General features: G+C 56.9%; 57 protein-coding genes and 1 riboswitch (1 of these 58 only partly in view). Of the genes, 24 read left to right on the top strand and 33 right to left on the bottom strand.

The window, feature by feature from the left end:
- The 21 genes from cobT to pduF form a co-directional block, all read right to left on the bottom strand.
- Positions 1-1,026: the 5' portion of a nicotinate-nucleotide--dimethylbenzimidazole phosphoribosyltransferase gene (gene cobT / locus QVF11_RS17995; RefSeq protein ID WP_287858531.1), read on the bottom strand. Its footprint begins 30 nt before the window's first position; the window shows 1,026 of its 1,056 coding nt (coding positions 1-1,026); it begins with the start codon at positions 1,024-1,026; its stop codon lies off the left edge, out of view.
- Between the two features lie 72 nt (positions 1,027-1,098).
- The gene (gene cobU / locus QVF11_RS17990; protein ID WP_110275907.1) at positions 1,099-1,644 is read right to left on the bottom strand and encodes a bifunctional adenosylcobinamide kinase/adenosylcobinamide-phosphate guanylyltransferase; all 546 of its coding nucleotides are present in this window, start codon (positions 1,642-1,644) and stop codon (positions 1,099-1,101) included.
- Positions 1,638-3,161 carry a cobyric acid synthase gene (locus QVF11_RS17985; RefSeq protein ID WP_287858529.1) on the bottom strand — a complete coding sequence of 508 codons (1,524 nt, stop codon included), beginning with the start codon at positions 3,159-3,161 and terminating at the stop codon, positions 1,638-1,640. The genes cobU and QVF11_RS17985 overlap by 7 nt, the downstream gene beginning before the upstream one ends.
- Positions 3,158-3,973, bottom strand: coding sequence for an energy-coupling factor ABC transporter ATP-binding protein (locus QVF11_RS17980; RefSeq protein WP_112213916.1), 816 nt, complete (start codon positions 3,971-3,973; stop codon positions 3,158-3,160). The genes QVF11_RS17985 and QVF11_RS17980 overlap by 4 nt, the downstream gene beginning before the upstream one ends.
- 8 nt (positions 3,974-3,981) lie before the next feature.
- Complete coding sequence (locus tag QVF11_RS17975; protein ID WP_112213917.1) at positions 3,982-4,659, bottom strand: energy-coupling factor ABC transporter transmembrane protein; 678 nt, start codon at positions 4,657-4,659, stop codon at positions 3,982-3,984.
- Positions 4,646-4,927, bottom strand: a complete 282-nt coding sequence (locus QVF11_RS17970; RefSeq protein ID WP_109212485.1) for an energy-coupling factor ABC transporter substrate-binding protein — start codon at positions 4,925-4,927, stop codon at positions 4,646-4,648. The genes QVF11_RS17975 and QVF11_RS17970 overlap by 14 nt, the downstream gene beginning before the upstream one ends.
- A 1-nt stretch (position 4,928) precedes the next feature.
- Positions 4,929-5,675: a cobalt ECF transporter S component CbiM gene (gene cbiM / locus QVF11_RS17965; protein ID WP_112213918.1), complete on the bottom strand. Its 747-nt coding sequence runs from the start codon at positions 5,673-5,675 to the stop codon at positions 4,929-4,931.
- Positions 5,672-6,385, bottom strand: a complete 714-nt coding sequence (locus tag QVF11_RS17960; RefSeq protein WP_112213919.1) for a cobalt-factor II C(20)-methyltransferase — start codon at positions 6,383-6,385, stop codon at positions 5,672-5,674. Before QVF11_RS17960 ends, cbiM begins: the two co-directional genes overlap by 4 nt.
- Positions 6,382-7,176, bottom strand: a complete 795-nt coding sequence (gene cbiK / locus QVF11_RS17955) for a sirohydrochlorin cobaltochelatase (RefSeq protein ID WP_142514821.1) — start codon at positions 7,174-7,176, stop codon at positions 6,382-6,384. The genes QVF11_RS17960 and cbiK overlap by 4 nt, the downstream gene beginning before the upstream one ends.
- A 10-nt stretch (positions 7,177-7,186) precedes the next feature.
- Positions 7,187-7,972, bottom strand: a complete 786-nt coding sequence (locus tag QVF11_RS17950) for a cobalt-precorrin-6A reductase (RefSeq protein ID WP_112213921.1) — start codon at positions 7,970-7,972, stop codon at positions 7,187-7,189.
- Positions 7,969-8,694, bottom strand: coding sequence for a precorrin-3B C(17)-methyltransferase (locus QVF11_RS17945; protein WP_004124467.1), 726 nt, complete (start codon positions 8,692-8,694; stop codon positions 7,969-7,971). Before QVF11_RS17945 ends, QVF11_RS17950 begins: the two co-directional genes overlap by 4 nt.
- Positions 8,694-9,749 carry a cobalt-precorrin 5A hydrolase gene (gene cbiG, locus QVF11_RS17940; RefSeq protein ID WP_287858528.1) on the bottom strand — a complete coding sequence of 352 codons (1,056 nt, stop codon included), beginning with the start codon at positions 9,747-9,749 and terminating at the stop codon, positions 8,694-8,696. The genes QVF11_RS17945 and cbiG overlap by 1 nt, the downstream gene beginning before the upstream one ends.
- On the bottom strand, positions 9,730-10,503 hold the full coding sequence (locus tag QVF11_RS17935; protein ID WP_182234626.1) for a cobalt-precorrin-4 methyltransferase: 774 nt from the start codon (positions 10,501-10,503) through the stop codon (positions 9,730-9,732). Before QVF11_RS17935 ends, cbiG begins: the two co-directional genes overlap by 20 nt.
- On the bottom strand, positions 10,496-11,065 hold the full coding sequence (locus QVF11_RS17930; protein WP_112213924.1) for a decarboxylating cobalt-precorrin-6B (C(15))-methyltransferase: 570 nt from the start codon (positions 11,063-11,065) through the stop codon (positions 10,496-10,498). The genes QVF11_RS17935 and QVF11_RS17930 overlap by 8 nt, the downstream gene beginning before the upstream one ends.
- Complete coding sequence (locus tag QVF11_RS17925) at positions 11,055-11,660, bottom strand: cobalt-precorrin-7 (C(5))-methyltransferase (RefSeq protein ID WP_287858526.1); 606 nt, start codon at positions 11,658-11,660, stop codon at positions 11,055-11,057. Before QVF11_RS17925 ends, QVF11_RS17930 begins: the two co-directional genes overlap by 11 nt.
- Positions 11,654-12,793: a cobalt-precorrin-5B (C(1))-methyltransferase CbiD gene (gene cbiD, locus QVF11_RS17920; protein ID WP_287858525.1), complete on the bottom strand. Its 1,140-nt coding sequence runs from the start codon at positions 12,791-12,793 to the stop codon at positions 11,654-11,656. Before cbiD ends, QVF11_RS17925 begins: the two co-directional genes overlap by 7 nt.
- Positions 12,790-13,422 (bottom strand): cobalt-precorrin-8 methylmutase, encoded by a 633-nt coding sequence (locus QVF11_RS17915; RefSeq protein ID WP_142514820.1) that lies wholly within the window; start codon positions 13,420-13,422, stop codon positions 12,790-12,792. The genes cbiD and QVF11_RS17915 overlap by 4 nt, the downstream gene beginning before the upstream one ends.
- A 10-nt stretch (positions 13,423-13,432) precedes the next feature.
- A complete protein-coding gene (gene cbiB / locus QVF11_RS17910; RefSeq protein ID WP_287858523.1) occupies positions 13,433-14,392 on the bottom strand; it encodes an adenosylcobinamide-phosphate synthase CbiB in 960 nt (319 codons plus the stop codon).
- Positions 14,389-15,768 carry a cobyrinate a,c-diamide synthase gene (locus QVF11_RS17905; protein ID WP_287858521.1) on the bottom strand — a complete coding sequence of 460 codons (1,380 nt, stop codon included), beginning with the start codon at positions 15,766-15,768 and terminating at the stop codon, positions 14,389-14,391. Before QVF11_RS17905 ends, cbiB begins: the two co-directional genes overlap by 4 nt.
- A gap of 88 nt (positions 15,769-15,856) precedes the next feature.
- A riboswitch (cobalamin riboswitch) is annotated at positions 15,857-16,019 on the bottom strand.
- Positions 16,020-16,309: 290 nt separating this feature from the next.
- Positions 16,310-17,221 (bottom strand): transcriptional regulator PocR, encoded by a 912-nt coding sequence (pocR, locus tag QVF11_RS17900; protein ID WP_110275925.1) that lies wholly within the window; start codon positions 17,219-17,221, stop codon positions 16,310-16,312.
- A gap of 188 nt (positions 17,222-17,409) precedes the next feature.
- Positions 17,410-18,210 (bottom strand): propanediol diffusion facilitator PduF, encoded by an 801-nt coding sequence (pduF, locus tag QVF11_RS17895; RefSeq protein ID WP_110275926.1) that lies wholly within the window; start codon positions 18,208-18,210, stop codon positions 17,410-17,412.
- Between the two features lie 524 nt (positions 18,211-18,734).
- On the opposite strand from pduF, the gene pduA reads away from it, so the two are divergent.
- The 21 genes from pduA to QVF11_RS17790 all read left to right on the top strand — a co-directional run bounded on the left by pduA (position 18,735) and on the right by QVF11_RS17790 (position 35,625).
- On the top strand, positions 18,735-19,019 hold the full coding sequence (gene pduA, locus QVF11_RS17890; RefSeq protein WP_110276481.1) for a propanediol utilization microcompartment protein PduA: 285 nt from the start codon (positions 18,735-18,737) through the stop codon (positions 19,017-19,019).
- Positions 19,016-19,828: a propanediol utilization microcompartment protein PduB gene (gene pduB / locus QVF11_RS17885; protein ID WP_110276480.1), complete on the top strand. Its 813-nt coding sequence runs from the start codon at positions 19,016-19,018 to the stop codon at positions 19,826-19,828. The genes pduA and pduB overlap by 4 nt, the downstream gene beginning before the upstream one ends.
- Positions 19,829-19,846: 18 nt before the next feature.
- On the top strand, positions 19,847-21,511 hold the full coding sequence (gene pduC / locus QVF11_RS17880) for a propanediol dehydratase large subunit PduC (RefSeq protein WP_112213931.1): 1,665 nt from the start codon (positions 19,847-19,849) through the stop codon (positions 21,509-21,511).
- A gap of 10 nt (positions 21,512-21,521) precedes the next feature.
- Positions 21,522-22,196 carry a propanediol dehydratase medium subunit PduD gene (gene pduD / locus QVF11_RS17875; RefSeq protein ID WP_142514817.1) on the top strand — a complete coding sequence of 225 codons (675 nt, stop codon included), beginning with the start codon at positions 21,522-21,524 and terminating at the stop codon, positions 22,194-22,196.
- A gap of 14 nt (positions 22,197-22,210) precedes the next feature.
- Positions 22,211-22,732 carry a propanediol dehydratase small subunit PduE gene (gene pduE / locus QVF11_RS17870; protein WP_112213933.1) on the top strand — a complete coding sequence of 174 codons (522 nt, stop codon included), beginning with the start codon at positions 22,211-22,213 and terminating at the stop codon, positions 22,730-22,732.
- 137 nt (positions 22,733-22,869) lie between these two features.
- The gene (gene pduG / locus QVF11_RS17865; RefSeq protein ID WP_287858518.1) at positions 22,870-24,702 is read left to right on the top strand and encodes a propanediol dehydratase reactivase alpha subunit PduG; all 1,833 of its coding nucleotides are present in this window, start codon (positions 22,870-22,872) and stop codon (positions 24,700-24,702) included.
- Positions 24,692-25,042: a propanediol dehydratase reactivase beta subunit PduH gene (pduH, locus tag QVF11_RS17860; protein ID WP_142465141.1), complete on the top strand. Its 351-nt coding sequence runs from the start codon at positions 24,692-24,694 to the stop codon at positions 25,040-25,042. Before pduG ends, pduH begins: the two co-directional genes overlap by 11 nt.
- Positions 25,043-25,060: 18 nt before the next feature.
- Positions 25,061-25,333, top strand: a complete 273-nt coding sequence (gene pduJ, locus QVF11_RS17855; RefSeq protein WP_110276474.1) for a propanediol utilization microcompartment protein PduJ — start codon at positions 25,061-25,063, stop codon at positions 25,331-25,333.
- Between the two features lie 3 nt (positions 25,334-25,336).
- Positions 25,337-25,819: a BMC domain-containing protein gene (locus QVF11_RS17850; RefSeq protein WP_287858517.1), complete on the top strand. Its 483-nt coding sequence runs from the start codon at positions 25,337-25,339 to the stop codon at positions 25,817-25,819.
- Positions 25,819-26,451, top strand: coding sequence for a phosphate propanoyltransferase (locus QVF11_RS17845; protein ID WP_112213937.1), 633 nt, complete (start codon positions 25,819-25,821; stop codon positions 26,449-26,451). Before QVF11_RS17850 ends, QVF11_RS17845 begins: the two co-directional genes overlap by 1 nt.
- On the top strand, positions 26,448-26,939 hold the full coding sequence (gene pduM, locus QVF11_RS17840) for a microcompartment protein PduM (RefSeq protein ID WP_112213938.1): 492 nt from the start codon (positions 26,448-26,450) through the stop codon (positions 26,937-26,939). The genes QVF11_RS17845 and pduM overlap by 4 nt, the downstream gene beginning before the upstream one ends.
- Before the next feature lie 3 nt (positions 26,940-26,942).
- The gene (gene pduN, locus QVF11_RS17835; RefSeq protein WP_004133641.1) at positions 26,943-27,218 is read left to right on the top strand and encodes a propanediol utilization microcompartment protein PduN; all 276 of its coding nucleotides are present in this window, start codon (positions 26,943-26,945) and stop codon (positions 27,216-27,218) included.
- Positions 27,219-27,227: 9 nt separating this feature from the next.
- Complete coding sequence (gene pduO, locus QVF11_RS17830) at positions 27,228-28,238, top strand: two-domain cob(I)yrinic acid a,c-diamide adenosyltransferase PduO (RefSeq protein ID WP_112213939.1); 1,011 nt, start codon at positions 27,228-27,230, stop codon at positions 28,236-28,238.
- Positions 28,235-29,626 carry a CoA-acylating propionaldehyde dehydrogenase PduP gene (pduP, locus tag QVF11_RS17825; RefSeq protein ID WP_112213940.1) on the top strand — a complete coding sequence of 464 codons (1,392 nt, stop codon included), beginning with the start codon at positions 28,235-28,237 and terminating at the stop codon, positions 29,624-29,626. The genes pduO and pduP overlap by 4 nt, the downstream gene beginning before the upstream one ends.
- 11 nt (positions 29,627-29,637) lie before the next feature.
- Positions 29,638-30,750 (top strand): 1-propanol dehydrogenase PduQ, encoded by a 1,113-nt coding sequence (gene pduQ, locus QVF11_RS17820; RefSeq protein WP_112213941.1) that lies wholly within the window; start codon positions 29,638-29,640, stop codon positions 30,748-30,750.
- Positions 30,747-32,102 (top strand): cobalamin reductase PduS, encoded by a 1,356-nt coding sequence (pduS, locus tag QVF11_RS17815; RefSeq protein WP_287858514.1) that lies wholly within the window; start codon positions 30,747-30,749, stop codon positions 32,100-32,102. The genes pduQ and pduS overlap by 4 nt, the downstream gene beginning before the upstream one ends.
- 2 nt (positions 32,103-32,104) lie before the next feature.
- Positions 32,105-32,659 (top strand): propanediol utilization microcompartment protein PduT, encoded by a 555-nt coding sequence (pduT, locus tag QVF11_RS17810; protein ID WP_110276466.1) that lies wholly within the window; start codon positions 32,105-32,107, stop codon positions 32,657-32,659.
- Positions 32,659-33,009, top strand: coding sequence for a propanediol utilization microcompartment protein PduU (gene pduU / locus QVF11_RS17805; RefSeq protein WP_000441100.1), 351 nt, complete (start codon positions 32,659-32,661; stop codon positions 33,007-33,009). The genes pduT and pduU overlap by 1 nt, the downstream gene beginning before the upstream one ends.
- A gap of 4 nt (positions 33,010-33,013) precedes the next feature.
- On the top strand, positions 33,014-33,466 hold the full coding sequence (gene pduV, locus QVF11_RS17800) for a propanediol utilization protein PduV (RefSeq protein ID WP_287858509.1): 453 nt from the start codon (positions 33,014-33,016) through the stop codon (positions 33,464-33,466).
- The gene (locus tag QVF11_RS17795; protein ID WP_142514813.1) at positions 33,451-34,665 is read left to right on the top strand and encodes an acetate/propionate family kinase; all 1,215 of its coding nucleotides are present in this window, start codon (positions 33,451-33,453) and stop codon (positions 34,663-34,665) included. Before pduV ends, QVF11_RS17795 begins: the two co-directional genes overlap by 16 nt.
- A 93-nt stretch (positions 34,666-34,758) precedes the next feature.
- Positions 34,759-35,625, top strand: a complete 867-nt coding sequence (locus tag QVF11_RS17790; RefSeq protein ID WP_287858506.1) for an L-threonine kinase — start codon at positions 34,759-34,761, stop codon at positions 35,623-35,625.
- 204 nt (positions 35,626-35,829) lie between these two features.
- On the opposite strand, the gene cobD is transcribed toward QVF11_RS17790, so the two are convergent.
- Both cobD and amiC read right to left on the bottom strand, forming a co-directional pair.
- Positions 35,830-36,909: a threonine-phosphate decarboxylase CobD gene (gene cobD, locus QVF11_RS17785; protein WP_287858504.1), complete on the bottom strand. Its 1,080-nt coding sequence runs from the start codon at positions 36,907-36,909 to the stop codon at positions 35,830-35,832.
- Positions 36,910-36,925: 16 nt separating this feature from the next.
- Positions 36,926-38,179, bottom strand: a complete 1,254-nt coding sequence (amiC, locus tag QVF11_RS17780) for an N-acetylmuramoyl-L-alanine amidase AmiC (protein ID WP_112213947.1) — start codon at positions 38,177-38,179, stop codon at positions 36,926-36,928.
- Positions 38,180-38,406: 227 nt separating this feature from the next.
- Here amiC and argA point away from each other — a divergent pair, with 227 nt between their 5' ends.
- The 3 genes from argA (at position 38,407) to QVF11_RS17765 (ending at position 40,824) form a co-directional block, all read left to right on the top strand.
- Complete coding sequence (gene argA / locus QVF11_RS17775) at positions 38,407-39,738, top strand: amino-acid N-acetyltransferase (protein ID WP_110276460.1); 1,332 nt, start codon at positions 38,407-38,409, stop codon at positions 39,736-39,738.
- A 147-nt stretch (positions 39,739-39,885) separates the two neighbouring features.
- Positions 39,886-40,200 carry a hypothetical protein gene (locus tag QVF11_RS17770; protein ID WP_287858501.1) on the top strand — a complete coding sequence of 105 codons (315 nt, stop codon included), beginning with the start codon at positions 39,886-39,888 and terminating at the stop codon, positions 40,198-40,200.
- 312 nt (positions 40,201-40,512) lie between these two features.
- Positions 40,513-40,824 (top strand): hypothetical protein, encoded by a 312-nt coding sequence (locus QVF11_RS17765; RefSeq protein WP_287858500.1) that lies wholly within the window; start codon positions 40,513-40,515, stop codon positions 40,822-40,824.
- A gap of 12 nt (positions 40,825-40,836) precedes the next feature.
- Here the strand turns inward: QVF11_RS17765 and recD are convergent, their stop codons facing one another.
- The 10 genes from recD to QVF11_RS17715 all read right to left on the bottom strand — a co-directional run.
- Positions 40,837-42,681, bottom strand: coding sequence for an exodeoxyribonuclease V subunit alpha (gene recD, locus QVF11_RS17760; RefSeq protein ID WP_287858498.1), 1,845 nt, complete (start codon positions 42,679-42,681; stop codon positions 40,837-40,839).
- On the bottom strand, positions 42,678-46,223 hold the full coding sequence (gene recB, locus QVF11_RS17755; RefSeq protein ID WP_287858497.1) for an exodeoxyribonuclease V subunit beta: 3,546 nt from the start codon (positions 46,221-46,223) through the stop codon (positions 42,678-42,680). The genes recD and recB overlap by 4 nt, the downstream gene beginning before the upstream one ends.
- A complete protein-coding gene (gene ptrA / locus QVF11_RS17750; RefSeq protein ID WP_287858496.1) occupies positions 46,220-49,105 on the bottom strand; it encodes a pitrilysin in 2,886 nt (961 codons plus the stop codon). Before ptrA ends, recB begins: the two co-directional genes overlap by 4 nt.
- 128 nt (positions 49,106-49,233) lie before the next feature.
- The gene (gene recC / locus QVF11_RS17745) at positions 49,234-52,608 is read right to left on the bottom strand and encodes an exodeoxyribonuclease V subunit gamma (protein ID WP_287858494.1); all 3,375 of its coding nucleotides are present in this window, start codon (positions 52,606-52,608) and stop codon (positions 49,234-49,236) included.
- A 12-nt stretch (positions 52,609-52,620) separates the two neighbouring features.
- Positions 52,621-52,944 (bottom strand): prepilin-type N-terminal cleavage/methylation domain-containing protein, encoded by a 324-nt coding sequence (locus QVF11_RS17740; protein WP_110276454.1) that lies wholly within the window; start codon positions 52,942-52,944, stop codon positions 52,621-52,623.
- The gene (locus QVF11_RS17735) at positions 52,929-53,336 is read right to left on the bottom strand and encodes a DUF2509 family protein (RefSeq protein ID WP_287858493.1); all 408 of its coding nucleotides are present in this window, start codon (positions 53,334-53,336) and stop codon (positions 52,929-52,931) included. Before QVF11_RS17735 ends, QVF11_RS17740 begins: the two co-directional genes overlap by 16 nt.
- Complete coding sequence (locus QVF11_RS17730; RefSeq protein WP_287858492.1) at positions 53,333-53,896, bottom strand: prepilin peptidase-dependent protein; 564 nt, start codon at positions 53,894-53,896, stop codon at positions 53,333-53,335. Before QVF11_RS17730 ends, QVF11_RS17735 begins: the two co-directional genes overlap by 4 nt.
- The gene (locus QVF11_RS17725) at positions 53,887-54,354 is read right to left on the bottom strand and encodes a prepilin peptidase-dependent protein (RefSeq protein WP_112213955.1); all 468 of its coding nucleotides are present in this window, start codon (positions 54,352-54,354) and stop codon (positions 53,887-53,889) included. Before QVF11_RS17725 ends, QVF11_RS17730 begins: the two co-directional genes overlap by 10 nt.
- Positions 54,355-54,583: 229 nt before the next feature.
- The gene (locus tag QVF11_RS17720; RefSeq protein ID WP_112213956.1) at positions 54,584-55,951 is read right to left on the bottom strand and encodes an L-serine ammonia-lyase; all 1,368 of its coding nucleotides are present in this window, start codon (positions 55,949-55,951) and stop codon (positions 54,584-54,586) included.
- Between the two features lie 63 nt (positions 55,952-56,014).
- On the bottom strand, positions 56,015-56,481 hold a 467-nt coding region (locus QVF11_RS17715), incomplete at its 5' end, for an SLC5/6 family protein (protein ID WP_462660965.1).

Below are 56,481 nucleotides of genomic sequence, written 5' to 3'. Positions count from 1 at the left end.
CGCCAGCATGCCCATATCGTGGTACATCGCACAGGCCGCTTCGACGATTGGCATAGCCAGCGCCGCGCCGCTGCCTTCGCCCAAACGCATGCCCATATTGAGATACGGATCCAGTTCCAGATGCATCAGCGCCGTGCGTGCGCCCTTCTCTGCCGAATAGTGCGACGGTATCAGGTAGGGTTTCACTTCCGGCGCAATCCGGCACGCCGCCAGCGCCGCCGCGTAAGAAAGGAAGCCATCGAGCAGCACCGGCAACCCGCAGGAAGCCGCACCCAGCATCACGCCCGCCATGCCCAATAAATCAAAACCGCCCACCTTCGCCAGCACGTCCAGACCATCATGCGGATCGGGCTGGTTGACGGCGATAGCCCTGCGCACCACATCCACTTTATTGCCCATTTTAGCCAACGGCAGATTGGCGCCAATCCCCACCACCTCCTGCGCGTCGCTACCGGTCAGAACGCTGACAATCGCCGCCGCCGGGGTGGTATTCGCCATCCCCAGCTCGCCAACGCCAAACAGCGTGACGCCATCTTCCGCCAGCCCACGGGTATAGCGAATCACCTCCAGCAACAGCTCTTCTGCCTGACTGCGGCTCATAGCCGGGCCGACGGCGATATTGCCGCAGCCGCGCGCCACGCGCATATTGATAACGCCAGGAATAAGTTCGGCATCGATCCCGACGTCAATCACGTGCATCTTCGCGCCCGCCTGCGCCGCCAGCACGCAAACGCCGGTTTTCCCCAGGGTCATATTCGCCGCCTGAATCGCGGTCACCGCTTTAGGCGAGATAGCAACTCCTTCGTCCCACACGCCGTGGTCGGCACACATCACCAGCAGCGCCTTCTTTTTCACCTGCGGGACGCCTTCAAGACCAGGCATTCCCGCCAGCTGTACGGCAAGGTCTTCAAGGCGTCCAAGGCTTCCCGGCGGCTTGAGCAGGCCATCAATATGAAGTTGCGCGCGCGCCATCGCATTTTCATCAAGCGCGGGGATCGCGCCCAGTAGAGAGGTTAAGCTTTGCATAGGATTCTCATCATGTTGGCTGGCTCACGGCAGAGCCAGCAGGAAGAATAACTCCCGGTACGGAGCGCCTGTTTATTTAATTTTCACGCCGATGCCCGACACCACCAGCCAGACCTCATCCGCCGCCGCCGCAAGGCGCTGATTCACCCGCCCGGCGATATCGCGGAAATGGCGGGCCAGACGGTTTTCCGGCACGATCCCCATCCCCACCTCGTTGGTCACCAGCACCACGTGAGCCGGGCAGCGCTGACAGGCGGCAATCAGCACGGCGATTTCGGCGTCAATGGCCCGCTCCATCGCCGCGTAATCCCAGCCGTCCGGCGAGCTGTCGCCCCCCAGCGCAAACAGTAGATTGGTGACCATGGTGGTGATGCATTCCAGCAAAATCGCTTCTTCTGGATGGTTATCCGGCGTTATCAGCTCATCAAGCTGCTGCCAGCGCTCAGCCGTGCGCCAGTGCGCCGGCCTGCCGTCGCGGTGGTGCTGGATCCGCGCCGCCATCTCATCATCAAAAATCTGTGAAGTGGCGATGTACAGCACCTGCGGCGAGTGGGCGATAAGCGCTTCAGCGTGACGACTTTTGCCGCTGCGCGCCCCGCCGGTGACTAAAGTCAGCATACGGGCTCCTGATGCTGGCGCATGATGGCGTAGATTTTTTCGATATCAATATTCTGGCGCATCGCGTCGGCCAGTAGATCGAACTGCTGGGATTTGTACTGCGCATACTCGAAATCGCTATCCAGCGCCGCCAGTCCTTTACGCTGACGCAGGCCGTTAACCAGCGCGCGGGTGAATTCATCGCTATCAAACAGTCCGTGCAGATAGGTGCCAAACGCCAGGCCATCGTCGCTCACCGCGCCGTCCGCCACGCTCAGCCCGTTTTTATGTAATTGCATCAGCGAGCGACAACCGTCATGCAGCTCGGTTTCGCCCATATGAATTTCATAGCCACGTACGGCAAGTCCTGCCGTTGCCGCCAGCCACGCCGGCAGCGACGGAGCCATCGTCGCCGTGACCTGAGTCGTGGTTTTATGCTGCGCGAAATAGGTTACGGTATTGAGCAAACCCAGTCCCGGCTGCGTGCCAAGCCCCGACTCCACCTCATCAATAATGGTTTCACCGAGCATCTGATAGCCACCGCAGATCCCCAGCACCGGCACGCCCTGACGCTGGGCCTGTAGCACCGCGTGCGCCATCCCGCTTTCGCGCAGCCAGAGCAGATCGCCGAGCGTATTTTTGCTGCCCGGCAGGATCACCATATCGACCCCCTCCAGCTCCTGCGGCTGGCGAACATAGCGCACGCGAACGTCCGGCTGCGCCGCCAGCGCGTTGAAGTCGGTAAAGTTGGAAATATGCGGCACCTGAACCACGGCAATCTCAATATCACGCTTGTCGGTGCGCAGGTATTTGCCTTTTTGCAGCGCTACGCCGTCTTCGTCTTCGAGATCAACATCCAGCCACGGCATCACGCCAAGCACCGGGACATTGGTCAGCGCTTCTATCTGCTCGATACCCGAGTAAAGCAGCGCCACGTCACCGCGAAATTTATTAATGATAACCCCTTTGACCCGTGCACGTTCGTGGTCGTGCAGCAGTGCGAGGGTGCCGTAAATGGAGGCGAAGACGCCGCCGCGATCGATATCCGCCACGAGGATCACCGGGCACTGCGCCATTTCGGCCATGCCCATATTGACGATGTCGCGGTCGCGCAGGTTGATCTCCGCCGGGCTGCCCGCCCCTTCCAGCACCAGCACATCATGTTCGGCGGCCAGACTGTTATAGACCGAAAGGATCTGCTCGCGCAGACGCGGCTTGTATTCGTGATAGCTCACCGCATCCATATCGGTTGCCACCTTGCCCATCAGCACCACCTGCGCTTTGCGGTCGCTGGTCGGTTTAAGCAGCACCGGGTTCATGCGCACATCCGGCGTAATTCCCGCCGCTTCGGACTGGAAAATCTGCGCGCGCCCCATCTCTTTGCCATCCGGCGTGATACCAGAATTGAGCGCCATATTCTGCGATTTAAACGGCGCGGTACGCTGCCCGTCCTGATAAAAAATACGGCACAGGCCCGCCACCAGCACGCTTTTACCGACGTCGGAAGCGGTGCCCTGTAACATAATTGCCAGCGTCATGACGCCTCCTTCATTGCATGATTTCGCATCCGCTCAAAAAACTCGCCTTCGGTTTTACACAGCGGCAGTCCCAGTTGCGCATGCAGCTTCACCAGCCACGGTTGGGTGAGCCCGGCTTGTGTCATCAGCTCGCTGCGGGCAAACACCTCACCGGGTTCGCCGTGTGCCAGCACTTCGCCGCGGCGCAAAACGTAAACCGCATCGCTGACTTCATATATCAGATCGATATCGTGGCTGGAGATCACCACGTGGTTGCCTTGATCAACAATGCGCTTGATGATGTCAATCATCTGCGCGCGCCCGGAGGGATCGAGGCCCGCCGTGGGCTCATCAAGCAGCAAATAGCGTGCCTGCAGCACCAGCGCTCCGGCAATCGCCACACGCTTTTTCTGCCCGTGGCTCAGGCACTGAATCGGCTGCTGGCGAAAAGGCTGCGCATCAACCAGGGTCAGCGCATCGTCCACCCGGCGGGCGATTTCATCTTCCGCGACGCCCAGGTTGCGCAGGCTGAAGGCGATATCGCTGTCGATATCGGTATAAAAGATCTGCTGATCCGGATCCTGAAATACGGTCGCCACCTGTTGACGCAGCGCCAGCAGGCCGCGCTTGCCATAATCCAGCGGCTTCCCTTGCCACAACACCGCCCCTTTTTGCGGGCGCAGCAGGCCGCTCAGGTTCATAAAAAGCGTGGATTTTCCGCAGCCGTTTGCCCCTACCAGCCCGGTCACGGAGTGGTGAGAAAAATCCAGCGTCAGCCCCTTCAGCACCGGCTCATCCTGATAGCGAAACCAGAGATCGGTCGTGGCAAGCATACTTATCCTTAGAGGTGAAAATCACCCTGGTACAGTTTGATATCCAGCGTGGTGCTCATTTGTTGGTAGCGGATCATCACGCGGGTAAACAGCAACCCCACCAGCATCGCCAGCGAGCGGTAGCCTTTCGGCACGCTACGGTAGCCAAATCGCAAAGTTTGCGCACGATGAATCGCCAGCGCTTCGTCCAACAGAATAAAAATAAAGCGCCAGGTCAGCAGGATTTGTTCGGTCAACAGTCGTGGTACCCGACCGCGCTTAAGCAGCAAAATCAGCTGCGGGAACGGCAGATTCAGCACCAGCCAAAAGGTGGATGCCAGCGCCGCCAGGCTGCGCCAGAAGGTCTCATTAGCGGTGTTCAGCCCCGCAGACGTGATGCCCAGCCAAAAGCTTCCCAACGGAACGCTCACCAGCAGAGCGTGCGGATCGCGGCTGAAGCTAAACAAAATGGTCAGCACACCAATCAGCAGGAAGCCGAACGGCAGCGCCATCCAGCGGCACCAGCGCCACGGCGAAACCCGCAGCAGCCAACAGGTCAAGGCGGCAATCAGCACCATTTCAATCCCCTGCCCCAGCGGGGGCAGGGTAAAAGCCAGCACCATCAGCAGCAGCCAGAACAGAAACTTGCGCTCTGGCGCGACGTGAAACCAGCGGCTTTGATAGCTGAGTCGGTCAAACCCGGTCATCACGGCGTTGTCTGCCTTTGCTGTAGCCCAGAATATAGAAAATCACCGCTGCGCCAAGGGAGCCCTGTAACGTGAACAGCAGACTTTCAATCTCCCCGCTCGCCGGCTCGTACAGCGGCTGGAACCATGGCTCATAGTGCGGTGCGACCACCTGAATCTGGCTCTCCGCTTCACCATCCGAACCGCCAAATTCACCACCGTGATCGATAAAGAATGGCAGGATCACCAGCGCCACCACCATGGCTAACAATATCAGCGTCTTTTTCATGTTAATGCCCCTGTGCGGTCTGCGCGGTGATCAGCTGGCGTTTGGTCAACTGGTCGTAGATCATGACGGTTAGTAACCCCTCAGCGATGGCGATCGGGATCTGCGTCAAGCAGAAGATCCCCATAAATTTGACGATCGAGCCGGTTGCGCCCGCCGTCGGATCCGGGAAGGCCACGCCAAGCTGCACGGAGGTGACAAAGTAGGTCACCAGATCCGCCAGCATCGCGCAGAGAAAGACCCCGACGTCGCGGCGAATCCCCGCGCGACAGGCCATTTTCCACACCATATAACCGACCACCGGCCCAATCACTGCCATCGACATGCCGTTCGCGCCAAGCGTTGTCAGCCCACCGTGCGCCAGCAGCAACGCCTGGAAAAGCAGCACGATAGCGCCAAGGATCGCCACCACGCCCGGTCCGAAGAGGATCACCGCCAGGCCGACGCCGGTCGGGTGCGAACAACTACCAGTGACTGAAGGAATTTTCAGTGCCGAAAGAACAAAAATAAACGCCCCGCACAGCGCCAGCAGTACCTTCTGATTGTTGTCTTCCTGCACGATACGGCGCAGGCGCACCAGCCCATACCACAGGCAAGGTAAAAACAGCACCCACCACGCCAGGGCCCACATCGGCGGTAAAAAGCCCTCCATGATGTGCATAGCGAAGGCCTGCTCGGGCACTATCATCAGTAATAGCGCCGCAGCTAAGCCACTGAAAGACAGCTGTTTTAGCTGTTGTTCAAGTTTCATTCTGCATACTCCCACTGTTTATTGACCAGAATGGTCGAGAAATAAGGTAGCGGCTGGTCGTCGCTGACTTCATCCAGGTGATGCCAGCACTGCTCGCCCGGCAGCGTGGCCTCAGACATCATCAAGGCGGCATCGAGCAGGCCGTTTTTGGCCAGCAGGGCTTTGATACGCGCAAAGCGGCCGTAGACCTTCATCAGCACCAGGCTTTCATGCTGGCGTAGCGCCTGTTCAATTTCTTCTTCCGGCGCGGTACAGGAGATCACCGCCAGCGACTGCTGCTCCATGGCCAGCGGCGTTTTTGAACGCGCGGCGATAGCGGCGAAAGAGGTGACGCCAGGAACAATCTCCAGCCACTCCGGGCAACCGATACGCTGGAGTAAGAACACCCAGGTGCTGAACAGCATGGCATCGCCGAGGGTAATAAACCCAACCTGCTTGCCTGCCTCCACTTCATGCACCAGCGCGGCGGCAACTTCATCCCACACCGCCTCTTTTTCCGCGCTATCGGCGCTCATCGGGAAATGGCAGCAGCGCACTTCGGTCTGTTCGCCGATATATTCGCGCACGATGGAGAGCGCCAGGCTGTCGCCGCCTTTACGTCCGGCGGGGGCGTAGAGAATATCCAGTTTGCCAAGAATGCGCGCCGCGCGAACGGTAATCAGATCGGACGCGCCCGGTCCGGTGCTCAAGGCATACAGTTTGCCGCTCATGCCGCTTCCTCCATTGCCAGATTCAGCGCCTGCTGCAGGTGGGCGACAAACATTGCGCGCACCGCCGGATTTTCTCCCAGCCCGCTAAGCCACGGCGTCGCCGGAATACCGGCGGCGTTGAACAACGTTTTCCAGGAGTCCTCTTCATCGGAGGCCATATCGTTGATAGCATGATCGCCCGCCACCAGCATCAACGGCATCAGGTGAACACCCGTCACCCCCTGCTGGCGCAGGCTGTCGATAAGAATGTCGACTTCCGGATAGCTCTCGACCGCGCCCACTCGCGCCGGAAAGCGCTGGGCGGTCATCATATGGTCCAGACAGGCGTAGGCGGCGAAAGCGTGATGACTGGCACCGTGCCCCATAAAGACCACCGTTTCTTTCTCAGCAAGCGGCGGCATTTGCTGGCGCAGCGCCTGCATCAGTTGAACATAATCGTCATGGCTGCTCAGCAGCGGCGCGCCCAGCGTCAAGCGGGCAAACAGCGGGCGCATGCTTTGCACTTCGCGAACGATCTTTTCGTATTCATCGCCGTTAATGATGTGCAGCGACTGAATCGCCACATCCTGATAGCCCTGTTCGGCGAGCTTCTGCAAAGCCTGCAATGGCGTATCAATCTCGATACCGTCACGCTGCTTGAGCTTGCGAATAATCATCCCGGAGGTAAAGGCGCGAAACGTATCGCGGCCAGGACAGCTGGCCGCCAGCTCACGCTCGCAGGCGACAATGTTCTTTTCACAGGTGTCGGGATAGCTGGTGCCAAAACTGATCACCAGAAGCGCTTTTTTCATTTCTGACTCCTTAAGCAGCGGCCAGCCAGCGCGCTAAGCGTTGGGCAAAGGCAGCCTGACTTTCCAGTAACTCTTCACCCGTCACCAGCGGTGCCGGGCGCGTAATCACGATGCAGGGGATACCGGCATCGAGACAGGGTTGTACTTTTTCCTGGTAACCGCCTTCCGCGCCGGAGGCCTTGGTGATCACCACATCGGCGCGGCACTGGCGGTAAAAAGCGGCGTTAAACTCGGCGCTGAACGGCCCGCATAGCGCGAAGATCTCGCCGACGCCAAAGCCAAGTTCGGCGCACTGGGCAATCACATCGGCTACCGGTAGCACGCGAGCCAGCAGCGTTTTTTCACCTAATCCTGCCCGCCAGCGCGCCAGATCTTTGCTTCCCGTGGTGAGCAGCACGCGCTGACCAAAGCCCCGCGCCACATCGCAGGCTTCTTCGATGCTCTGCACGGTATAAAGCTGTGGATGCGTCAGGTCGCTAAGCTGTTCCGGGCGCTGATAGCGGCTCAGCAATACGCCAGCGGTTTCACAGGCGCGGATGATGTTGCGGCTAACCACTTCGGCGTAGGGATGCGAAGCGTCAATGACCCAACGGGTACGGTTGGCCTTTAGCCAGGCGACCATCTCCTCCAGCTCAAGTCGTCCGCAGCGAACCTGACCCTGAATATCGCCCGCCAGCTGCTGGCCGGTCGGCGTTGCCACCGACAGGGTGTATTTGACCTGCGCCGCGTCCAGCTGTTGGCACAGCGCCCGCGCGTCGCTGGTTCCGCCCATGACCAGCACCTCGCCGTAGCTCACAGCACGTAGCCTCGCGGCGTGATCATCAAGCCATCCTGTATATAGGTCGCTTTGTTGCCAACGATCACCAGACTGGTCATATCGACCGGCTCAAAATCCATCTCTCCCAGGGTGGTCAGCCATTTTTCCTGCTTTTTGCGCCCGGCGGATTTCACTACGCCCACCGGCGTTTGTGCGCTTTTACTGGCCGACAGCAGTTCAAAGGCGCGCGCCAGATGCCCTTCGCGGCCACGGCTGCGCGGATTGTAAAAACAGATAACGAAGTCGGCTTCGCCTGCGGCAACGATGCGTTTTTCAATCACCGGCCACGGCGTCAGCAGATCGCTGAGGCTGATATGACAGAAGTCGTGCATTAGCGGTGCCCCCAGCAGTGATGCGGCGGCGATACTGGCGGTCATTCCTGGAATAAGGCGAACTTCCACATCCAGCTTCTGCTTGCTCACCAGCTCCAGCACCAGTCCCGCCATGCCGTAAATACCGGCGTCGCCGCTGCTAATCAGCGCCACGTTATGCCCGGCCTGCGCCAGTTCAATCGCCGCCTGGCAGCGTTCAATCTCTTTGCACATCCCGGTTTTGATCACCTGCTTATCGCCGGTAAAGGCTTTCACCAGGTGGGTGTAGGTTTTATAACCCACGACGATTTCCGCCGCCTGTAACGCCTCTATCGCTTCCATGGTCATCATTGATTGTGAGCCAGGGCCAATTCCGATTACGCTTAACATCAGTGTGAAACTCCCAAAGTAATTGTGACGCCCTGCTCGCGCAGGGTTTCGCCTAAAAGTTGCCCATGGCTCAGCAGCCAGGCCGCCGGACCCGATACGCTCCCCACGCCAACGGTTTTTCTGACAAACGATGAGGCAGGAAAGTGATGCTCATGCTCACGCAGCGCGTCAGCGGTAAAGGTTTCAAACGGCACGCGGCAGCAGGAGGCCAACTGGATCAGCCCCTGCTCGTGTTTTTTCAGCGTAACGCTGCCGATGGCTTTCAGCGCCAGAGGATCGAGCCGCTGCGCTTCAAGCTGGCGCGCCAGCAGCGCCGCTAACAGCGGAAACGGCGTATCGCGGCGGCAGCCGATGCCCGCAACGACGCGCTGCGGCACCAGCTTCCAGTGCGGTATGACGATCTCCGGCAATTCGTTGCGCAAGGTGATACAGATAAGCGCATCCAGTTCGGGAAGCTGACTCAGGTCAGAGACGGTAATAAACCCGCGCCGATCGCAATGGCTGACGTCTTCATTCAGCTCCTCATCCCACCACAGGCCGACGCGCTGATGGCTAACCAACATCTGGTTGATGATTTTCACCGCCGCGCGGAAGTCGGTCATTCGCGCATTAAGCTGGAATGCCAGCGTGTCCAGGGCCGCCATATCGTTAACGTCGGTGGCGGTGGTGATCACCGGGTCCGCACCCAGCATTCCTGCCAGATAGCGGCTCAGGGCATTAGCCCCGCCCGCGTGACCAGAGAGCAGGCTGATGACGTGCTGCCCGCGTTCATCGATCACCACCACCGCAGGGTCGCTGAACTTGTCATTAACCAGTGGGGCCAGCACGCGTACTGCAATGCCGGTCGCGCCGATGAAAATCAGCGCCGAGTAGCTGCTGAAGGCCTCGCGCGCGGCGTTGGCAAAGCCGTTTTCAAAGGGCAGAAACCCCTCTTCCAGCAGCTTCTCACTGGTAAAGCAGGTTAACGGCAGCATTGCTGCCAGCCGTTTAGCCAGCGTTACGCCACCGGGGGTCAGGCAGAAAAGAGCAATAGATTCAGGCTTTACGGTATTCATGGCTAAAGTCCGCCGCGTAGAGTTTTGAGTAGTGATACTCATCCCCAAGGAAATTCCCGACCAGAATGAGCGCCGTTTTACGGATCCCCGCATCGCGGACCTTGTCGCCGATATCGGCCAACGTGCCGCGCACGGTCTGGCTTTCCGGCCAGGTCGCTTTATAGATAACCGCCACCGGCGTGGTGGCCGGGTAGCCGCCTTCAATCAGGCGCTCCGCCACCCGATGAATGCGCTGCACCGAGAGATAGATCGCCATCGAGGTCTGGTGGCTGGCAAACGCTTCAAGCTGTTCGCGCTCGGGCACCGGCGTTCGTCCTTCAAGACGGGTAATAATCAGGCTCTGAGAGACTTCCGGCACGGTGTACTCAACGCCCAGCTCCGCCGCCGCGCCCAAAAACGCGCTGACGCCCGGCACCACCTGCCAGTCAATACCGCGTTTAGTCAGCTCTTCACCCTGCTCGCGTACCGAACCGTACAGCGAGACGTCTCCGGTCTGTAAACGCACCACCGTTTTCCCGGCTTTTACGCCCGCTTCCATCAGGTCGAGAATTTGCTCCAGATGGAGTTCGGCGCTGTCGTGGCACTCAGCTCCTGCTGGGCAATACTCCAGTAATTCGGTGTTTATCAGCGAACCGGCGTAGATCACCACCTGGGCCTGCTGCAACAAGCGGTAACCCTTGAGGGTAATCAGCTCACGGTCGCCCGGCCCTGCGCCAACGAACCACACACTACGGGGGTCAAATGTCTCAGCCATGGTTTTCTTCCTTCTGACAGGCGATAACAAAAACGGGATTATTCGGTTTGAAATAGTGGCCGCTGCCAAGCGTGGTCAGCGACGAAACGTTAAGCTGGAGGCAATCGACCTGTTTGATCCCTCGTTGTTGCAGGTAGTCGAGGGCGGAGTTCAGGTTCTCTTGCAGAATAAAGGTCATCACCAGACGACCGCCGGGATAGAGCTGCTGCCAGGACCAGTCAATCAGTTCCCCAAGATGGCCGCCGCTGCCGCCCATAAAAATGGCATCGGCCCGTTCGGTAATCACCATCGGCGCAACGCCTGGCAGGATCTCAATGTTGCCGCAGGCGAAGTGCTGGCGATTTTCATCAAGCAGTTGCAGGGCTGCGGGATTGCGTTCGACCGCCGTCACCTGTAGCGAGGGGTATTGCAACGCCGCCTCAATCGACACGCTGCCGGTACCGGCACCGATATCAATCAGGTGGCTTGCCCGGTGCAGTTCAAGTTTGGCCAGCGCCAGCGCGCGAACCGCTTCTTTGGTCATCGGCACTTTCTCGCCGCGCAGAAAAAGCTCATCTTTCATCGAGGATCACCACCGCGTTCATTTCATATTCAGCGTCGACCTCACTAACCGGCAGCCAGTGAATGCGCTCATTTTCCATCGCCAGATTTTCGCCAATCACCATCCAGCGATACCCTTTTCCTCGCGCTGCTAGCTGGGCGGCGATTTCACGCGGCCCGCAGCGTCCGTCGGTCACCATCGCCACTTTGCTATGGCGAGCCAGCTCATCGAAAGAGACCTCTCGCCCGTGGCTGCTGGTCAGCCAGATATCGTTCATGTCGATTCCGGCGCGGGCGCACAGGTATTGCACCGCACTAATACCGGGGATAATGCACACGCGTTCGATGCCAAAGTGGGCAATCAGCCGCGTGCCGATGCCGTAAAACAGCGGGTCGCCGGAGGCCAGCACCACCACTTGCTGCGCTTCACGCTCTTCGAGCCATTCCAGCAGCTCGGCAATATTGGCGCCCAGCGCAAACTGCTCGCCGTGAAATTCAGGGAACTGCAATAGATGCCGCTTGCCGCCGACCAAAGCGTCTGCCGTCGCCACCGCCTCACGCGCCGCGGGCGTCATCAGATGCAGGCCCGACGGCCCCATGCCGACCACCGTTAACATGACATCTCCCGTGCGATCTCTGCGACCGGGCGATTGCTGCCGAGAACCTTGTTATCAAAGGAGAACATGATGGCGTCGCAGGTGGGCGGCGTTTTGGTAAAGCGCAGCATCTGCATCACGCGCAGGCAGATGCGCTCGGCAAGATGGTCGTAGATATGCTGAAAACCGTACGCGTCGATATATTCCATCGCCGCTTCAGTGGTATCGCATTCGCTGACCAACCGCAGAAGCTCCAGCGGCGCGCCGAGCAGCGCCAGGTGCGCGACGAGCGTTTCCATCCGCGCATCGGCAATATGGCTGTGGGTGTGGAAGATACCGGCGGCAATTTTAATCAGCTTGCCGGGATGGCCGATCAGCACAATCTGACGGAACCCGAGGCGCACGGCTTCTTCAATCATGTAGCCGACGAAGTTGCTCATGGTGACCACCACCTGAGAATCAATTCCCATCTGCTCGCGAACGAAGCGTTCACCATGGTTGCCCGGCACCAGCACCACCCGCTCCAGCCCTGCCGCGCGCTTGATTTCAAGCTCAAGCGACAGCGAACGTTTCCAGCTCTCCTCCGACATCGGCGTGACGATCCCGGTGGTGCCGATAATCGAGATGCCGCCTAAAATTCCGAGCCGCGAGTTGTAGGTTTTCTGCGCCCGCTCCTCGCCTTCCGGTGCGAAAATTTCTACCTCAGCCCCGCGTGACGGGCCAATCGCTTCGCGCACCGCTGACTCAATGGTGTGGCGCGGAGTACGGTTAATCGCCGGGCTGCCGATGGGCAGGCCAATCCCTTTGCGCGTCACGGTGCCGACGCCTTCGCCGCCGCGCAGCGTAATCTCAGAAGAATCATTAAGCGCCACTCGAGCAAAAATCATCATCCCGTGGGTGGCATCAACATCGTCGCCGCCGTCTTTACGAATCGCGGCAATCGCCTGCTGTCCTTCGACGTGCGGCGACTCGACGTTAAGACACAGCGTCACGCCGGACGGGGTAATAATCGAGACCTGATGAATCAGATGCTGGCGCATCACCATCAGCGCCGCGACTTTTGCCGCCGCCGTCGCGCAGGAGCCGGTGGTATAGCCTTTACGTAATGCCTTGCCGTTGTGCCACACCGGATCATCAAAGGATTGCTCGCTCATCGCGCCCCCTGCTGGTGATACAGAATGGCGTTGACGATAGCCGCGGCGACGTTGCTACCGCCTTTGCGACCCAGGGCGGCAATAGCTGGCAGGTTGCTTTGCGTCAGAGCCTCTTTCGATTCCGCCGCGCCGACGAAACCAACCGGCACGCCAATCACGCCGTTCACCGCAACATCATGCTCGAGCAGACGAAACAGCGCAGTGGGCGCATTGCCGAAAACAAATACTTTCTCCCCCTCTTCGGCAACCGCGATGTCAACCGCCGCCATCGAACGGGTCATCCCCTGCGCTTTCGCCTCAGCCACTACGCGCGGATCGCTGATATAGCAGCGGCACTCGCCACCGGATTTAGCCAGCAGGGTTTTATTAATCCCGGAGAGCGCCATGGTAGTATCGGTATACAGGGTGCAGGGCTGGCTCAGGGCAGCGCTGAGGCGCTCAAGAACATCGGGTGAAAACCACAGAATATCCAGCCAGTCAAAATCGGCGGTGGTGTGGATCACCCGTTTGATAATGGCTTCATGCAGCGAGCTGGCAAAGCGGTAGTCCGGGCGAGTTTCTGCAATAATGTCGCCAATAATGTCGAAGCTTTTCGCCTCAATCGCCTGTGGTTGCTGGATATAGTGCATTTATTTGTCCTCAGGCCACGCCAACCAGCCAGTACCGCGTCGCCATAAACAACGCCAGTGCCAGGGTCGAGGCTACCCACATCAGTCGAATCGTTCGGGAAATATCGTCTACGGCAATGTCGCGCGTCGCGTCGCCAATCCACGGCTTCTCCACGCGCTGACCAAAGTAATCATTGGGGCCGCCAAGCTGAATGCCGAGCGCCCCGGCAACCGCCGCCTCTGACCAGGCGCAGTTCGGGCTGCTGTGGTTGTAGCGATCGCGCCAGCCAATACGCAGCGCACGGCCGCCCGCTTCGCGGCAAAGAAAGGCGGCCAGGCTGATAAGCAGCCAGCTCAGGCGAGCAGGAATGAAGTTGGCAACATCATCAAGGCGGGCACTAACCATGCCGATGGCGCGGTATTTTTCATGTTTGTAACCGACCATCGAGTCGAGGGTGTTGACCGCTTTATAAGCCATCGCTAGCGGCGCACCGCCCAGCAGCAAAAAGAAGAGCGGCGCGATAATGCCGTCAACGGCGTTTTCCGCCACCGTTTCCACCACCGCACGATTAATCTGCTGCGGCTCAAGCTGCGACGTGTCGCGCCCGACAATCCATGAGAGTTTGACGCGGCTTTCAGCCAAATCGCCCACACGCAGCGGTTGCTCAACATCCCGCGCCGACTGCGCCAGACAGCGCCCGGCCAGCACGGTGAAGATCATCCACACCTCAACCCCCCAGCCAAGCCACGGATGAATCATCTGCGCTAACGCCAGCACGCCCCAGGAGATACCCCACGTGAGGCCGACCACGATAACCCACATCACCCCGCCGCCGACGCGTAAAGCAAAGTCGCTGCGGCAGTAGCGGCGCACGCTGCGCTGGACGGCGGAAATCAGATTGCCTATCCAGCGCACCGGATGCGGCCAGCTCTGCGGGTCGCCAATGATAAAATCGAGGATCCAGGCCACGCTCCAGGCCAGTAGCGTCATTGGGCGCTCCTTGCCGCAGCCAGCCAGTGATTGAGCATTGCCGGACGCTGGGCGAAATGCAGATGCAGGTAACTGGCGAACGTGTTGCCCACCTGCCAGCCCCCCGACCACTGCTGAAGCGTCAGGCCGTCACGCACTTTACGGCAGGCCAGCACTGCCGGGTTTTCCGGGATGAAATCTGAGTAGTGAAACTCGTGCCCGCGTAGGGTTTCGCCGGGTGCTGCCAGCAGCGTTTGCCGCATCGCCCTCGCTTCGCAGTAGCCAAAGCGGGTGAGCCGTTTGCCCATCTTGCTATGGCCAGGAATAAGATTGGCCATGGGGTAAATTTCACCGCTGGCGTCTTCCAGGGTGCTACCGAGATACATCAGACCGCCGCATTCGGCGTAAATCGCCACGCCGCGCCGGTGCGCCTCCTGCAGTTGCGCCAGCATTGACGTATTGGCCGCCAGCGCTGCAGCGTGAATTTCGGGATAGCCGCCGCCGAGCCAGATCATCTGGCACGGCGGGAGTTCACTATCATGCAGCGGGCTGAAGCGCACAATATTCACTCCACAACGTTCAAGCAGGGTGAGGTTATCCGGGTAGTAAAAGTTGAAGGCTTCGTCGTCGGCCAGCGCCAAGGTCAGGCCCGCTCCGGCGTCAAGCGACGGCAGCACAGGCCACTCCCCGACGGGTAAGGAGGTGAGCTGGCTGAGAGTAAGGAGCTGTTCAATATCCAGGGTTTGCGCCAGAGTGTGGGCAAAATCGCGCCACGGCTGCTGATTCACCAGCGATTCTCGGGCGGTCACCAGCCCCAGATGGCGTTCGGGCAAGGCCACGCCTTCCACTCGCGGCACGTAGCCGAGAACCGGCAGCGCGCAGTAGCGTTCAATAGCGCCTTTCAGTAGCTGATAGTGGGATTCGCTGTTAACGCGATTGACGATAACGCCAGCGATATTCAGGCTGGGATCGAAGTGCTGAAATCCCATCACCGTGGCGGCAATGGAGGTGGATACCGCTTTGCCATCGACCAGTAAAATCACCGGGCAGCCGAGCTGTTTGGCCATCGCGGCGGTGCTGCAATAATTCGGGTCGGTGCCGTAGCCATCATAAAGCCCCATGACGCCTTCAATCACCGCGATATCCGCCTGCTGCATCTGTTCACAAAACAGCGCATTGAGAACCGGTTCCGGGAGCATAAAGCTGTCGAGGTTGCGAGAAGCGACGCCGCTGACGGCGGTATGCCAGCCAGTATCGAGATAATCCGGGCCGACTTTACAGGGCTGAACCCGCATGCCGCGCTGTTTCAGCAGGCTGAGCAGACCGAGCGTAACGGTGGTTTTGCCACAACCGCTGCCGGTCCCTGCGAGAATAAATGCATGCTGCCTGGCTGCCATACCCTGATCCTGTTCAGGGTGGTAGGGCTGCGAGCATTCCCAGTCTTTCGACTGTACGCATCTAAGCAACCCACTTCCCACCGAAGTTGTTGGTAGTCACCGACAGGCAGGTCTTCTGGCTTAGCGTCGTCCTTCCCCATCCTTCCCAATCTCGCGATCAGTGGTCAAATATGGGTTCGTCAGCATCACAGCAGCGGGGGCTGCGGGGGATTTACACCCCCTTCCCTGGCACCTGTCGATTTTCTCGAGCGGGATGAGTCCTCACTCGAAGAATTTCTGGAACATCTTACGGAGGCTGGATGGCTTCCGTCGTTTCTAATATCTAATTGCAAAATCTTTTCATTACGCCTGCGGCGACCTGAAAGCAATTTCTGATAACACTCTATCCCATCAAATAAATAAAAACTAGTGCAGCTTAGCGCTCTCTCATTATTAATTTGTTGCGCTACGACAATTTATTGCTCTGGATGAGAGTTTTTCATTTTATAATGAGGCAGATACGGGGGCATATCAAAAATCGGCAATAACAAAATATTGTCATTTAAAATGGTTCAGTTTGTGATCTGGCATTAATTTGCTGACGATAAGCCTGCGGAGTTACCTGATAAGCCTGGCGAAAAACTTTGCAAAAATAGCTAGTTTGCGAAAATCCTAAATTTCGTGCAATGCTGGCAATACTCCAGTCGCTGTGGCAAAGCAGCTCTTTAGCGCTAACCATCCGCTGATGATTTACCCAAGCGTTAAAGCCGATCCCCTGATATTTCTTGAACAGCTTACTGAAGTAGTACGGGCTGAGATAAACATGGGCGGCAACGTCTTCCAGACGAAGCTCATCAGACAAATGGGCATCGATATAGCGTAACGCCTTCTTCATTTTACTGTCATGGGGGCTGACCGCCCGGCTGGCGCGCGCGGGTTCAGGCTGCTGCGGATTATCTTTAATCACGACAAAATTGAGCTGTTTTTTTAGGCAGTTTTCTACTATTAGTTTTAGTAAATCGGCGGAAGCAATGACGCGCGAGTAGTCCATCTCCGGTACGTCGCGAAACGCTTTGACCAGCTCAGGATCGGCCTGCCAGCGGTCATCAACGTTCAAAATGTCGACAAGTTCAACATCGTTACTTAAGCGCACCTGCCCGCATAGCACAAAGCCCACCAGGTGCCCGGCAATAACCAAAGGGATGGAAAAATCGGTTAACCCGGCGTGGCAGCGGTAGATACAGAGCTGATCGGTTTTTGAAGCCTCAAGACCGCCGCAACGGTCGCTCATCCGACAGCGGGTGCTGTGCTGGGGGTGCTGACGCATAAGCTGGCAAAAAGGAGTGAAATTAAACAGTTCAGATATTTCATCACCGTGAATATTGACTACCACAACCGCCAGACTGGTGGCCTGCGCAAAATCCTGTGCGATTTTATTGATGAGTTCTGAGTTCAGTGTGCTCGCAGAAATCATGATAAAACCTCTCAGTTAATTTTTTGTTATAAATAAAACATTTCTTTAATATTCACTTCCTTTCATCATCATTTGCCGCCAACGATAAAAGAATAATACGATAGCAAAAGTCTCCCATCCGTGGGAGACATTTTGGGCGACTTCGTGATACCGGTTCATGAAAATTTTTAGTTATTTCAGCGGATACATCAATCCTCTAATTTACAGGTATTACAAGGTAAGTTATTACCAATCAGATAACGATAGATAGCCGCCCCCAGACAGGCCCCGATTAACGGTGCAACAATCGGCACAATAAAGTACGGAATATCCCGTCCGCCAGTCATCGCGATATCACCCCAGCCCGCCATCCACGTAAACAGCTTCGGTCCAAAATCACGCGCCGGATTCATCGCAAACCCGGTAAGTGGCCCGGTGGATGCGCCAATAACCGCGACCAGCAAACCAATCAGCAGCGGAGCCAGCGGCCCTTTTGGCACACCGTTACCATCGTCAGTCAGTGCCATAATCATCCCCATCAGCATGGAGGTAATCACCACTTCGACCAGCGCCGCATGCCAGAGGCTCAATGATGCCGCCGGATAGGTACTAAAGATGCTTGCCAGCTGCAGGCTCTCTACGCTACCGCGCACGATATGGTGTGTGGCTTCAAACTCGGTAAACATTGTGCTGTAAAGCACGTAGGCCAGCACAGCTCCGCCAAAGGCGCCTGCGACCTGTGCAATGATGTAAGGAAAAACTTTTCGTCCCGGAAAACAAGCAAATAACCACAACGCGACGGTAACAGCAGGGTTGAGATGGCCACCGGATATTCCTGAGGTCAGATAGACAGCAAGAGAGATCCCCAATCCCCATATGATGCAAATCTCCCACAATCCGAGGCTTGCTCCCGCCACCTTTAACGCGCTCAGGCAACCGATACCAAAAAACAAAAATAGCCCGGTGCCCAAAAACTCGGCGGTACATTGCGCTTTTAGCGAATCATTCATTGTGACACCTTCTTAACAGAGTTTGTGTCCTGACCAGCCAACATCCTGCTGGCAGTAGAGTACAGCGGGCACCACTATATGAATTCCTGTCTGCAAATTGTTGGCAACCTGCTGACGGCCACCTCGGAAAATTCGGGCATGGATAACAAATTATTGTCATTAAATAATTGCTGGCGACATAGCACACGCGTGGCTTTTGCAATTAATCATCTCATGAAGCATGCAAAAATATTGCTATAACCAACTCACCGTTTTCCAACAAGCATCACAAATCGTTTTTTTTCGCATAGCAGATAAAATTAAATCCGTCATAAACAATTTTGTAAATATGGAATATACAAAACAAAATAATCACATCAAGGTAAATAAATAAAACAACATAAATCAACAAGTTAAATTATAAAGTAGCAATTTTATATTATTGATGACTCACTATTTTTTCATCATCAAATTCAAGTCAGCCATTCTTTTTCCTCGCATCTTCTTATAGTCCCAACTATCGGAACACTCCATGCGAGGTCTTTATGCAACAAGAAGCACTAGGAATGGTAGAAACCAAAGGCTTAACCGCAGCCATAGAGGCCGCTGATGCAATGGTTAAATCGGCCAATGTGATGTTAGTGGGCTATGAAAAGATTGGCTCCGGGCTGGTAACCGTCATCGTCCGCGGCGATGTCGGTGCGGTTAAAGCGGCAACCGATGCAGGTTCCGCCGCCGCACGCAACGTGGGTGAAGTGAAAGCCGTACACGTCATCCCACGTCCTCACTCCGATGTAGAAAAAATCTTACCGAAGGGAATTAGCCAATGAGCAGCAATGAGCTGGTTGAACAGATCATGGCGCAGGTGATTGCCCGAGTGGCAACGCCGGAACAGCAGGCCACCCCTACTCACCCCCATCCTATACGAGAGACGGCTATGGCAGAAAAAAGCTGCAGTTTAACGGAATTTGTCGGGACCGCCATTGGCGACACCCTGGGTCTGGTTATCGCTAACGTCGATACCGCCCTGCTGGACGCGATGAAGCTTGAAAAGCGCTATCGCTCCATCGGCATTCTTGGCGCACGTACCGGCGCAGGTCCGCACATTATGGCGGCGGACGAAGCGGTGAAAGCCACTAACACCGAAGTGGTCAGCATCGAACTTCCTCGCGATACCAAAGGCGGAGCAGGTCACGGTTCGCTGATTATTTTAGGCGGCAACGACGTTTCTGACGTCAAGCGCGGTATCGAAGTCGCGCTGAAAGAGCTCGATCGTACCTTCGGCGATGTTTACGGCAACGAAGCCGGGCATATCGAGCTGCAATACACCGCCCGCGCCAGCTACGCCCTTGAAAAAGCGTTCGGTGCGCCAATTGGTCGAGCCTGCGGCATCATCGTCGGCGCTCCGGCTTCCGTCGGTGTGTTAATGGCCGATACTGCTCTGAAATCAGCCAACGTTGAAGTGGTCGCTTACAGCTCTCCGGCGCACGGCACGAGCTTCAGTAACGAAGCCATTTTGGTGATTTCTGGCGACTCCGGCGCAGTCCGTCAGGCGGTCACCTCCGCCCGCGAAATTGGCAAAACTGTCCTTGCGACCCTCGGTTCTGAACCGAAAAACGATCGCCCGTCCTACATCTAAACCCCACGAGGCTGATTCATGAGATCGAAAAGATTTGAAGCACTCGCGAAACGCCCTGTGAATCAGGACGGCTTCGTTAAAGAGTGGATCGAAGAAGGCTTTATCGCGATGGAAAGCCCGAACGACCCGAAACCGTCGATTAAAATCGTAAACGGCGCAGTGACCGAGCTGGACGGGAAACCGGTTAGCGAATTCGACCTGATCGACCACTTTATTGCCCGCTACGGTATTAACCTGAATCGTGCAGAAGAAGTCATGGCGATGGATTCGGTCAAGCTGGCGAACATGCTGTGCGATCCCAATGTAAAACGCAGCGACATCGTCCCCCTGACTACTGCCATGACCCCGGCGAAAATTGTCGAAGTGGTTTCGCATATGAACGTCGTCGAGATGATGATGTCGATGCAGAAAATGCGCGCACGCCGCACCCCTTCTCAACAGGCGCACGTCACTAACGTCAAAGATAACCCGGTGCAAATTGCCGCCGACGCCGCCGAAGGCGCATGGCGCGGGTTTGATGAGCAAGAGACGACGGTTGCGGTAGCGCGTTATGCCCCGTTCAACGCCATCGCTCTGCTGGTAGGTTCACAGGTAGGTCGTCCGGGCGTGCTGACTCAGTGCTCCCTGGAAGAAGCCACCGAGCTGAAGCTCGGTATGTTAGGCCACACCTGCTATGCGGAAACTATTTCCGTATACGGTACTGAACCTGTATTTACCGACGGCGACGATACTCCGTGGTCGAAGGGCTTCCTGGCCTCGTCCTACGCCTCTCGCGGCCTGAAAATGCGCTTCACCTCCGGTTCTGGCTCTGAAGTACAGATGGGCTACGCCGAAGGTAAATCGATGCTTTATCTGGAAGCGCGCTGCATCTATATCACCAAAGCCGCTGGCGTTCAGGGTCTGCAAAATGGCTCCGTAAGCTGTATCGGCGTGCCGTCTGCCGTGCCATCAGGCATTCGTGCGGTGCTGGCGGAAAACCTGATTTGCTCATCGCTGGATCTGGAATGCGCCTCCAGTAATGACCAGACCTTCACCCACTCCGATATGCGTCGTACCGCACGCCTGCTGATGCAGTTCCTGCCGGGTACCGACTTTATCTCTTCCGGTTATTCCGCGGTGCCGAACTACGACAACATGTTCGCCGGTTCCAACGAAGATGCGGAAGATTTTGACGATTACAACGTTATCCAGCGCGACCTGAAAGTGGACGGCGGTCTGCGTCCGGTTCGCGAAGAAGACGTTATCGCTATTCGTAACAAAGCGGCTCGCGCCCTGCAGGCCGTGTTTGCCGGAATGGGTCTGCCGCCAATTACCGACGAAGAAGTCGAAGCCGCGACCTACGCCCACGGTTCGAAAGATATGCCGGAACGTAACATCGTTGAAGATATCAAGTTCGCACAGGAAATCATCAGCAAAAACCGTAACGGCCTGGAAGTGGTGAAAGCGCTGGCTCAGGGCGGATTTACCGATGTTGCGCAGGACATGCTCAACATCCAGAAAGCCAAGCTGACCGGGGACTATTTGCACACCTCCGCCATTATCGTCGGCGACGGACAGGTGCTCTCTGCGGTTAATGACGTCAATGACTATGCCGGTCCGGCAACGGGTTATCGCCTGCAGGGAGAACGCTGGGAAGAGATTAAAAACATCCCTGGCGCTCTTGATCCCAACGAGATTGATTAAGGGGTGAGAAATGGAAATTAATGAAAAATTGCTGCGCCAGATAATTGAAGACGTGCTCCGCGATATGAAGGGCAGCGATAAACCCGTCTCGTTTAATGCGCCTGCGGCATCCGCTGCACCACAGACCGCTGCGCCTGCAGGCGACGGCTTTCTGACCGAAGTGGGCGAAGCTCGCCAGGGCACTCAGCAGGACGAAGTCATTATCGCCGTCGGCCCGGCATTTGGCCTGGCGCAGACCGTCAATATCGTCGGCTTACCGCATAAGAGCATTTTGCGCGAAGTCATTGCCGGTATCGAAGAAGAAGGCGTCAAAGCGCGCGTGATTCGCTGCTTTAAATCCTCCGACGTGGCGTTTGTCGCCGTTGAAGGCAACCGTCTGAGCGGCTCGGGTATCTCCATCGGCATCCAGTCGAAAGGCACCACGGTTATCCATCAACAGGGACTGCCGCCGCTCTCCAACCTGGAGCTGTTCCCGCAGGCACCGCTGCTGACGCTGGAAACCTATCGGCAGATTGGTAAAAACGCCGCCCGCTATGCGAAGCGCGAATCACCGCAGCCGGTCCCTACGCTTAATGACCAGATGGCACGCCCGAAATACCAGGCGAAGTCGGCCATTTTGCACATTAAAGAGACCAAATACGTCGTGACGGGCAAAAACCCGCAGGAACTGCGCGTGGCGCTTTGATAAAGGATAACTCCATGAATACCGACGCAATTGAATCGATGGTTCGGGACGTATTGAGCCGCATGAACAGCCTGCAGGGCGATGCGCCAGCGGCGGCTCCTGTCGCTAGTGACGCGACCCGTAGCGCAAAAGTTAGCGATTATCCGCTGGCGAACAAACATCCGGAGTGGGTGAAAACCGCCACCAACAAAACGCTGGATGACTTCACGCTGGAAAACGTGCTGAGCAATAAAGTCACCGCTCAGGATATGCGTATTACCCCGGAAACCCTGCGTTTACAGGCGTCTATCGCCAAAGATGCGGGTCGCGACAGGCTGGCGATGAACTTTGAACGCGCCGCCGAACTGACCGCAGTACCGGACGATCGCATTCTTGAAATCTACAACGCTCTTCGCCCGTATCGTTCCACCAAAGAAGAGCTGATAGCAATGGCTGACGATCTCGAAAGCCGCTATCAGGCAAAAATTTGCGCAGCTTTTGTTCGTGAAGCGGCAACGCTGTACGTCGAGCGCAAAAAACTCAAAGGCGACGATTAGCTTTCTCTAAGTAATTCGAGATGCATTGAGGCGGCAAGTGAGTGAACCCCGATGAGCTTACTGTAGTAAGTGATTCGGGTGAAAGAACGCAGCCAACAAAAAGGCAGTTTGAAGTACGACGAGAAAAAGGATATACGATGCGATATATAGCTGGCATTGACATCGGCAACTCATCAACGGAAGTCGCGTTGGCGACGCTTGATGGCGCAGGCGCACTGACGATTACGCACAGCGCGCTGGCGGAAACCACCGGAATCAAAGGCACGTTGCGTAACGTGTTTGGCATTCAGGAAGCGTTGACCCTCGCCGCAAAGCGCGCGGGGATCAATGTCAGCGATATTTCGCTCATTCGCATTAACGAAGCCACGCCGGTCATTGGCGATGTGGCGATGGAGACGATTACCGAAACCATCATCACCGAATCGACAATGATCGGCCATAACCCGAAAACGCCGGGCGGAGTAGGCCTTGGTGTGGGTATCACGATTACGCCGGAGGAGCTGTTAACCCGCCCGGCGGACTCGTCCTATATTCTGGTGGTGTCATCGGCATTCGATTTTGCCGACATCGCCAACGTCATTAACGCCTCTATGCGCGCCGGATACCAGATTACCGGCGTCATTTTGCAGCGCGATGATGGCGTACTGGTCAGCAATCGGCTGGAAAAACCGCTGCCGATTGTTGATGAAGTTCTGTACATCGACCGCATTCCGCTGGGGATGCTGGCGGCGATTGAAGTCGCCGTTCCGGGGAAGGTTATCGAAACCCTCTCCAACCCTTACGGTATCGCCACCGTATTTAACCTCACCGCCGATGAGACGAAAAATATCGTGCCGATGGCGCGTGCGCTGATCGGCAACCGCTCTGCAGTGGTAGTCAAAACGCCCTCTGGCGACGTCAAAGCGCGCGCCATACCTGCCGGTAATCTGGAACTGCTGGCTCAAGGACGTACCGTGCGCGTCGATGTTGCCGCCGGTGCCGAAGCCATCATGAAAGCGGTCGATGGTTGCAACAAACTCGATAACGTGACCGGCGAGGCCGGGACCAACATCGGCGGCATGCTGGAACACGTGCGTCAGACCATGGCCGAACTGACCAACAAGCCCAGCAGCGAGATTTTTATTCAGGATCTGTTAGCCGTTGATACTTCTGTACCCGTCAGCGTCACCGGAGGTCTTGCAGGGGAGTTCTCGCTGGAGCAGGCCGTCGGCATCGCTTCGATGGTGAAATCAGACCGTCTGCAAATGGCGATGATTGCCCGTGAAATCGAGCAAAAGCTCAATATCGACGTGCAAATCGGCGGTGCTGAGGCCGAAGCCGCGATTCTGGGCGCGTTAACCACACCGGGTACCACCCGACCGCTGGCGATCCTCGATCTCGGCGCAGGTTCTACAGACGCGTCAATCATCAACCCCAAAGGCGAAATTATCGCCACCCACCTCGCCGGCGCAGGCGATATGGTCACGATGATCATTGCCCGCGAGCTGGGGCTGGAAGACCGCTATCTGGCGGAAGAGATCAAGAAATACCCGCTAGCCAAGGTCGAAAGCCTGTTCCACTTACGTCACGAGGACGGCAGCGTCCAGTTCTTCCCGACGCCGCTGCCTCCCGCCGTGTTCGCCCGCGTCTGCGTGGTGAAACCCGATGGACTGGTGCCGCTTCCCGGCGATTTAGCGCTGGAAAAGGTGCGCGCCATTCGCCGCAGCGCTAAAGAACGCGTCTTCGTCACCAACGCCCTGCGCGCCCTGCGTCAGGTCAGCCCCACCGGCAACATTCGCGATATTCCGTTCGTGGTGCTGGTCGGCGGCTCATCGCTGGATTTCGAAGTTCCGCAACTGGTCACCGATGCGCTGGCGCACTACCGCCTGGTTGCCGGGCGAGGAAATATTCGCGGCAGCGAAGGCCCAAGAAACGCGGTGGCAACTGGCCTGATTCTCTCCTGGTATAAGGAGTTTGCTCATGGACAGTAACCACACCACTCCGGCAATTGTCATTACCGCTATCGACGACTGCGCCAGCCTCTGGGGCGAAGTGCTGCTGGGTATCGAAGAGGAAGGCATCCCTTTTCTGGTTCAACATCACCCAGTTGGAGACGTCGTAGACAGCGCCTGGCAGGCGGCGCGCAGCTCGCCGCTGCTGGTCGGCATTGCCTGCGATCGGCGCACGCTGGTCGTGCACTACAAGAATTTACCCGCATCCGCGCCGCTTTTTACGCTGATGCATCATCAGGACAGTCAAGCCCAACGCAACACAGGTAACAACGCGGCACGGCTCGTCAAAGGGATCCCTTTTCGGGATCTCCATGCTTAAACACAGGAGAACGGCAGTATGAATAACGCACTGGGACTGGTTGAAACAAAAGGGCTGGTCGGCGCCATTGAAGCCGCCGATGCGATGGTGAAATCCGCCAACGTGCAGCTGGTGGGCTATGAAAAAATTGGCTCTGGTCTGATTACCGTGATGGTTCGCGGCGATGTTGGCGCGGTTAAAGCAGCCGTAGACGCAGGCAGCGCGGCGGCAAGCGTAGTGGGTGAAGTGAAATCCTGCCACGTTATCCCGCGTCCGCACAGCGACGTTGAGGCCATTTTACCGAAAGCTTGATCGATGGCGAATAAGGAGCACCGCGTGAAGCAATCTCTTGGATTACTTGAAGTTTGTGGTCTGGCACTGGCTATCAGCTGCGCCGATATCATGGCGAAATCCGCTTCTATCACGCTGGTCGCCCTCGAAAAGACCAATGGTTCAGGCTGGACGGTTATTAAAGTGACCGGTGATGTCGCCTCCGTGCAGGCGGCGATCACCACCGGCGCACATTTTGCCGAACAGCGAAATGGCCTGGTGGCCCACAAGGTCATCGCCAGGCCCGGAGAAGGGATAATGCCCGCAGAAACTCCCCCGCCCTCCGTCATGGCACCTGAACCTGAAGAGCCAATCATGGCCAATGTCGTTTCTGAAGAGCCAGCAGATGAAGTACCACAGGAAGCCGGACTGGTCAGCTGCAACCTGTGCCTGGACCCGAAATGCCAGCGCCAGAAAGGCGACCCTCGTTCTCTTTGCCTTCATTCAGGCAAGCGAGGTGAAGCGTAATGGATAAACAGCTTCTGGAATCAACGGTCAGCAAAGTTCTTGATGAGATGCGCGAGCGCCCGATTCCGCTGGGCGTCTCGAATCGTCATATCCATCTGTCTGCGCAGGATTACGCGCAGCTTTTTCCCGGCCATCCCATCAGCGAGAAAAAAGCGCTGCTGCAGCCGGGGCAATATGCTGCGGAACAAACTGTCACCCTGGTGGGGCCAAAAGGGCAGCTCAAAAACGTACGCCTGCTTGGTCCACTGCGCTCAACAAGCCAGGTGGAAATATCGCGCACCGACGCAAGGACGCTGGGAGTGGCAGCACCGCTGAGAATGTCCGGCAACCTGAAAGGGACGCCGGGCATCCGTCTGGTCAGCCCCTTTGCCGAACTGGAATTATCTTCTGGGGTGATTGTCGCCCAGCGGCATATTCATATGTCGCCGCTGGATGCCCTGATCCTGCGGGTCTCCCACGGCGATAAGGTCTCCGTGGCAATCGAAGGCGACGAGCGCGGGCTGATTTTCAACAACGTGGCGATTCGCGTTTCACCGGACATGCGCCTCGAAATGCATATCGATACCGATGAAGCCAACGCTGCTGGTGCCGATAACCCGCAGGCCTTTGCCCGGCTGGTGGCCCCACGATGAACGGCGAAATTCTGCAGCGCATTGTTGAGGAGATTGTCTCCCGGCTGCAGCGTCGCGCCCACAGCACGGCGACGCTGAGCGTTGCGCAGTTGCGTGAAGCGGACAGCCGAAGCCTGTTCTGTCAGCACGCGTCGTTGCGCATTCTGCTCATCGACCTGCCGCTGCTGGGCCAGCTTGCTGAAGCGGAAACCGACGACCCCGTCGCCGGGAAAATTCACGACGCCCTGGCTTTCGGCATCCGCGTACAGCTCTCCGTGCATAGCCAGCTACTGCCGGTTATCCCGGTAAAAAAACTGGCTCGTCTACCGGTGATGTTCACCGACGAGCACGGGCTGGCGCTGACTCTGCACGCCGGTTCGCTGCTGAGCTATCGCGATGTCGCAAGCCTTGGCAAAGGACGCCTGGTTCTCCATCGCAAATGCATCGTGACCGCACTGGCGCATGAAGCGGCAAGCGCGCGGAATATTCAATTAATTAAGCAGGAGTAAATCATGCATCTGGCACGAGTCACGGGCGCGGTTGTCTCCACGCAAAAATCGCCCTCCCTGGTAGGGAAAAAGCTGCTGCTGGTACGTCGGGTCAGCGCCGATGGCGAACTTCCCGCATCACCAACGTCAGGCGATGAAGTTGCCGTTGACTCCGTCGGCGCAGGGGTCGGCGAACTGGTGCTGCTTAGCGGCGGCTCCAGCGCCAGACATGTCTTTTCCGGGCCCAATGAGGCCATTGACCTCGCCGTTGTCGGCATTGTAGATACGCTTTCGCGTTAAGGGGCGATTATGGCGATTTATACCCGAACAGGTGACGCCGGTACCACATCGTTATTTACCGGCCAGCGGGTGAGCAAAACCCACCCGCGCGTCGAAGCCTACGGCACGCTGGATGAGCTGAACGCAGCGCTAAGCCTGTGCGCCTGCGCCGCTGCGGATGAAAGCCATCGCATCTTACTCGAGGCCATCCAGCAGCAAATTTTCTGGTTTAGCGCCGAACTGGCCAGCGACAGCGAGCAGCCGTCGCCCAAACAGCGCTACATCAGCAGCGAAGAGATTTCGGCTCTGGAAGCCGCTATTGATCGGGCGATGGCCCGCGTCGAGCCGCTGCACAGTTTTATTTTACCCGGTCGCTGCGAAGCCGCGAGCCGCCTACATTTTGCCCGTACGCTGGCCCGCCGGGCCGAACGCCGCCTGGTTGAGCTGGCCGCAGAAATCAACGTACGCCAGGTGCTGATGCGCTACATCAATCGCTTATCAGACTGCCTGTACGCCCTGGCTCGCGCCGAAGATAGCGATGCGCACCAGAACGATATCATCCGTGAAATCAGCAAACGCTATCTGGCTGCCAGCCAGCCCCCCCGCCTCAAGGAGACGACGCCTATGGCTCTCTCGTTTCACGACCTCCACCAGTTGACTCGCTCCGCCGTAGAACGCGCCCAGCAGCTACAGGTGCCGGTGGTGGTCAGCATTGTTGACGCACATGGTACGGAAACCGTCACCTGGCGAATGCCGGATGCGCTGCTGGTCAGCAGCGAACTGGCACCAAAAAAAGCCTGGACCGCAGTCGCTATGAAAACGGCAACCCATGAACTGAGCGATGTCGTTCAGCCGGGCGCCGCGCTTTATGGCCTGGAAAGTCATTTACAGGGAAAAGTCGTTACCTTTGGCGGCGGTTACGCTCTGTGGCGTGACGGTCTGTTGATTGGGGGTCTGGGCATCAGCGGCGGCAGCGTTGAGCAGGACATGGATATAGCACTGGCTGCCATTGCGGCCATTAACGTGGGAACTCATCAATGAATACTTCTGAACTCGAAACCCTCATTCGCACCATTCTCAGCGAGCAACTGACCCCGGAACAAACTCCGAGCCAGCCTCAGGGCAAAGGGATCTTCCAGTCCGTGAGCGAAGCCATCGACGCCGCGCATCAGGCGTTCTTACGTTACCAGCAGTGCCCGCTGAAAACGCGCAGCGCCATCATCAGCGCAATGCGTCAGGAGCTGACGCCGCTTCTCGCCTCGCTGGCGGAAGAGAGCGCCAATGAAACGGGAATGGGCAACAAAGAAGATAAATTCCTCAAAAACAAGGCTGCGCTGGACAACACGCCGGGCGTAGAAGACCTCACCACCACCGCGCTGACCGGTGACGGCGGCATGGTGCTCTTTGAATACTCGCCGTTTGGCGTCATCGGTTCGGTCGCCCCAAGCACCAACCCGACGGAAACCATCATCAACAACAGCATCAGCATGTTGGCGGCGGGCAACAGCGTCTACTTTAGCCCGCATCCGGGCGCGAAAAAGGTCTCTCTCAAGCTTATCAGCCTGATTGAAGAGATCGCTTTTCGCTGCTGCGGCATCCGCAACCTGGTGGTTACCGTCGCAGAGCCAACTTTCGAAGCCACCCAGCAGATGATGGCCCACCCGCGAATCGCGGTACTGGCCATTACTGGTGGCCCGGGCATTGTGGCAATGGGCATGAAGAGCGGTAAGAAGGTGATTGGCGCTGGCGCGGGCAACCCGCCTTGTATCGTTGATGAAACGGCCGATCTGGTGAAAGCAGCGGAAGATATCATCAACGGCGCGTCATTCGATTACAACCTGCCCTGCATTGCCGAGAAGAGTCTGATCGTAGTGGAGAGCGTCGCCGACCGACTGGTACAGCAAATGCAAACCTTCGGTGCGCTGCTGCTAAGCCCTGCCGATACCGACAAACTCCGCGCCGCCTGCCTGCCAGAAGGCCAGGCGAATAAAAAACTGGTCGGCAAGAGCCCATCAGCCATGCTGGAAGCCGCCGGGATCGCCGTTCCTGCTAAAGCGCCTCGTCTGCTGATTGGCATCGTCAACGCCGACGATCCGTGGGTGACCAGCGAACAACTGATGCCGATGCTGCCGGTGGTGAAAGTCAGCGATTTCGATAGCGCGCTGACGCTGGCGCTGAAGGTTGAAGAGGGTCTGCATCACACCGCGATCATGCACTCGCAGAACGTGTCGCGCCTGAACCTCGCAGCGCGCACCCTGCAAACCTCAATATTCGTTAAAAACGGCCCATCCTATGCCGGGATCGGCGTCGGCGGCGAAGGGTTTACCACCTTCACTATCGCCACGCCAACCGGTGAAGGGACCACGTCGGCGCGAACCTTTGCTCGCTCACGGCGCTGCGTGCTGACCAACGGCTTCTCCATCCGCTAACCGAGGTCGCGATGAATACTTTCTCACTACAAACGCGGTTGTACAGCGGTCAGGGCAGTCTGGCGGTGCTTAAGCGCTTTACCAACAAGCACATCTGGATAATCTGCGATGGGTTTCTGGCGCGCTCGCCGCTGCTGGATACCCTGCGTAACGCGCTGCCCGCAGATAACCGCATCAGCGTCTTTAGCGAGATAACGCCGGACCCCACCATCCACACCGTGGTGCAGGGCATTGCGCAAATGCAGGCTCTACAACCGCAGGTGGTGATCGGTTTCGGCGGCGGCTCGGCAATGGACGCTGCGAAGGCCATCGTCTGGTTTAGCCAGCAGAGCGGGATCAACATCGAAACCTGCGTGGCGATCCCGACCACCAGCGGCACCGGTTCGGAAGTCACCAGCGCCTGCGTGATCAGCGATCCTGATAAAGGTATCAAGTACCCGCTGTTCAACAATGCGCTGTATCCGGATATGGCGATCCTCGATCCGGAGCTGGTGGTCAGCGTACCGCCGCAGATTACCGCCAACACCGGTATGGACGTGCTGACCCATGCCCTGGAGGCCTGGGTGTCACCGCACGCCAGCGACTTTACCGACGCGCTGGCGGAAAAAGCCGCCAAACTGGTGTTCCAGTATCTGCCCACGGCGGTGGAAAAAGGCGACTGCGTAGCGACGCGCGGGAAAATGCACAATGCTTCAACGCTGGCGGGGATGGCGTTCAGCCAGGCCGGGCTGGGGCTTAATCACGCGATCGCTCACCAGCTCGGCGGACAGTTTCATCTGCCGCACGGGCTGGCCAATGCGCTGCTGCTTACGACGGTGATCCGCTTTAACGCGGGTGACCCGCGCGCCGCCAAACGCTACGCGCGGATGGCGAAGACCTGTGGTTTTTGCCCGGCAGAAGCTAATGATATCGCGGCGATCAATGCGCTGATTCAGCAAATCGAACTGCTTAAGCAACGCTGCGCCCTTCCCTCACTGGCCGTTGCGCTTAAAGAAGGAAAATCCGATTTTTCCGCGCGCATTCCAGCGATGGTGCAGGCTGCGCTCGCTGACGTCACCCTACGCACTAACCCGCGTCCGGCTAATGCCGAAACCATTCGGGAACTGCTGGAGGAACTGCTATGAGTACCGCCGTCAACGCCGTTGAAATGCCCCATAGTGCCGATGAAATTCGCGAGCGCGTTCGCGCAGCGGGCGTTGTGGGTGCGGGCGGGGCAGGTTTTCCCGCTCACGTAAAGCTGCAGGCGCAGGTGGAAATTTTCCTGGTAAACGCCGCCGAGTGTGAACCGATGCTCAAAGTTGACCAGCAGCTGATGTGGCAGCAGGCCGCGCGTCTTGTCCGCGGCGTGCAGTACGCGATGACGGCAACCGGCGCGCGCGAAGGGGTGATAGCCCTGAAAGAAAAATACCGCCGGGCCATCGACGCGCTCACCCCGCAGCTGCCAGCCGGTATCCGCCTGCATATCCTGCCGGATGTTTATCCTGCGGGCGATGAGGTGCTGACTATCTGGATGGCAACCGGTCGCCGGGTCGCCCCGGCTGCGTTACCGGCCAGCGTCGGCGTGGTCGTCAATAACGTGCAAACGGTGCTGAATATTGCCCGGGCGGTCGAGCAGCAGTTTCCGGTCACTCGTCGCACGTTGACCGTTAACGGCGCGGTCGCCAGACCGTTGACCGTTACCGTTCCTATCGGCATGTCACTGCGTGAAGTGCTGGCGCTGGCAGGCGGCGCAACGGTCGACGACCCTGGTTTTATTAACGGCGGCCCGATGATGGGTGGCCTGATTACTTCTCTTGATAACCCGGTGACGAAAACTACCGGCGGCCTGCTGGTGCTCCCCAAAAGCCATCCGCTTATCCAGCGGAGAATGCAGGACGAGCGCACGGTGCTTTCCGTCGCACGTACCGTCTGCGAACAGTGCCGACTGTGTACCGATCTCTGTCCGCGACACCTGATCGGCCACGAACTCTCTCCGCACCTGCTGGTGCGGGCGGTGAACTTTCATCAGGCGGCTACGCCACAGTTGCTGCTGAGCGCTCTCACCTGTTCAGAATGCAACGTTTGCGAAAGCGTGGCCTGCCCGGTTGGGATCTCGCCGATGCGCATCAACCGCATGTTAAAACGCGAGCTGCGGGCGCAAAACCAGCGCTACGAAGGGCCGCTGAATCCGGCCGACGAAATGGCGAAATATCGCCTGGTGCCGGTGAAGCGGCTGATCGCCAAACTAGGACTCAGCCCCTGGTACCAGGAAGCACCGCTGGTTGAAGACGAACCGTCAGTAGAAAAAGTGACTTTACAGCTGCGCCAGCATATCGGTGCCAGCGCGGGGCCGACTGTTACCGTCGGCGAGCGCGTGACGCGTGGGCAATGCGTTGCCGATATCCCGGCAGGCGCATTAGGCGCGCCGATTCACGCCAGCATCGACGGCGTTGTATCGGCCATCAGCGAACAGGCCATCACGGTTGTAAGAGGTTAACCATGTCTCAGGCTATAGGAATTTTAGAACTCACCAGCATCGCCAAAGGCATGGAGCTTGGTGATGCCATGCTGAAAAGCGCCAACGTCGATTTACTGGTCAGCAAGACCATCTGCCCAGGTAAGTTTTTACTGATGCTGGGCGGCGACATCGGCGCGCTCCAGCAGGCCATTGAAACCGGCACGTCGCTGGCTGGCGAGATGCTCGTCGACAGCATGGTGCTGGCGAACATCCATCCCAGTATTCTCCCGGCTATCAGCGGTCTGAACAGCGTCGAAAAACGCCAGGCGGTCGGCATCGTCGAAACCTGGAGCGTAGCGGCCTGCATCAGCGCCGCGGACCGGGCGGTGAAAGCCTCAAACGTCACCCTGGTACGAGTGCATATGGCCTTCGGCATCGGCGGTAAGTGCTACATGGTGGTGGCGGGCGACGTTTCTGACGTCAATAACGCCGTGACGGTTGCCAGCGAAAGCGCGGGCGAAAAAGGGCTGCTGGTTTACCGTTCGGTGATCCCGCGCCCGCATGAAGCCATGTGGCGACAGATGGTGGAGGGATAATGGAAAGACAACCGACAACGGATCGCATGATTCAGGAATACGTGCCGGGAAAACAGGTCACCCTCGCGCACCTGATTGCCAATCCTGGGAAAGATCTCTTTAAGAAACTGGGCCTGCCGGATGCGGTTTCCGCCATTGGCATCCTTACCATCACACCGAGCGAAGCATCGATTATCGCCTGCGATATCGCCACCAAATCCGGCGCGGTGGAAATTGGTTTTCTCGATCGCTTTACCGGCGCGGTGGTGCTGACCGGCGATGTTTCCGCCGTCGAATATGCCCTCAAGCAGGTGACGCGCACGCTGGGCGAAATGATGCAGTTCACTACCTGTTCGATCACCCGGACGTAAGCCAATGAAGCGTTTGATGTTTATCGGCCCCAGCCAGTGTGGAAAAACCTCGCTGACCCAAAGCCTGCGCGGCGAAGCGCTCCATTATAAGAAAACTCAGGCCATTGAATGGTCGCCGATGGCCATCGACACGCCGGGTGAATATCTGGAGAACCGCTGCCTGTATAGCGCCCTGCTGACCAGCGCCTGCGAGGCCGACGTCATCGCGCTGGTGCTGAATGCCGACGCCCAGTGGTCGCCCTTTTCTCCAGGTTTTACCGCCCCGATGAACCGACCGACGATTGGCCTGGTCACCAAGGCTGATCTGGCCGAGCCGCAGCGTATTTCGCTGGTTACGGAGTGGCTTACGCAGGCTGGAGCACAGCAGATTTTTATCACCAGCGCGTTGAATAACTCGGGTCTCGACGCCGTGCTGGATTTTCTGAATTCGAAGGAACCTTTATGTCTTACAAAATAATGGCCATTAACGCCGGCAGCTCATCATTAAAATTCCAGCTGCTGGAAATGCCGCAGGGCGAGACGCTCTGTCAGGGACTGATTGAACGTATCGGCATGGCCAACGCTCAGGTAACAATAAAAACCCCTGCACAAAAATGGCAGGAGTCAGCGCCGATCGCCGATCATCGCGAAGCCGTTACTCTGCTGCTGGAAAAACTCCTTGGCTACCAGATTATTCAAAGCCTGCAGGATATCGACGGAGTCGGTCACCGCGTGGCGCACGGCGGGGAACGTTTTAAAGATTCGACACCGGTCACCGATGAAACCTTAGCGGAAATTGAGCGTCTGGCTGAACTCGCCCCACTGCATAACCCGGTTAATGCGTTGGGAATCAAAGTGTTCCGCCAGCTGCTGCCCGATACGCCGTCGGTGGCGGTGTTTGATACCGCTTTTCACCAGACGCTGGATGAGCGCGCGTTTATCTATCCGCTGCCCTGGCGCTACTACAGCGAGTTGGGCATTCGCCGCTACGGCTTCCACGGCACCAGCCATAAGTACGTCAGCGCGACGCTGGCAGAAAAGCTGGGCGTGCCGCTGAGCGCGCTGCGCGTGGTGTGCTGCCATCTTGGTAACGGTAGCAGCGTTTGCGCCATCAAAGGCGGGCGTTCCGTGAACACTTCGATGGGCTTTACGCCGCAGTCCGGGGTGATGATGGGCACCCGCAGCGGCGATATCGACCCGTCGATTTTACCGTGGCTGGCGCTGCATGAGGGCAAAACGCCGGAGCAGCTCAACCTATTGTTAAACAACGAATCGGGCCTGCTTGGCGTCTCCGGCGTCTCCCATGACTATCGCGATGTCGAACAGGCTGCTGACGGCGGCAATCAACGGGCAACCCTGGCGCTGACGCTCTTTGCCGAGCGCATTCGCGCCACCATCGGCAGCTATATCATGCAGATGGGCGGCCTGGACGCGCTGATCTTTACCGGCGGCATCGGCGAAAACTCGGCCCGCGCCAGAAGCGCCATCTGCCATAACCTGAATTTTCTCGGGCTGTCGGTCGATGAAGAGAAAAACCAGCATAACGCTACCTTTATTCAGGGTGATAACGCGGTCGTCAAAGTGGCAGTCATTAATACTAATGAAGAGTTGATGATTGCCCGCGACGTTATGCGTCTCGCGCTTCCCGAAGCGCAGACGTTAACCGTTTCAGCCTGAGCTCGCCGCCCGGCAAGTTGCGGTGAGTCATGGAAATAGCGGGATCGGCATGACACTATGCGCCCTGGCAATCTGAGCAAAGGGTAGAAAAACGTGGCTGTTGCGCAATGCCCCGCCTCCTGCGGCGAACTCATCCAGGGCTGGATCCTCGGCAGCGAGAAGCTGGTCTCCTGCCCCGTTGACTGGTACAGCACCGTCGAGGTGGACTACGGTTCACCTCGTGCGGATGAGCGTCCGCTTTCACGGGCAATGGTCGACAGGCTACTGAACTACTGGTGCTATCCGGCTGACCTCAGCAAAGAGATTCGTATCGACATTTGCTCCACCATTCCGGTCGCCAAAGGCATGGCCAGCAGCACTGCGGATATCGCCGCAACGGCGGTAGCTACCGCGCATCATCTCGGTCACCCGCTGGATGAAATCACCCTGGCCCAACTGTGCGTTTCTCTGGAACCGACCGACAGCACCCTGTTTCGCCAACTGACGCTGTTCGATCACAACACCGCCGAAACGCAAATAGCCTGCCATTCTCAGCCTAAACTCGATCTGCTGGTACTTGAAAGCCCCACCACGCTGCTGACCACTGATTATCACCGCCTTCCCCGACTTGAAAAGCTGCACGCTCATTCTGCCGTTCTGCAACAGGCTTGGGAGAAAATCCAGCAGGCCTGTGAGACGGATAATCCGCGACGGATGGGTGAGGCTGCGACGCTCAGCGCCATCGCCAGCCAGCACCTGCTGCCAAAACCGGGGTTTGATGCGCTGTTGACGCTGGTAGAAGAGTGCGATTTATACGGCATTAACGTGGCGCACAGCGGTAGCGTTGTTGGCCTGATGCTCGACCGTGAACGTCACGATATTGAGTATTTGCAGCGACGGCTGGAAGAGAAGCGGCTTACCGAATCCTGGCCCGAGCAGCATCTGCTGCGCATGGTGCAGGGCGGCGTCGAATTGCTCTAGCGCCGGCAATCATATTTCCCGCAGACGGCTGTAAATCCGTAGCCCGGTCAGCGCAGCGCCGCCGGGAAGAAAAAAGCAGCCATTAATCAGGCTCCGCACATTCCCCGGAGGCGGCGCTACCGGCCCGCAGACGGCTGTAAACCCGTAGCCCGGTCAGCGCAGCGCCACCGGGAAGAACTGCAGACGAACAATGGCAGCAGACATCTACCCGCTAAATACCTGTCTGAAAGCCGCCAGCAACTGGGTGTTTTCCTGCTGGCTGCGAATAGCGACGCGGAAGTAGCGCCCGTCGAGCCCTGGATAGTTGGCGCAACTGCGGATCAGGATGTGCTGCTGCAGCATGGCGTATTGCAGATCAAGGTCCGGCACGTCGCAACGCAAAAACAAATAGTTGGCCCGGCCAGGATAAACCGTCAGGCCGGGAATGTGGTGCAGTTGATGGTAAAAGCGCCGCCCCTCTTCCTCCAGCCACAGCCAGGTTTTCTGCTGATAGTCGCTATCCTGAAGAATGATTTCACCCGCCAGCGCAGCAAAGGCGTTAATTGACCACGGCATCTGTCGCTCGCGCATTCGCGCCACCGCCTGTTCATCACCATTGACCAGATACCCCAGGCGCAGGCCGGGGATGGCATAAAACTTGGTGAGCGAACGCAACACCCACACGTGCGGGTTATCGCGCAGAAGCGGGATAAACCCCGACTCGTCGGGAATAAAATCGATAAACGCTTCATCAAGAATCAGCGAGATTTCCAGCAACCTACAACGCTCAGCAATTAACGCCAGAAGACGGCTATCGGGTAGCAGGCCGGTAGGGTTGTTCGGCGTACAGAGGAATAAACAGTCCAGATCTGGCGTCAGGGCATCAAGGATAGCGCCAGTCAGCTGCCAACCATCCTCTTCACGCAGAAGAAACTCCCGCACCGCGCAGTCGACCGATTGCAGCGCCCGGCGATACTCGGCAAAACCCGGCGTGACAATCATCGCCTGACGGGGCTTCAGGCCCTGAACGAGGGTGAAGATCGCTTCCGTTTCGCCATTTCCAGCGAGGATCCACGAAGCGGGAACCTGGTGATGTTCCGCCAGCGCGAGGTGCAGTTGCTGATACTCAACATCCGGATAGCGTTCAGCACAGGCCATATTATCGATGATGGCGCGCTTTAAACTTTCCGGCATCCCGAGTGGATTAATATTGGCGCTAAAATCCAGTAATTGTTCCGCAGAGATACCCAATAGCGCGGCGGCCTCGCGGACGTTTCCGCCATGCGCGCTCTTCAATAGAGCCATTTACATTCCTGTTGCGTTACCCTCGCCTTGCCAGCGTCGCGCCGTCAGCGAAGTAGGCTTTAATCCCTGCCAGAATCGACTCTGCAACCTGCTGCTGGAATTTCGCCGTTTTCAATTTACGCTCTTCTTCGACGTTACTGATAAACGCGGTTTCCACCAGAATCGATGGAATATCCGGCGCTTTCAGCACCGCGAAGCCCGCCTGCTCAACGCGATTCTTGTGCAGGTTATTAATATTGCCCATCTTTTCCAACACCGCCTTGCCAAACTTCAGGCTATCGGCGATGGTCAGCGACTGCACCATGTCAAACATGGTGTGATCGACGTAGCGATCGCCGCTTTTGCTTACGCCGCCAATCAGATCCGAAGCGTTCTGGGTCTGGGCCAGAAACTTCGCTGCGGTACTGGTGGCCCCCTTAGTCGACAGCGCAAAGACCGAAGAGCCGCTGGGCTGTCGGCTGGTAAATGCATCGGCGTGAATAGAGACAAACAGGTCGGCACGCTGCTTCTGCGCCTTGGCAACGCGGACCTTCAGCGGGATAAAGACATCCTCGTTGCGGGTCATATAGACCTTCATATTGCCCTCTTTCTCGATCAGCGCGCGCAGCCTTCGGGCAATTTGTAGCACCACGTCTTTTTCGCGAGTGCGATATTTCCCCACCGCGCCAGAGTCTTCACCGCCGTGGCCGGGGTCGAGCATAATCACGATCGGCCGATCGCGCCCGGCTTTACCCGGTTTCGGCCCGCTTTCCGCAGGGGGAACCTGACGCTGAAGATCGCCTTTATTGTAATCCTCAAGCAGCGCCAGCAGCGGATCCTGCACATCGGTGGCGTTGGAGGGGTAGAGATCCATCACCAGACGCTCTTTAAAACCAGCAACCGGGGCCAGCGCAAAAAGCTGAGGTTTCACGTTCTGTTTCAGCTCAAACACCATGCGCACGGTTTGCGGATCGAACTGACCCACGCGAGCGGACTGAATATAAGGATCGTCGCCGCGAATCTGCCCGCCCATTCCTTTTAACACCGAGTTGAGGTTAACGCCTTCCAGATCCACGACCAGTCGTTCAGGATTACTGAGCGCAAACTGCCGATACTTCAGAATATGATTGGACTCCACGGTGACGCGGGTGTAGGTCGACGATGGCCAGACTCGCACGGCAACAACCTGCGCCGCAGCAGCCAACCCAACCGGACTCACACTCATTAACCACATGGCGCCCGCCCCTTGTAAAAAACGGCGGCGGCTTAATTCTGACTTGTATCCCGACATGCCACTCCCAAGCAGTAAGAAATCATTGGTATTTAAAACAAACAGATTGACCAGAAACTTTAACGAAAGGCGTATAACCTGTCATCTATAAAAGGGTAAACAATCTTTGACACCCTGATTTAGCTCACACTGCTTTCTCAACTCAGCAACAAATTGGCGCTTGCGTTTACCGGCAAAACAGAATAAAAATACACTAATTACGAATAATCATGCATTGAGGTTGTGTAATGGTGAAGGAACGTCGCACCGAACTGGTAGAGGGATTCCGCCATTCTGTCCCCTATATTAACGCCCATCGGGGTAAAACGTTTGTCATCATGCTGGGCGGAGAAGCCATCGAGCATGATAATTTTTCTAGTATAGTCAATGACATTGGCCTTCTTCACAGCCTGGGTATTCGCCTGGTAGTGGTCTATGGCGCACGCCCGCAGATTGACGCTAACCTGGCAGAGCATCGTCACGAGCCGGTTTATCACAAACAGACCCGAGTGACTGACGCCAAAACGCTTGAGCTGGTTAAGCAAGCGGCGGGCATGCTGCAGCTGGAAATTACCGCTCGCCTGTCTATGAGCCTGAACAACACGCCGTTGCAGGGTGCCCATATCAACGTGGTCAGCGGCAACTTCCTGATCGCACAGCCGTTAGGGGTAGATGACGGCGTGGATTATTGCCACAGCGGACGCATTCGGCGCATTGATGAAGAAGCCATTCACCGCCAGTTGGATAACGGCGCGATTGTGCTGATGGGGCCAGTTGCGGTGTCGGTCACTGGCGAAAGCTTTAACCTCACTTCCGAAGAGATTGCCACTCAACTGGCAATTAAGCTGAAAGCCGAAAAAATGATCGGCTTCTGCTCGTCGCAAGGGGTCTACGACCAGAATGGCGATATCGTTCCCGAACTGTTCCCCAACGAAGCTCAGGCGCGGGTTGAAGAGCTGGAAGCAGACGAAGATTATAATTCCGGCACGGTGCGGTTCCTGCGCGGGGCGGTCAAAGCCTGCCGTAGCGGCGTGCGTCGCTGTCATCTGATCAGTTATCAGGAAGACGGCACGCTGTTGCAGGAACTGTTCTCACGCGACGGTATCGGTACCCAGATTGTGATGGAGAGCGCCGAACAGATCCGTCGCGCCACCATCAACGATATCGGCGGGATCCTTGAACTGATTAGCCCACTGGAGCAACAGGGCATCCTGGTACGGCGTTCGCGCGAACAACTGGAGATGGAAATCGATAAATTCACCATTATTCAGCGTGACAACACCACGATCGCCTGCGCTGCCCTCTATCCGTTCCCGGAAGAGAAAATCGGTGAAATGGCCTGCGTGGCGGTGCATCCGGATTATCGTAGCTCATCACGCGGTGAAGTGCTGCTTGAGCGCATTGCCGCTCAGGCGAGGCAAATGGGCCTGAGTAAGCTGTTCGTGCTGACGACCCGAAGCATTCACTGGTTCCAGGAGCGCGGCTTTACCCCAGTAGACGTCGACCTGCTGCCGGAGAGCAAGAAAGAGATGTACAACTATCAGCGCCGCTCGAAGGTGCTGATGGCGGACTTGAGTTAATTCCCTCTCCCCGGAAACGCATACGTGACCGGGGATGATTCTTTTCTCCGACTATCGACCTACTTTATTATCACTTCCCCTTTAGACCTTTCTTGCCTATATTTTGCTAAAATGGAATTAAAAATATAAATACGGAGAGTGCCATTAATGGACAACTCGGGAAACTGGTTTACCCGCTACACAAGAGTGATGATCGCAATCCTCTCTTTGTATCCCTGGCTGATAATATTGCTGGCCTTTCTCGACGTAGGACATAAACCTGCAGGCGGATTTTTTAGCGCAGGCGCTGCGCTTGCCCTGACGCTGGCGGGATTGTCATTTATCAATCTTATTATTTCTATAATTTTTATTGTGCTGGCTAATATATATATCACCGATACCAAAAGAGGATCCGCCGGTTATTTCTTCGCAATAAACTCTATTTCTTTACTATGGATGATTTTTCCCATATTCAGTCTATGACCTTTTTATATACCCTAAATAATTCAAGTTGCTTAAAAGCGGCAAGGGAGTGACAAATTCGTTGGGAACGAATTTGACCAGCCGAAGGCTGGCTTCCGGTGAGAGGCAGGAGCCTCTCATTAATCCCCGGGAGCATAGATAACGATGTGACCGGGGTGAGCGACAAATCTGCCGGGAGCAGATTTGAACGTCGCTTGCGACGGCCGGTAAGGGCGAGGCCCATGGATGGGTCAAGTAATCCGCAGCCAACACATAAGCAGCTTGAAGTATGACGGGTATATTCAAACTGAACGCAAAGGAGCTGTATTCATTATGAAGAAATCACCAAACGGGTTTATGAAGAATATAAAATTAATCGTCACCGTTATTTCGCTCTACCCCTGGCTGCTCATTCTGCTGATGATGATGGGGAGCGGAGGCTCGTCAGGAAGCGCTTACGGTGCCGGGCTGTTTATTTTCTTTATCTTTATGATCCTCTCCGTTATTAACCTGGTGATTTCCGCCATTGTCCTCGTGGTGGCCAACGTCTCGAACCCACCGCTTGCAAAGGGTTCGGCGAAGTATTTCTTCGCCATGAACTCCATATCGCTGCTGTGGATAATGCCTTTAGTCGCCCCTTATTAGCGCCCGGCAGACTCAGAGATGCCCCTGCCCCGCAAAGATCTCCGTCAGCCCGCTGCGGCGTTCGGTACGTGCGACAACCGCCTGAGTCAGCACTTGCTCATCGGCATAAATCGACAGCTGCTGTTTGGCGCGCGTAATGGCGGTGTAAACCAGTTCACGCGTCAACAGCGGCACGCTGCGGGAAGGCAGGATCAGCGCCGCGTGATCGAACTCCGACCCTTGCGATTTGTGCACCGTCATCGCCCAGGCGGTATCGTGCTCCGGCAAGCGGCTCGGTTGTACCGACTTGATGCTGCCATCGGGCATCGGGAACCAGACGCGCAGGCCGTCACCTCTTTCCAGCGCAATGCCGATATCGCCATTAAACAGCCCCAGCGCGCTATCGTTGCGGGAGATCATCACCGGACGCCCTTCATACCAGCGTGAATGGCGCGGCAGGGTAATCGCCCGCTTGCGATTTAGCATCTGCTCCAGCTGTTCATTCACGCCGCTAACGCCGTAGGGACCATCGCGCAGCGCGCACAGCAACTGGAACTCACCGAATGCGGCAATCATCGCTTCGGGTTCGGCTCTTTCGCGCAGCAACTGCAGGAAACGACCATAGCCTGCCTGCGCCTGGATGAGCATCGCCTCGTACTCTTCGGTGGTACTCAGCGGATGCAGAGTGATGTCGTCGAATGGTTGGCGCAGCGTCGCGCGTACTGCGCTACGTTCGCCGCTGTTCACCGCATAAGCCAGATTTCCAATGCCGGAATGGCGACCAAAACGGTAGCTTTTTTGCAGCAGGCACAGGCTGTCACGCAGCGCCCCCGCCGCTTCGCTCTCGCCCGCAGGCACTGGCTGACCCGTTAATCGCCCCAACTGGGCCGCGCGTTCGGGGGTATATCCCGCATTTACCCAGGCACAAATATCACCGAGTACCGCCCCGGCTTCTACCGAGGCCAGCTGATCGCGGTCGCCAAGGAAAATGACCCGCCCATGTTCAGGCAGAGCGTCAATCAGGCGCGACATCATCGGCAGGTCGATCATTGAGGCTTCATCGACCACCAGCACGTCAAGATGCAGCGGGTTTCCAGCGTGATAGCGCAGCCGCTGACTCCCCGGCTGAGCGCCGAGCAGGCGATGGAGGGTGCTGGCTTCGGCCGGCACCAACGCCTTTTGCTCGTCCGTTAACGGCAGACGGCGCAGCGCAGCGCCAAGGGATTCGGTCAGGCGAGCCGCGGCTTTGCCGGTTGGCGCCGCCAGACGGATGCGACAGCGCGGGCTGGCGTGCGTCTGAATCAGCGCCGCCAACAGTTTGGCGACGGTGGTGGTTTTTCCGGTACCGGGGCCGCCGGAGATCACCGAAATCCGTCGGGTCAGAGCAACCGCTGCGGCCACTTTTTGCCAGTCAATATCATCCCCTGGCGGAAACAACGCATCCAGCGTTGAAGCCAACCGGGCTTCATCAACATCCAGTACCTGATTGGCTTCGTTGAAAAAGCGCGCGACGGTTAGTTCATTGCGCCACATACGGTTGAGGTAAAGCCGTTCGCCGCAGAGAATTATGGGCGTCGGCCGCTCGCCGCAGCTTACCGCCTCAGAGCCAAGGAGCAGCGTTGACCAGTCATCCGGGGTATCTATCAGCTCAAGGATGTGCTCGCGCAGGCCGGCCGCTTTTCCTCTCAGCAGCTCATCATCTTCGAGACGAGAGATCGGCAAGCAGACGTGCCCTTCACCCGCATCACGGCTCAGAATCGCGGCGGCCAGTTTCACTGCAGGGTGCGCACCCTGCGCCACCATCAGCGCAAACTGGACATCCAGCGGGCGCAGCAGGCGCTGCTCAGCGGCCTCCAACAACAGTTCGTCCATAGTCATAGCGCTACCTCCTGCATTTCCCCGGCAAACAGCGCGTCAAGGCCTTCAATCAACGGCAGCGCCGGACGCGTAGTAAAGATCCCCTGACCGCCGTCCTGCCCGTCCATACCGCGTAAAAAGAGATAAATCACGCCGCCAAAATGGTGTTCATAGTCGTAGTCCGCAATACGATGGCGTAAATAGCGGTGCAGCGCCAGGCTGTAGAGCTGATACTGCAAATCGTAACGATGCGTGCGCATTGCCTGGATCATGGCGTCCTGGGTATAGGCCTCGCGATCTTGCCCCAGCCAGTTTGATTTGTAATCCAGCAGGTAATAGCGGCCATTATGGCGAAATACCAGGTCGATAAAGCCTTTCAACATGCCACGTACCTGACGGAAATCGAGGGTTGGGGTATCAACGGAGAGCGGATCGTACTGGCGGATTAGCGCGTCCAGACGCAGCGGGTTCAGAGGCTGTTCGATGGGTAGATAAAAGGCCATCTCCACCTGTTTATCGCTTTCGCTAAGCTGATTCAGGGCGATCTCTGCTCCCGGCAGGCGGGTACGCAGCACGCCGTCCAGCCAATCGGTCAGCACCGGCGTCCATTTCTCCTCAAACCCACTCAATTTTAGCTTTTCCGCCATCCAGTTAGCGGGAACCGGCTGGGTAAAATCAATATCTTCAAACAGGCTGTGCAAGAATGTCCCCGGCGATGCGCCGCGCGGGAACTGGTGCGGCGTGAGCTGTGGCTCTTCCGTTACTTCGCCAACGCCTGCGGCATCGACATCCAGGCGCGGCAGAAGATCCTGCGCGGCGCTGTGACCGTGCTGCTGTAAACCGGAGTAGCTGGTGACTCTCCAGTCGTCAACCACCGTGCGCTCAAGCATACGCGCGCAAAGCGGCGGCAGTTCCGTCTGCGGAGCCTGCCAGGGCGTCGGATCCGTAAGCGTAGGACGTTGCAGAGCAATATCATCGCAGCAGAAAGTCTGTAAACGAGCCGTTAGCCCTGCGGCATCCATCGCCTCCCCGCCCTGGATCAGGCGGCCCAACGCACTGTGGTGAAAATCGCTGGCACCAGGTTTATCGCTACGGCGGGTACTGAGCGGCGCAACGCCAAGGCTACAGTGCCAGACCGCACGGGTCAGCGCCACGTACAGCAGGCGCAAATCTTCAGCCAGACGTTCGGCCTCCGCCAGTTCCATACTGCCGTCATCCTGCCCGAGGTCGAGGACCGCCGCAAAGGAACTTCTGTCGTGATAAAACGCCTGATCTTGTTTACGAAAACGCGCGATAAACGGCAACCATACCAGCGGATATTCCAGACCTTTTGATTTGTGAATGGTGACAATCTGCACCAGGTGCTTGTCGCTTTCCAGGCGCATCTGCTGGCTGGAAGCATTGCTATCCGGCTCGGCGATATGCTGCGCCAGCCAGCGTACCAGCGCATGCTCACTTTCAAGCTGGTTGGCAGCTTCCTGAAGCAGCTCGCTGATATGCAGAATATCAGTCAGGCGTCGTTCGCCACCGTTTGTAGCGAGCAGATTTTCGGCGATACGTCGCGCGGTCATCAGCGCGCGTAGCATCGGCATGACCCCACGCTGACGCCAGATTTGCCGGTAGCCGCTAAACTCCTCAACCAGTTCATCCCACGCCCGTTCATCCTGATTGAGGTTTTCGATATCCCGAGCGTTCAGGCCGAACATTGAGGTCGCCAGCGCGCTGCGCAGGGTATTTTCGCGTTCGGGCGCCAGCACCGCCTGCAGCAACCATAGCAGCTCCTGCGCTTCCGGCGTTTCAAACACGCTATCGCGGTTGGAAAGGTAGACGGAAGGTATCGACAACAACTGGAGAGCGTCGCGGATCAGCGAGGCCTCCTGGCGGTTACGCACCAGCACCGTGATATCCGAGGCTTGAACCGGAGAGGATTTTTCACCACGCCACAGCAGCGCTTTGCCCTGCTGACCCGCGCTGAGCCAGTCGCGAATTTGTCCGGCGCAAATCTGCGCCATAAATGTTTGATAATCCCCCGAGCCAACGGCCTCGCCCGGCATCAACCAGACGTTCATTGCGGGGATCACGGCATCATCAACAGTAAAGCGCAGCCCCTGGTTTTTATCCGCCGATTTGACCGGCAGGAACGGGATTTCGCGAAACATAAAGGGGTTATCGCTGAGGCTAAACAGGCGATTGACACTTTCAACCATTCCCGGCGCGGAGCGCCAGTTAGTATCCAGCGTATAGTGGGCGCTCACATCGCCACGCGCTCTCATGTAGGTAAAAATGTCCGCGCCGCGGAAGGCGTAAATCGCCTGCTTCGGGTCGCCAATCAGCAGTAGCGCGGTGTCTGGCTGCTGTCGCCAGATACGGCGAAAAATACGATACTGCTGCGGGTCGGTATCCTGGAATTCATCGATCATCGCTACCGGAAAACGCTGACGAATCGCGCAGGCCAACGCTTCGCCGCTATCACTACGAAGAGCATCATCAAGGCGACTGAGCATATCGTCAAAGCCCAGCTCGCCGCGGCGACGTTTCTCCCGGGCCACTGCTTCACGGATTTCGACCATTGCCCGGGCGATAACCAGATCGGTCAACGTTAACGGTGAAGCCAACAGCTTCTCTACCGCGCTAAACAGCGGATGTACCGGCGATTCACCGCCCGGTTTGGTGCGTTCAAGCAAGAAAGCCTGAGAGAACTTTTCCAACGCGTCCGGAAGCTGATAGCCCAGGGTCTCTTCCTGTGCCCAGGCATTCACTTTCTCCAGCCACTTTCCCTGATTTCCGCGGTTGAACTTGCGCCGGTCAAGGCCTGAATTTTCCAGCACAGCCTCAATTTCACCTGCCTGTTCCAGCCACTGCTGCTTAAGCGCATTAATGCGCCCGATAATTTGCTGATGGCGTTCGGCCAGCGTTTCTTCGGCAGGTGGTGGAGATTTTAGCTGCGGCGCTTCGCCCTGCAGCCAGCGGTCGATTGATTTCAGCAGGTCACGGGGGCCTTTCCACGCTTCGTGAATAACCGCGGCGATATCGCGCGGCAGCGGGTAGCAGTGGCGACGCCAGAAGTCGGCGCAGGCCTGATAGCGCAGGCGTGATTCATCTTCTATCAGTTGCTGTTCGAACAGCATGCCGGATTCAAAAGCGTTGAGGCTCAGCATCCGCTGACAGAAGCCGTGAATGGTAAATACTGCCGCTTCGTCCATTTGGCGTTCCGCCAGCAGCAGCGTTTGCGCGGCGAGGTTTTTGTCAGGTATTTCCGCCAGCAGTCCGGCGTAGAGAGGGTTATCGGTACTGTCACGAAGGCAGGCGATGCGCAACTCGTGGATGTTGCTACGAATACGCCCGCGCAGCTCTTCGGTCGCCGCTTCGGTAAAGGTCACCACCAGCAGTTCTTCAACGCTGACCTGCCGGGGAAAGGCGGACTCTCCACCCAGCCCCAGCAAGAGCCGCAAATAGAGCGCGGCAATGGTAAAGGTTTTTCCGGTGCCCGCAGAGGCTTCTATCAGGCGCTCGCCCGTCAGGGGCAAGCGCAGGGGGTCAAGAGACTCGGCGGTATCGGTCATTCATTCTCTCGCATCAGAGGTAAGGATTTCTGCAATGCGCTGACGTTTTCCCAGACTTTGCCATCCTGCGGATGCGCGTATTCCGTCTTGCCGTTCTGGCTACCGGAAATCTGAGAAAGTATCGCCATGCCTTGCGGATCCACTACCGTCTGATGGAAGAAGTCAGCAAGTTTTTGCGGCGTCAGCAGTTTAATCTGAGCCACTACTTTATCACGTGAATCAAAACGCATATTACCGCGATCGAAATCTTTGCTCAGCTTTGATGCCTCATCGCCCAGGGTCTGCGGTGCCTGCTGCATCTGGCTGATAACCGCCTGCTGAATCTGCGCAAACTCTTCCGGCTTCATCGCTCGCAATTTAGCTTCCGCCGTCGGGAAAAAGGCCTGGAAACGCTGCCACAGGAATTCAGGTTGCTTGTCGTTACTTTGCAGCAGGAAGCCCATTCCCCACTGGCGACCAACGTTCATTGAGAAGGCAAAAACCGCATAGCCGAGTTGCTCTTCCGTACGCAGTTGGTTGTAAAACCACGGCTGTACGATTTGCCCGAGAAGAGAACTCGCAGCAGAACTGGTGTATTCATCCACGTTCGGCGGCGCGAAGACGGCGGCCAGCGCGGAGTCCGTGCTGTTGCCCGCTTTTTCAAAAATAGCCAGCTGTTTGCTGTTTACCAGTACGTCTTTGTTACGGCACCATTCGTTGCCGTCTGCTCCCAGCTGTTTTTGAATCTGCCGCGCCATGGCAGTTGATTGATCGGCAGTGAGATTACCAATAACCAACAGCTCCGGACGCCCTTTGGCTTTGAGATTATCGCGGTACTCCAGCACCTCTTTAAGCGTAATCGAGGGCAGCAGCGCCCGGCGATCTTCGCGCTGGAAATACGGCACCTGTGAAACCATCTGAACCGGCATGATCGCCTGATCGTAGGCTTTGCCTTTATCCGCCGAGTCCATCATCTGCGCGTACCAGGATTTAGCCTGCTCCAGTTGTTCTTCGGTCGGCGTATAGCTGAAGTAACCATCCAGCAGCGCGTTAAAGAGTTCCGGAAGATGCTGCGTGTAGCCGTTGGCGTTAACCATCAGCCCATTATTAGCTCCGGTGGAGAAGCTGATGCCGCCGACTGCCGCCTGGTTGCTAAGCTGGTCAAGCGCGATACCCGCCAGATAATCATTGAGGGCAAACATCACCTGGCGACGGGCGCTATCCATGCCCTGCGGGTTACGCAGGACCAACGAAATATCCGCCTTCGGTTCACTGGCGAAGTACTGGCTCGGCGCGTAAATCACACGTAGCGTCGGCTCATCAACAATCAGCTGTGGATGCGGATAAGCCTTGTCGCTTTTGATTAAGGTGAAATCATCAGGAATATAGGGGTTCAGCACCGGTAGCTTGAGGTCGATGGCGCTGGATTTCTGCTGCCAGTCGGCAAAGGTCTGCGCGCTGATTTTATCCACCTGATAAGGCGCGTTAACGAAGTAGGCCGTCTTGTTATGCGGTTCTTTCGGACTGATATACCAGATGCGGGCGTTTTGCGGCGTCATCATCGCCAGACGGTCTTTAATCGCCTGCGGGTCGTAACGGTCGGCAATGTTGACGACGTCCAGAGTATGCTCAACCGGCACGCGGATCATGGTGTCAGCCAGCCATTCGACGTAATCCATATTGCGATTAATTGATGGGTAGCGGAAATCGAGCGCCAGCACATGGGCCAGTTCATCGAAATAGCGTTTATCAATTCCCTGACTACGCAGCAGATTGAGGTAGCTGAAAATGGCAGCCGTGACTTCATCACGATGCGCCAGGCCTTTATCCGTCAGGGTTGCGGAAATAGCCAGCACTCCGCTGTTGCCGTTAACCACCGGGTCGGAATCGGCACGGATGCTTTCAACCAGTCCTTGCTTTTGCAGCCAGTCAGAAAGCGTACCCGGGCTACGGTTGCCGATCATATAGGTCACCAGCTCGTCGGTTTTACTGCGGAACTGGTCGCTATTGTTATCGATGCGGAACTCAACGCGCAGCACTTTACGCGGCATCGCCGGGACATAGTGAATGATGATGCCCTTTTGCGCATCGGTCACCACCGGCACGGTAATTTCCGGCTTGCTAATATTATGGTTCGGCACGCGACCATAGGTAGCTGCGGCGATGCTCGCCAGCTCCGGCAGAGATTTGTTGCTGTAGATCACCGCTTTCATCAGGTTGGCTGAATACCAGCTATCGCGGAAGGTATGCAGCGCATCGAGCACCGGCTTGCCGGGCTTGTCGCTCAGCGTTTCGAGGTTACCGCCGGAAAAATGCGAGCCCGGGTGTGCCGGGTTGATGGTTTCAGCGCTAACCTGCGCCATCCGCATCCCATCTCGGGTTCGCGCCATCGTTAGCTCGGCATTAACTGCATTACGCTCTCGGTCGGCATATTTTTTATCCAGCAGCGGCGCGGCAATGGCGTCAGCCAGACGGTCAACAGCACCGTCCAGCGCATCGTTTTCCACTTCAAGATAGAACGCGGTGCGATACGGCGCGGTACTGGCGTTATGGCTGCCGCCATGCATTTTGAGGAACTCGGCGAGGCTGTCAGGCTGCGGATATTTCTGCGAGCCCATCAGCGTCATATGCTCCAGGAAGTGAGCCAGCCCCTGATGCTCCACGGGATCCTGTAGTGAACCCACAGGGACGACCAGCGCCGACAGCGATTTCACCGCCTGCTGATCGGAAACCAGCAGAACCACCATGCCATTATCCAGGCGAATCGCCTGATATTGACGGGTATCTTTTTCGCTTTTACGAATGGTTCCCTGAATCGGTTGCCATCCGGTGTCTGCTTGACTTAACGGTGCCCAAAGGGCGGCCAGAACTACAATAACCTTGAACCATAAACTGCGGGGCATTCACGGACCTCATCATTAACAAACCTGGCGCTGCACGGTATGCAGCCTTAATAAAACATCAGTCCGTGATTCGTTGCGCATCATAAATGAACAGCCATATATTGCGCAATTTTTATACTATTAAAATTTTATTCGGACTGATGGAAACGAAATACCGGCAGCAAATAGCGCTGCGTTTGCGCGATAATCTCTTCATAGTATTCCGGCTCAAGGGTGCGCCACAGGCGCTGATACCAAACATCAGTACCCTCACCGCTGACCACCATGTTTCCTTCATAGGCTTGAAGAAATTTACTGCGCGCTTTCTGCTGCGTCTCTTCATCCATTAACATGACATCCTTTTCGGCGTCGTAACAGACTTTTAGCCATGCACCTCCGCTTTCTGGCAGCAGCAGTAGCGGTTTAGACATCCCTTGCAGATAACCGTCGACCAGTTCATTCAGGTATCCTTGAGCCTGCTCTTGCGCCAGCGGAGGGAAATGCCACTCCCCGTCTTTGCGCACAAACAGTCGACTTTCGCCGATACCGCCACTTGCACAATAGACAAGATGCTCCAGCCAAAGTTGCATTCCCTGCGCCACGCTCAGCAGCGATGGCCGCCAGCGCAGCAAACCGTCGGATTGTACCTGCTGCAACCACCCAGTAATGTTGACTCCGTTACATTGCAGATCGATTTCCAGACTCTGCCCCGGTTTGCGGCTGGCAATGACCCGCTCCGCCAGGTTTTGCATCTCCTGTCGCTGGGTCTCCCAGGCCAGTTCACCGAAAGCGCCATAGGGTAACTCTCCGGCGGCACGGAAACGGCGATACATCACCGAAGCGTCCTGCTGCTCAATCAGCGTATTCAGCAGTTGCTGGTTCAGCTGATAGCGGCTCAGCCCTTCAAGGGTGAAAGGTTCATCGTCGGGGATTTCGCTCTCCTCCGAGCGGAAATTAACCCGCAGCCGCTGCTGGAAGAAGGCGCGAACCGGATGCTGCCAGAAACGCAGCAACTGTTCGAAAGGGAGGTGGTCAATTTCCGGGGCGGGTAGCGGCTGGATAAACTCACCGTGCGCCTCCCCCTGCTGGCTGGCGGCTGCCAGCCATTCCCGGGCATAGCTTTGATCTTCGTTGTCTTGAAAGTTGGCGGCATCAAAAGGCATGCGCGTATGCAGATGAGTGATGTGCTCTTTGACACGACGCTCGCTGGCGTCGCAATCCAACGACTCATCGCCCGCCAGACAGTGGCTTTGACCGATATAGTCCGCCAGCTCCTGGACCAGAACGGAAGGATAGCGCTCGCTATTATCCTGAATAGAGCGACCAATATAGCTGATATGCAGCTTCTGCTCGGCCGACATCAGCGCTTCGAGGAACAGATAACGGTCATCATCACGACGGCTACGGTCGCCCCGCTGCGGTTTCTGGCTCATTAAGTCAAAGCCAAGCGGTGCCAGAGTACGCGGATAAACGCCGTCGTTCATTCCCAGCAGGCAGACCACTTTAAAAGGAATCGAGCGCATGGGCATCAGGGTACAGATGTTCACCGGGCCGGCAAGGAAGCGCTGGCTGATGCGCTGCTGATCGAGACGCTGGGAGAGTTCATCGCGAAGCAGCGACAGCGGCACCGCTTCGCCGTACTGAGCCTCAACGCCGCCATCAATCACCGCCTGCCATTGTTGTTCAATGAGCGCCAGAGCCGCCTCTGTTTCGCTATCTGGCAGGAAAAAGTCGTTCAGCAGGTCACGGCATACCGGCAGCCACTCCGCCAGAGGGCGCTCCTGAGCCAGCCCGCGACGCCAGAGATTAAGCTGCATTAACAAGGATGCCAGGTTACCCACCAGTTCGGCGATAAGCCCGCTCGACTCATCGTATGGCAGAACCGAGCGCCACTCCCCCTCGCTGCTGTCCATCGCATAGCCCAACAGCATCCGCGTCAGGCCAAAGCGCCAGGTGTGCTGACCGGTTGCCGGGAGATCCAGCTCACGAACGTTGTCGTCATCCATCCCCCAGCGCACACCGGATTCGTTAACCCACTGGCGTAGGTAGCGTAGCCCCTCTTCGTCAATATTAAACCGCGCCGCCAGCACCGGAACGTCCAGCAGCGCCAGAACATCTTCGCTGGCAAAGCGGCTATCGGGCAGCGAAAGGAGGGTAATAAATGCCTGTAGCGCAGGGTGAGATTCCCGGGCGCGACGGTCGGAAATCGCCCATGGTAGCCAGCGTTCGCCGCTGGCGCTGCCGAAGACGGCCTGGATATAGGGACTGTAGCTATCGATATCCGCGACCATGACGATAATATCGCGCGGCGTCAATTCGGGATTCTCTTCGAGCATCGCCAGCAGCCTGTCGTGCAGCACCTCGACCTCGCGCTGCGGGCTGTGGCAGACATGAATCATCAGGCTGCGATCGTCCAGCGCTAAGGGGCGCTTGCTGCGGCTGTTGGCGAACTCCTCGGCGCTACGCCCGGCCACCGCGGCATTGCGCAGATCGAGGATGTCAGCCTGAAGATTATGCAGCAGGTTGTCAGGTACGATATCAACAAAAGCATCCAGTTCTTCATAGCGTTCCAGACCCGCCAGTAAGTAGATATAGTCACGCCCCAGCTTGCCCCAGGAGGCCAGCATTGGGTTGCCGACATCCTGCTCCCCGGAATCATTAAATAATCCGGGTGCCTGTTCAGTATCACGGAACAGCGGCAGCTCTCGGGTCGTTTCACGATGATGGCGACGCTGGCGGGACATCAGTCTGGCCAGAAATGCTGGATCTTTGATGTCACCCCAGTAGTAGCGGCAAGGGTTGGTGAAGAGGACGTAAACATCAACATGCTTACCCAGCGCCTGTAGCGCCTGCAGGTACACCGGCGGCAGCGCCGAAATCCCACAAATAAATACCCGCGATGGCAGCCCGGCTGGAGGCTCTTCAGCGGATTCAAGCGCACTGATAAAGCGTTGATACAAGTTGGCGCGATGCCACAGCGGTTGACCCAGTTCCGCAGTGTACTCTACCAGCGCTTTCCACAACGGCGCTTGCCAATCCTGTGCCTCGCCAAGGCCGTCCACGCGCCCGTCAGCCTCCCAGCGCATTAGCCATTCAGGGCGATAAACCAGATACTGGTCATAGAGATCCGCCACCCTTGTCGCCAGTTGAAACAGTTTGCGCTTGTCACTGTCGTCGCTCAGATAGTGGCGCAGTAGTGTGAAGGCTTCATCGTCAAGACGCTGAGGCAGCAAGGTCATCAGCTTCCAGCTCACGCTCTGCTTGCTGAACGCGCTTTCCCCAGGGATATCTTTCAGCACCCGTACGAACATATCCCAGATAAAACTGGCTGGCAGAGGGAATTCAATATTGGCCGCGATCCCGAATCGCTTCGCCAGCGTCATCTGTAGCCATTGCGCCATCCCGGTACTCTGCACCAGCACCATTTCAGGAATGAAAGGGTCATCCAGCCGCTGGCGCTCGACGATAAATTCCATCAACGCTTCAAGCACATCCAGACGGTTTGAGTGGTACACCCTTAACATATTCGCTCCTGGCTACTGACTGACCGGGCAATGCAGCCGGGTCATCTGCGCCCGCCTTGCGGTGGGCATCGTGATCGTTACCGTGATGCTGACACATCTTTGCACCGATGTCTGCACACGGGATACCTGTCGGTTTGCCGGAATCTCGGCAGGGCTAAGCTGCCCGAATCGCCATGCATCACGCCACAGCTGGCGATACTGATTGAGCTGCATAAAACCATTAGCCAGCCCACGTTGATATCCCGCCAGCGCGGTAACGGTCATGATCAGGAGCACTAAAGCCAGTAGGGTTTCCGGCAGGCTAAATCCCTTTTGTCGCCTTAGGGCATCTGGCATAAGTTGGCCTCCTTCAATGGGCAAAAATCGCTCCATCCGTGGGGAGAAAAGCGTAGGCTGTTTTGTTCAACAACACCGGATTGCCACAACAGCATGGTGCCGCTACCGCCTATCAGCAATACCGATGCGTCGCTAAAAATGCGCATGCAAGCGCGCCAACCAAATTCGCTATTCTGCTGGCAGTTCACGGCATCCTGCAATGGCCAGGATAGCCCCTTTCCCCACTGTAGTGCGGAATGCGCACCAGCAGTATCGCGAAGCGCCTGCGTTTCGCTGGCCGTTTGCGCCAACAAAGAACGCTGCTGCTGGTTTAACCCCTGAAGCAGCAGACTACCAAGCGCTAACAGCAGGAGCACCATCAGCAGCGAAGAGAGACCGCGCTGGCGATTCACAGGTTATATCCCGTTACGCTGTATTCCGCCTGCGCGTAAATTCGCGAGTCAGCAACGGATTGCGCCACCAGCGTTATCGATAGCTCAGGGGAAAAATCCGTCTTTCCCTGCCGGGTAATCTGAAACGTGGTGACTTTAATCGCCGCCGGGTTGGTCATTCTCTCCCATCCTTTGCCGCTACAGTCGCTCGCCCCGCGTAAAGTTTCCAGCGCGCCGTCGCGTAGCCGAAAGCCTGTCGTATCAGATTCCGATGACGGAGAAACATTCCAGACTCCGTCGCTGTTGCCATCCCAGCGCAAGAGCACACAATCACCGCTGCCTGTAATGTGCAGCGCTTCCCCGCTACAGCGTCCATGGCAATAACCGGCGCGTTGCAGATGCTTCGCCACGGTATAGAGACGCTGCCAGAGTTCATTTTCCAGAGACTGCTGCTGGGTCTGGTTCAGAGCGGCTCGTTGCAAAGAGGGCAAAAAGCGGGCGCTTCCGAGTAATAAAACGGAGCTAATCGCCATCGCTATTAGCGTTTCGGGTAGAGAGAAGCCACGATGAATTACTGACATGATGCCGTCTCCTCGCCGCGACACAGACGGATTCGCCCCCAGTTGGAAACAATAATATTCCAGCCACCCGCTACGCTTTGCAGCCTTATATGCCCGGCCCAGGCGGTATTGCGCAGGCCATAAAACCCAAGCCCTGGTGTGATCGCACTGAGCGAAACGTCCGGCCACAGCGGATGCAACGTGAAAGCGTTCTTTACGCTGCAGTCAACTGTAGAGCCAGTGGCGCTCAGGCACCAACCCTCCGCGCTTTGCCCAACGTTTAATATCCGGTCGCGGTTGTGCCAGTTGGCGTCGTCGCGCAGCAGCACAAGATAGTCCCGGACCTGGCAGGCGGTTTGCCACAGGCGCTGCTGCTGTCGCCAGCTCTGCCATCCGTATAGCCCACTGGCGCTAAGAATGACAACCAGCATCATCGTTATCAGGGTTTCAATCAGGGTATAGCCATGTTCTCTGTTCATGGGCCAAGTATGCGCATCATTGATGACTGATACGAACGGCAAAGTGAGGGTTTGCGTCGCGCGTCGGAGGGTATTTAAAGCGTTGCAATGGGTTGCAAAGGTGCGGGAAACCGGCTCGCAAAAAACGGGTTCTGATCACGGTTTATAGCCGTCGTTTAGCTGGGTTGGCGCATAAAAAAACAGCCTGCAGGATGAAGTGAACTCCATTCTGCAGGCTGTATTCCAGGACTCAGGATTCGCACACCGCGACTTTAATCGCCAGACCGCCTCGTGCAGTTTCACGATATTTGGCATTCATGTCTTTGCCTGTCTCAAACATCGTTTCGATGACTTTATCCAGTGAGACTTTTGGATCGCTGGTACGATACATCGCCATGCTGGCCGAGTTAATGGCCTTCACTGCCGCAATCGCGTTACGCTCGATGCACGGTACCTGAACCTGTCCGGCCACCGGATCGCAGGTCAGACCGAGGTTATGTTCCATGCCGATTTCCGCGGCAATGCATACCTTATCCGGACTGCCGCCCAGCAGCTCTGCCAGTCCGGCAGACGCCATCGAGCAGGCCACCCCCACTTCCCCCTGGCAACCAACCTCTGCCCCGGAAATTGACGCATTCATCTTGTACAGAATGCCAATCGCACCCGCGGTCAGATAGTAGCGCATATAGATTTCCGGTGTCACCGCCTTGATAAAGCGATCGTAATAGGCCAGTACCGCCGGGATAATGCCGCAGGCACCGTTGGTCGGTGCGGTAACGACTCGCCCGCCTGCTGCGTTCTCTTCCCCTACCGCCATCGCGAACATATTGACCCAATCCATCGCACTCAGTGGTGTAATCGACTGGCTCTGCGGTGCCAGCACGCGGTGCAGCGCAGAAGCACGACGTGGCACTTTCAGTGGTCCAGGCAAAATGCCTTCCGTGTTCATACCTCGATTAATAGCGTTTCTCATGGTCTCCCAGATTTTCGCCATATTTTGCTCTACGCGCTCCCTGCCGTGGCGGGCAATCTCGTTTTTCATCATCACCGCAGAAATTGACAGGCAGTTTTCCTGGCAGTGTGCCAGCAGGTTGCGGGCAGAATAGAACGGGAACGGAATATCGACCTCCGCGTCCTGATTCTTGCCAAAGTTTTCCTCCGTGACGATAAAACCGCCACCAATGGAATAGTAAGTCTGAAAATGGACGATTTTACCGTCGCAAAACGCGGTAATACTCATGCCATTTTCATGTAGCGGCAGAAACTCATTGTGAAAACGCATGCATTCTGCCACCGGGAACTGAATTTCTCGCTGGCCTTCTTCGATAAACAGACGATGCATAGTGTTTACATCGCAAATAATGCCGGGAATGGCGTCGATATCAACGGTATCTGGTAAGTACCCAGACAGCCCAAGAATAATTGCAATATCGGTATGGTGGCCTTTACCCGTTAATGACAGGGAGCCATACACATCCACCACCAGGCGAGTCACTTTATGTAGCAGGCCTTTTTCCTGCAGGGTATCAACAAAATGTTTTCCTGCTTTCATCGGCCCAACAGTATGTGAGCTGGACGGCCCGATGCTGATTTTGAAAATATCGAAAACGCTAATCATGTGGCACCCATGCGGTTACAAAGCAAAACAGATGTGCCGCTTGCGACAGGCGGCGCAGAAAACTTAGCTGAACAGTGAGAAGAAGATGGCGGAGATGGCAATCAACCCCATCACAACCACAAACACGTTGCTGATGTGACCACTGTATTTGCGCATGGCTGGCACTTTGTTGATGGCATACATCGGCATCAGGAACAGAATCATCGCGATAACCGGGCCGCCCAGCGTTTCAATCATGCCCAGGATACTCGGGTTCAGTGTCGCTACAATCCAGGTAGTCACCAACATGAACAGCGCAGTGATCTTGTTAAGTTTGTTGATTTCTATAGATTTTCCTTTACCGCGCAGGGACTTAATCACCATACCGTTAAAACCTTCACGCGCACCGAGGTAGTGCCCGAGGAAGGATTTGGTAATCGCAATCATCGCGATGACAGGTGCCATCCAGGCAATCACCGGCGCATTAAAATGGTTCGCCAGGTAAGAGAGGATGGAGATGTTCTGTGCTTTTGCTTCCGCCAGGTTTTCCG

This window comes from Klebsiella sp. (assembly GCF_027492335.1).
Taxonomy (GTDB): Bacteria; Pseudomonadota; Gammaproteobacteria; order Enterobacterales; family Enterobacteriaceae; genus Klebsiella; species Klebsiella huaxiensis.
This window is presented reverse-complemented; position numbering and strand designations above follow the sequence as displayed.

Excerpts from the sequence above, each read along its gene's own strand:
- cobU (WP_110275907.1), bottom strand. The coding sequence starts at position 1,644 with ATGCTGACTTTAGTCACCGGCGGGGCGCGCAGCGGCAAAAGTCGTCAC.
- QVF11_RS17985 (WP_287858529.1), bottom strand. The coding sequence starts at position 3,161 with ATGACGCTGGCAATTATGTTACAGGGCACCGCTTCCGACGTCGGTAAA.
- QVF11_RS17980 (WP_112213916.1), bottom strand. The coding sequence starts at position 3,973 with ATGCTTGCCACGACCGATCTCTGGTTTCGCTATCAGGATGAGCCGGTG.
- QVF11_RS17975 (WP_112213917.1), bottom strand. The coding sequence starts at position 4,659 with ATGACCGGGTTTGACCGACTCAGCTATCAAAGCCGCTGGTTTCACGTC.
- QVF11_RS17970 (WP_109212485.1), bottom strand. The coding sequence starts at position 4,927 with ATGAAAAAGACGCTGATATTGTTAGCCATGGTGGTGGCGCTGGTGATC.
- cbiM (WP_112213918.1), bottom strand. The coding sequence starts at position 5,675 with ATGAAACTTGAACAACAGCTAAAACAGCTGTCTTTCAGTGGCTTAGCT.
- QVF11_RS17960 (WP_112213919.1), bottom strand. The coding sequence starts at position 6,385 with ATGAGCGGCAAACTGTATGCCTTGAGCACCGGACCGGGCGCGTCCGAT.
- cbiK (WP_142514821.1), bottom strand. The coding sequence starts at position 7,176 with ATGAAAAAAGCGCTTCTGGTGATCAGTTTTGGCACCAGCTATCCCGAC.
- QVF11_RS17945 (WP_004124467.1), bottom strand. The coding sequence starts at position 8,694 with ATGTTAAGCGTAATCGGAATTGGCCCTGGCTCACAATCAATGATGACC.
- cbiG (WP_287858528.1), bottom strand. The coding sequence starts at position 9,749 with ATGAATACCGTAAAGCCTGAATCTATTGCTCTTTTCTGCCTGACCCCC.
- QVF11_RS17935 (WP_182234626.1), bottom strand. The coding sequence starts at position 10,503 with ATGGCTGAGACATTTGACCCCCGTAGTGTGTGGTTCGTTGGCGCAGGG.
- QVF11_RS17930 (WP_112213924.1), bottom strand. The coding sequence starts at position 11,065 with ATGAAAGATGAGCTTTTTCTGCGCGGCGAGAAAGTGCCGATGACCAAA.
- QVF11_RS17925 (WP_287858526.1), bottom strand. The coding sequence starts at position 11,660 with ATGTTAACGGTGGTCGGCATGGGGCCGTCGGGCCTGCATCTGATGACG.
- cbiD (WP_287858525.1), bottom strand. The coding sequence starts at position 12,793 with ATGAGCGAGCAATCCTTTGATGATCCGGTGTGGCACAACGGCAAGGCA.
- QVF11_RS17915 (WP_142514820.1), bottom strand. The coding sequence starts at position 13,422 with ATGCACTATATCCAGCAACCACAGGCGATTGAGGCGAAAAGCTTCGAC.
- cbiB (WP_287858523.1), bottom strand. The coding sequence starts at position 14,392 with ATGACGCTACTGGCCTGGAGCGTGGCCTGGATCCTCGATTTTATCATT.
- QVF11_RS17905 (WP_287858521.1), bottom strand. The coding sequence starts at position 15,768 with ATGGCAGCCAGGCAGCATGCATTTATTCTCGCAGGGACCGGCAGCGGT.
- pocR (WP_110275925.1), bottom strand. The coding sequence starts at position 17,221 with ATGATTTCTGCGAGCACACTGAACTCAGAACTCATCAATAAAATCGCA.
- pduF (WP_110275926.1), bottom strand. The coding sequence starts at position 18,210 with ATGAATGATTCGCTAAAAGCGCAATGTACCGCCGAGTTTTTGGGCACC.
- pduA (WP_110276481.1), top strand. The coding sequence starts at position 18,735 with ATGCAACAAGAAGCACTAGGAATGGTAGAAACCAAAGGCTTAACCGCA.
- pduB (WP_110276480.1), top strand. The coding sequence starts at position 19,016 with ATGAGCAGCAATGAGCTGGTTGAACAGATCATGGCGCAGGTGATTGCC.
- pduC (WP_112213931.1), top strand. The coding sequence starts at position 19,847 with ATGAGATCGAAAAGATTTGAAGCACTCGCGAAACGCCCTGTGAATCAG.
- pduD (WP_142514817.1), top strand. The coding sequence starts at position 21,522 with ATGGAAATTAATGAAAAATTGCTGCGCCAGATAATTGAAGACGTGCTC.
- pduE (WP_112213933.1), top strand. The coding sequence starts at position 22,211 with ATGAATACCGACGCAATTGAATCGATGGTTCGGGACGTATTGAGCCGC.
- pduG (WP_287858518.1), top strand. The coding sequence starts at position 22,870 with ATGCGATATATAGCTGGCATTGACATCGGCAACTCATCAACGGAAGTC.
- pduH (WP_142465141.1), top strand. The coding sequence starts at position 24,692 with ATGGACAGTAACCACACCACTCCGGCAATTGTCATTACCGCTATCGAC.
- pduJ (WP_110276474.1), top strand. The coding sequence starts at position 25,061 with ATGAATAACGCACTGGGACTGGTTGAAACAAAAGGGCTGGTCGGCGCC.
- QVF11_RS17850 (WP_287858517.1), top strand. The coding sequence starts at position 25,337 with ATGGCGAATAAGGAGCACCGCGTGAAGCAATCTCTTGGATTACTTGAA.
- QVF11_RS17845 (WP_112213937.1), top strand. The coding sequence starts at position 25,819 with ATGGATAAACAGCTTCTGGAATCAACGGTCAGCAAAGTTCTTGATGAG.
- pduM (WP_112213938.1), top strand. The coding sequence starts at position 26,448 with ATGAACGGCGAAATTCTGCAGCGCATTGTTGAGGAGATTGTCTCCCGG.
- pduN (WP_004133641.1), top strand. The coding sequence starts at position 26,943 with ATGCATCTGGCACGAGTCACGGGCGCGGTTGTCTCCACGCAAAAATCG.
- pduO (WP_112213939.1), top strand. The coding sequence starts at position 27,228 with ATGGCGATTTATACCCGAACAGGTGACGCCGGTACCACATCGTTATTT.
- pduP (WP_112213940.1), top strand. The coding sequence starts at position 28,235 with ATGAATACTTCTGAACTCGAAACCCTCATTCGCACCATTCTCAGCGAG.
- pduQ (WP_112213941.1), top strand. The coding sequence starts at position 29,638 with ATGAATACTTTCTCACTACAAACGCGGTTGTACAGCGGTCAGGGCAGT.
- pduS (WP_287858514.1), top strand. The coding sequence starts at position 30,747 with ATGAGTACCGCCGTCAACGCCGTTGAAATGCCCCATAGTGCCGATGAA.
- pduT (WP_110276466.1), top strand. The coding sequence starts at position 32,105 with ATGTCTCAGGCTATAGGAATTTTAGAACTCACCAGCATCGCCAAAGGC.
- pduU (WP_000441100.1), top strand. The coding sequence starts at position 32,659 with ATGGAAAGACAACCGACAACGGATCGCATGATTCAGGAATACGTGCCG.
- pduV (WP_287858509.1), top strand. The coding sequence starts at position 33,014 with ATGAAGCGTTTGATGTTTATCGGCCCCAGCCAGTGTGGAAAAACCTCG.
- QVF11_RS17795 (WP_142514813.1), top strand. The coding sequence starts at position 33,451 with ATGTCTTACAAAATAATGGCCATTAACGCCGGCAGCTCATCATTAAAA.
- cobD (WP_287858504.1), bottom strand. The coding sequence starts at position 36,909 with ATGGCTCTATTGAAGAGCGCGCATGGCGGAAACGTCCGCGAGGCCGCC.
- amiC (WP_112213947.1), bottom strand. The coding sequence starts at position 38,179 with ATGTCGGGATACAAGTCAGAATTAAGCCGCCGCCGTTTTTTACAAGGG.
- argA (WP_110276460.1), top strand. The coding sequence starts at position 38,407 with ATGGTGAAGGAACGTCGCACCGAACTGGTAGAGGGATTCCGCCATTCT.
- QVF11_RS17770 (WP_287858501.1), top strand. The coding sequence starts at position 39,886 with ATGGACAACTCGGGAAACTGGTTTACCCGCTACACAAGAGTGATGATC.
- QVF11_RS17765 (WP_287858500.1), top strand. The coding sequence starts at position 40,513 with ATGAAGAAATCACCAAACGGGTTTATGAAGAATATAAAATTAATCGTC.
- recD (WP_287858498.1), bottom strand. The coding sequence starts at position 42,681 with ATGACTATGGACGAACTGTTGTTGGAGGCCGCTGAGCAGCGCCTGCTG.
- recB (WP_287858497.1), bottom strand. The coding sequence starts at position 46,223 with ATGACCGATACCGCCGAGTCTCTTGACCCCCTGCGCTTGCCCCTGACG.
- ptrA (WP_287858496.1), bottom strand. The coding sequence starts at position 49,105 with ATGCCCCGCAGTTTATGGTTCAAGGTTATTGTAGTTCTGGCCGCCCTT.
- recC (WP_287858494.1), bottom strand. The coding sequence starts at position 52,608 with ATGTTAAGGGTGTACCACTCAAACCGTCTGGATGTGCTTGAAGCGTTG.
- QVF11_RS17740 (WP_110276454.1), bottom strand. The coding sequence starts at position 52,944 with ATGCCAGATGCCCTAAGGCGACAAAAGGGATTTAGCCTGCCGGAAACC.
- QVF11_RS17730 (WP_287858492.1), bottom strand. The coding sequence starts at position 53,896 with ATGTCAGTAATTCATCGTGGCTTCTCTCTACCCGAAACGCTAATAGCG.
- QVF11_RS17725 (WP_112213955.1), bottom strand. The coding sequence starts at position 54,354 with ATGAACAGAGAACATGGCTATACCCTGATTGAAACCCTGATAACGATG.
- QVF11_RS17720 (WP_112213956.1), bottom strand. The coding sequence starts at position 55,951 with ATGATTAGCGTTTTCGATATTTTCAAAATCAGCATCGGGCCGTCCAGC.